Genomic DNA, 56,677 nt, shown 5'->3' with positions numbered 1-56,677 from the left:
AATGCCTTCGTCCAGATTCTTCTCGTGCTGCTCGCCCTGTCGGTCTCCACGCTCTGGAAGGCCGTCCTGATCTGCGGGATCGTGGGACTGGCCGTGCTGACCGTCGTTCCCGAGGTGCCGCTGGGAGTCCTGAGCTGGCTCCGCCACACCCTTCCGGGAAAACTGGCGGCCCTTTTCGATGCGTTCTTCCGGTGGATACAGAAACGGATCTGGTGGTTTCTCTCGACGGGAATTCTCCTGACCGTCGGCGTCCTCTGCTTCCTCCTCGCCAGAGATCCGCCGTGGGGTCCCTGCAGAACCCCGGTCGAAGTCACGTTCGCCGTGTCGGACGAGACGGCTCCCGCCGTCCGGCGGGTGGCCGACGCCTTCATGCGGGACGAGGCCAACTGGTGGGGCTGCCGGGGAGTGAACGTGAACGTCGGCGCGCTGCCCGCCGACGGGATACGGAACCGGCTCCGCGACTGGACCTTCCCCGTCGAGCCGTCCGGAGGCCGGACGCCGCGGACGCCTCCCGGCGCCCGGCCCGACGGATGGCTCGCCGACCTCTCCGAGGAGGTCGGCTACGTGCGGGGACGGCGCGACCCGAAACTGACGTTCGGCGAGCCGGTGACCGTGGCCGTGTCGCCCCTGGTCATCGCCGCCCCGTCCGGTCTCGCCGACGACCTCGCCGGAGACGACCTGCGGCCGGGCGCCCACGACTGGGCCTACCTCCTGCGCCCGAGGTCGAGCACCCGCCAGGTGGTCCGCACCTACCCGCTGGCCTCCAACGTCGGGCTGGCCACCACGGCCGCCGCCGGGCCGGCGGCCGACCTGTCCGGGGAGGTACGGCCCGACGACAACGTCCACGAGGTGATGTGCCGGTATCCCGACAGCGCCGCGGCTCCTCCGGTGGTCATGACGGAGCAGCAGTTCCACGAGATCAACCTGGCCCTGTCCGGCACGGCCTCGGCGCCGCGCGCTCCGGACGGCTGCTTCACGGCGCCCGCGACCGTGCGGATGACGGCCGGCCGTACGGGGACGGCCCCCGCGTCCGCAACCGCGGACGTGCTCGCCCCGCTGACCGCCGTCTACCCGAAGGGCGGGCATGCCCTGCGCTACACCTGCGTCCCGGTCCTGTGGTCGGATCTGGACCGGCCCGGATCGGTGCGGCGGACGGTCGAGGAGTTCTGCGACGCCCTGCGGGAGGCGCTGCCCCGCTACGGCTTCCGCGACCACCGGGGCCGCCTGGACACCGGAGCGCTGCCGCCGGGAAGCGGGTGGCTGAAGAGCGAGGCGCCGGTGGCACTGGACTGGAAGGCCCCGGTGACCAGCACGATCTACCAGTCCAGGACCCGGCTCGCCGACCACGTCCTCCTCCTGGTCGACAACTCCGGGTCGATGGGGAACCGGGCCGCCGACGGCGGGACCCGGCTGACGGCGGCGGGCAGGCTCGCCCAGTTCATCGTCACCAGCAGGCGCGGCGAGCGGACCACGGGCGTGCAGACCTTCTTCCCCGAGGACGGCCGGGGCAGCGGTCCGGCGGCCGTCACCGACGGGGGCAGGTCCCTCGTCGAAAGGCTCGATGCCGTCATGGACGTCCGCCCTTCCCGCCCCGACCCCGAGATGCGCGCCCTCGTCGTCGACGCGCTCGACCGGATGGCCGCGATCGGCGGCGGCCAGGACCGCCGGGTCGTCCTCGTCCTCACCGACGGCGGCGATCCCGAGGGCCTGGCAGCGAGCGACCTGAGGGGACGCGACGGCGTCCGCCTGGTGGTGCTCTCCTTCACCGGGCGGGGCTGCGCGAAGAAGCCGCTGCCCGAGTTGCAGGAAAAGGGCCTGATGTCCTGCTACGACGCGAGCAGCGACCCCGAAAGGGCGCTGGACGAGGTGTTCGACGAGCTGAGGAGGCCCCGGTGAGACTCCCGCTCCGTGCTGCGGCCGCCGCCGCGGCGGCCGCCTGCCTCGTCCTTCCGGCGTGCAGCGCCTCCGAGCCGGCCGGCCGGCCCCAGGACGGCTGCGTGCTGCGCATCGCCAGCGGCGCCGACGTCTCGGGCGGCGTCCGCGAGCGGGTCCTCGACGCCGTCTGGAACTCCCGCGGGAACCGCCCCCGGGCGTGCTTCGTCGTGATCTCCGAGGTGGCGGACGAGCAGCGCAGCGAGATGATCTCTGCGGCCCAGGCGGAGACCGGGCACTACGACGTGTTCAACCTCGACATCCAGTCGATCCCGGAGTTCGCCGCGGGAGGCCATCTCCTGCCGGTCGACCCCGCCGCGCACAGCGTGACCAACGACTTCCTCGCGCAGGTCTGGTCCGCGGGCGCCTGGGAGCGCACGCAGTACGCCGTGCCGTTCAACACGGACGTGGGGCTGCTCTACTACCGCGACGACATCCTCCCCGGCCCTCCCGCCGGCTGGCCGGAGATGTTCGCCCTCGCGGAGAGGCACAGGTCCGCGCTCTCCTCCCCCGCCCTCCCCTTCGCCGGGCAGTTCGCCCCCTACGAGGGGTTGACGGTCAACGTCCTCGAGGCGCTCTGGGCCAACGGCGGGGACGTGGTCGACCCGGCGGGCGGAGTGGTGATCGACACCGAGCGGGGCAGGACGGCCGTCCAGCGGCTCGTCGACGCCGTGCGGGCGGGCGTGGTCTCCGGGGACGCGCGCAACGGCTTCGAGGCGCAGTCGCTGACCGCCTTCCGGGACAGGCAGGCGCTCTTCCTGCGGCACTGGCCCTCCGCCTACGAGGTGCTCTCCGGAGAGCGGCAGGAGGGCGGGGTCGGCTTCGCGGCGGCTCCGCTCCCCTGGCCGGGCGTCCTGGGCGGGCAGTACCTCGCCGTTTCCGCGGACACCGGGCGGCCGGGCGAGGCCCAGCGGCTGGTGGCGGCGCTCACCGGCCCGGAGGCGGCCGCCATGCTCTACCACTGCGGCGGTTTCGCTCCGGCGAGGGTCTCCGCGCTCTACGCGCGGGCCCGCTGCGGCGACTCCGCGCCGGCCGGGTCGGAGCCCCGCTCGCAGGTCGCACCGCCGGAGACGCTCCTGCGCGCCCTGGCCGGAGCCCGGGTCCGCCCGCCCTCGCCGTACTACAACCGGTTCAGCCAGGTCCTCCGCTCGGAGGTCCACGCGCTGCTCACCTGCTGGTCGCTCCGGCCGAGCGGCTGCGAGAGCGTCGAGGACTTCACCGCCGGCCTCGCCCCCCGCCTGGAGGAGGCCCTGGCCGGCCACTGAGCCGGGAGCCCGGCGGCCGGAAGGCACGGCGCGGTCCCGGATCGCCTCGGCCGTCCCGTCACCCTGTGCGGCCGGTTCCTTCGCCCAGGCGGGCCAGGCGGGCCACGGCCTCGTCGATGACCTCGTCGCGTTTGCAGAAGGCGAAGCGCACGAAGTGGCGGCCGCGTTCGGGGTGGGCGTAGAAGACCTGGGTGGGGATGGCGACGACGCCCGCCAGGACGGGGAGCTCGCGGGTGAGGGCGAGCCCGTCGGTGAAGCCGAGGGGGCGGATGTCGGTCTGCACGAAGTAGGTCCCGGCGGGGCGGTAGACGTCGAACCCGGCGGCGGCCAGACCCGACATGAGGCGGTCGCGCTTGGCCTCCAGCTCCGCCCGGAGTGTGGAGACCCAGCCGAGCTCGTGGCGCAGGCCGTACGCCACGGCGAGCTGCCAGGGCGCGGAGGAGGTGAAGGTGAGGAACTGCTTGACGGTCTGCACGGCGCGGACGAGCGGGGCCGGGGCGCAGATCCACCCGGTCTTCCAGCCGGTGACCGAGAAGGTCTTGCCCGCCGAGGAGATCATCACGGTGCGCTCGCGCATGCCGGGCAGGGTGGCCGGCGGGATGTGCTCCACGCCGTCGAAGGCGAGGTGCTCGTAGACCTCGTCGGTGATCGCGGTCAGGTCGTGCCCGGTGCACACGTCGGCGATCTCTTCCAGCTCCGCGCGGGTGAACACGGTCCCGGTGGGGTTGTGCGGGGAGTTGACGAGGATCGCCCGGGTGCGCGAGGTGACGGCGGCGCGGAGCTCGGCGGGGTCGAAGGTGAAGCGGCCCCCGTCGGGGCGGAGGGTGACGGGGCGGAGCACGGCCCCGGCCAGGGCGACGGAGGCGGCGTAGGAGTCGTAGTAGGGCTCGAAGGCGATCACCTCGTCACCGGGCTCGCAGAGCGCCAGGACCGAGGCGGCGATGGCCTCGGTGGCGCCGACGGTGACGAGGACCTCGCCGTCGGGGTCGTAGGCCAGGCCGTAGTGCTCCTTGCGGTGCTCGGAGACGGCCTGGCGGAGCTCGGGCACACCGGGTCCCGGCGGGTACTGGTTGGCGCCGCCGCGGACGGCCTCGATCGCCCGCTCCAGCATGGCGGGCGGGCCGTCGGTGTCGGGGAAGCCCTGGCCGAGGTTGATCGAGCCGGTCCGCAGGGCGAGCGCCGACATCTCGGCGAAGATCGTCGTGCCGAACGCGCGCATCCGCGCCACCAGAGGATCGTTCACGCGGCTCAGCGTAACCCGCCCCGGCCGGCGGGGGCCCGGCGGCGGGGACCCCGCCGGGCGGCCCGCGCCCCGGCCGCCCGGCCGACCGGGGGGTCGGCGGGGTCGGCTGGGTCCGGGTCCTCAGCTCCCGGCGGAGATGACGTCGCGGTACCAGTGGTAGCCCGCCTTGGGGGTGCGTTCCTGGGTGGCGTAGTCGACGTGCACGAGGCCGAAGCGGGCGGCGTAGCCCCTGGCCCACTCGAAGTTGTCGATCAGCGACCAGCAGAAGTAGCCGCGCACGTCCACTCCGTCGGCGACGGCGTCCGCGGTGGCGGCCAGGTGCTGCTCCAGGTAGGAGATGCGCCCGGTGTCGTCGAGCTCGTCGCCGCCGCCGTACCCGTTCTCGGTGATGAAGACCGGCGGCAGGCCCGGGTGGCGGGTGGCGAGGCCGGTGAGGGTGTCGTACAGGCCGCGCGGCTCGATGCGCCAGCCGAGCCCGCTGACCGGCGGCCCGTCCGGGGCGACGGTGCGTACGCCGATGTCGTAGGCGGTGCGCAGCGCCGGGTCGGGCTGGTCGTACGGCGCGGCGGCGGCATGGATCGGGTAGTAGTAGTTCACCCCGAGGAAGTCCAGCGGCGCCGAGATGATCTCGAGGTCTCCCGGGCGGCGGAAGGAGAAGTCGCTGATCTCGCCGTAGACCTTCGCCATGTCGCCGGGGTAGGCGGCACCGAGCAGGGGCTCGGTGAACTGCCGGTTGACCATCAGGTCCATGCGCCGGGCGGCGGCGGCGTCCTCGGCCGAGGCGCTCGCGGGCACGGCGGGCGACATGTTGAGCGTGACGCCGATCCGCTCGCCGACGCGGGCGCGCTCGCGCAGCCGGGCCGTGGCGAGGCCGTGCCCGACGAGCAGGTGGTGGGCGGCGGCCAGCGCGCCGTGCCCTTCGCGGGCCCCGGGGGCGTGCCGGCCCTCGGCGTAGCCGGTGATGGAGGAGCAGTACGGCTCGTTCAGCGTGATCCAGTACGGCACGCCGTCCAGGGCCTCGTGCACGGTGGCCGCGTAGTCGGCGAAGCGCTCGGCGGTGTCGCGGGCCCGCCAGCCGCCGCGGTCCTCCAGCGCCTGGGGCAGGTCCCAGTGGTAGAGGGTGACGAACGGCGTGATGCCGCGCTCGTGCAGCCCGTCGACCAGGCGGCGGTAGAAGTCGAGGCCGCGCCGGTTGACCCGGCCGTCGCCCTCGGGGACCACGCGCGGCCACGCCACCGAGAACCGGTAGGCGCCGGCGCCGAGGCCGGCGATGAGGTTCAGGTCCTCGGGCCAGCGGTGGTAGTGGTCGCAGGCGTGCTCGCCCGTCTCCCCCGCCGCCACCGCCCCGGGGACCCGGCAGAAGGTGTCCCAGATCGAGGGGGCGCGGCCGTCGGCGGCCGCGGCTCCCTCGATCTGGTAGGCCGAGGTGGCGACCCCCCACACGAAATCATATGGGAGCGCTCCCATAAATGCGGCACGGCCTTCGGTCGCTGTCATGTTCGATCACTCCAGATATGGTGGCCGCGCCGTCCCCCCGGCGTCCCGGCCATCGCCCGCCCGTTCGATCGCGGCCGACGCTACCGGCGCGTCGTCCGGTACGGCAACGCGGAGTCCCGCATGCCGAGACGCACGGCCCCGCGGCGGAACGGGTCGCGCGGCCCGCCGTACCGGCCCGGGGCTGCGGCGGGCCCGGGGGCGGCGCTACCGTGGATCCGTGATCGCTTTCGGGACCGGCTCCGCCGCAGAGCCGGCGCAGGCAGGGCACGGGGGCGGCCCGGTGGCGCGCAGGCCGCGGGAAGCGGGCCGATGAAACGGAGGGAGCAGGCGGGTGGCGCGCGGATCGAGGGGGGCGGGCCGGTGACGCGCCGGCTGCACGAGCTCGACGCCCTCCGCGGGTTCGCGATCTGCGGGATCATGGTCGTCAACACCTGGCAGCACACCCGCGGCCACCTGGCGGACCCGGGGTACACCGCGGTCGACTGGGCGGTGGAGAACCTGTTCCAGAGCCGGTTCTACCCGGTCTTCTCCTTCCTGTTCGGCCTGAGCTTCGTCCTGTTCCTGGAGTCCGCGGCCGTCCGGACGGACCGCCCCCGCCTCGCGCTGCTGCGCAGGCTGGCGGTGCTGGCCTGCTTCGGCGCGGTGCACTGGTACGTGAACCCCGGCGAGGTGCTCCTGCCGTACGCGCTCTTCGGCGCCCTGGTGCTGCTGCCCGCCTCGTTCCTGCCGCGCGCTGCCGTGCTGCTGCTCGGGGCCGCCGTGACGGCGTGGGCGGCCTACCTGAACGGCGGGTTCGTCGTCGACGGCGGGCCGCTCGGCGACCGGGTGTTCGTGGCCCTGCTGATCCCGGCGATGTTCCTGCTGGGGACGGCGCTGATGCGGTACCGCCCGGGCCCGCACCTGCTCCCTCCCGCCTTCCTCGCCTCCGCGGTGCTGGCCGCGGGGCTCGTCCTGCTGCAGGCCGCCTCCCGCACGGATCCGGACCTGTACCGCCCGGGCCTGTACGTCGCCGCCCCGCTGGCCTGCGCGACCGCCTACTGCACCGGGCTGCTGCTGCTGCTGCGCACCCGGCTGCGCGTCCCGCTGGAGGCCGCGCTCACCCCCCTGGGCCGGATGGCGCTGACGAACTACCTGACCAGCACCGCGGTCATCCTGCTCGCCCTGCCGCTGCTCACCGCCGACCCGACCCGGCTCGCCGTGCCGGCGCTGGCGCTGGCCACGCTGGCCGTGCAGGTGCTGTTCAGCCGGTGGTGGCTGGCCAGGTTCCGGTACGGCCCGCTGGAGTGGGCCTGGCGGTGCCTCACATGGATGGAAAGGGTCCCGAACCGCCGGATAGGGTCGCAGACGTGACCCGCATAGCCCTCTGCCAGATCCCGGTCTCCGAGGACCCCGCCGCCAACCTCCGCCGCGCCCGCGAGTCCCTCGCCCGGGCCGCGGACGACGGCGCGGAGCTCGCGATCCTCCCCGAGGCCGCGCTCACCCGGTACGGCAAGCGCATCCTGGAGCTGGCCGAGCCGCTGGACGGGCCGTTCGTCACCGGCCTGGCGGAGACCGCGCGGGACCGCGGCCTGTCCGTGATCGCCGGGGTGTTCGAGCCCGCCTCCGCCCGGGACGGCGGCGCGGCGCGGGACGACGGGCGGGTCCGTGTCCACAACACCGCGGTGGCCCTCGGCCCCGACGGCGGGATCAGGGCCGCCTACCGGAAGATCCACCTGTTCGACTCCTTCGGGGCGCGGGAGTCCGCGCTGGTCGTGCCGGGCGACGACCCGGTCGTGGTCGAGCTGGCCGGGCTCCGCGTCGGCCTGGTCACCTGCTACGACATCCGCTTCCCCGAGCTGACCCGGGCCCTGGCGGACCTCGGCGCCGACCTGTTCACGGTGATCGCCGCCTGGGGGTCGGGGCCGATGAAGGAGGAGCACTGGGCGACGCTGGTGCGGGCCAGGGCGATCGAGAACACCACCTGGGCGGCGGCCGTGGGCCAGGCGCCGAACCCGGAGGCCGCCGACGGCTTCGGGATCGGCCGGAGCATGCTGGTCGACCCGATGGGCGTGGTCCGCGCCGACCTCGGTCCCGCGCCCGCCGTGCAGACCTGCGTCGTGGACCCGCAGATCACGATTGTCACCCGCAATGCCGTACCGTGCCTCGAACACCGACGGCTCGGAGTCAACAGATCGTAAAATACGACCCGTGAGTGAACCACCTGGCCGTAGAACGCAGATGCAGAAGGTCATCCCGCCCCGGCTGCTCGTGCCCTACCTGGCCGGCCAGCGGACCGTGATCTCGGGATACGTCTACCGGGTGCAGGACTGCACCCGGCTGACCACTCCGGCGCAGCTCTTCATGGGCCTCGACCTCGGGTTCGAGGGCTCCGAGCTGACCGTCACCGTGCCCGAGCTGTACCTCCTGCGGTGGTTCGCACGCGACGTCGACACCTATGTCGTCCCGTACGGCCCCCACATGGGCGGCGACTGGAACGATTCGCCGCCGTTCGCCGGTAACGGCTTCACCACCTCCCGCGAGCACGTGGTGCCGCAGTTCCACACGATGCCGATGCCGATCCCCCCGGGAGCAGAGATCATCCACGTGACCACCGACGCGAGGGAACGCCTCTTCGGCGTCTACGACGGCCTCTCCTGGCGGCCCGCGGCATGAGCGATGAGATGGAACCGGTGGCGTCGGGGTTCGTCGCCCACTACGGCGAGCGCACCTACGCGGCCGCCCTGGGGCCGGGCCCGGCCGAGGTCGTGCTGTTCAGCGAGGAGCCCCGGGAGGGCTTCGAGCCGGCCTCCGGCTACTGGCGGGCCGTGGTCGGCCGCGCGGACCTCGACTGGCTGGTGCTCATCCGCACGGTCGGCGCGTTCGGCGGCGAGCCCTGCCTGGTCCTGGACGTCACGGAGGAGGGCGGCGAGGAGGGCCTGCACATCGCCTACACCGGGCACAGCGGGATGAAGGCCGAGGCTCTGGGCTACTGGATGGTCGACCACGGCGCCTACGAGGTGGTCGTCCCCCGCGAGGAGGTCGTCTCCCTTCGGGTCGAGCGCATCCCGGTCCCGCTCTCCCCCGCCCGCTCCGAGCCCTGACCCCGCCCCCTCCGCCGGAGCCCCCGACCCGGTCCTCCGGTTTCTCCGGCGAGTCTGTCAACCGGCGGTGTGTCCGGGTGTCTCGCTGATGTGATCGATCTTCCGACAGTGGCGCCTCCCTCGTTCGCCGAGCTGTTCGCGGCGCACCATCAGTCGATGGTGCGCCTGGCCGGACTGCTCGGCGCCGACGACCCCGAGGACATCGCCCAGAGGCGTTCGCCCGCCTCCACGCACGCCGGCCCCGGCTGCGGGACGACGGTGCGGCCGTCGCCTATGTCCGTTCCATCGTGTGCAACCTGACCCGCAACCTCCGCCTGGTACGGCTGTCAAGGCCCGGGTGTGCCCTGACCCGCAGTGTCAGCCGGGCTCGCCTTGCGCGGCTTCGGCAACAGGCACCGGCACGATGGCCGCGACTCTGCGCCCCCGGTTGGTGATGTAGGTGATGCGACCTCGGACGGCGGCATCGTTGAGGACGTCCGCGAACAACCTGCGTGCGTCAGCGACGCTCATCTCTTCCGATTCCATGCACATCAGCGTACGCGAACGCCTATTGATGTACATGCATGTACCATTGATGTATGCAGCTTCGGTACAACTTCCGCCTCTACCCGACGCCGGGTCAGCGCCAAGCGCTGGCGCGGGCGTTCGGATGCGCGCGGACGGTGTACAACGACGGACTACGTACACGACAGGAGGCACACGAGCAGGGTCTGCCGTACGTCTCGGACGCCGACCTATCCAAGCGGGTGATCACACAGGCGAAGACGACGTCGGAACGCGCGTGGCTTTCCGAAGTCTCAGCGGTCGTGCTCCAGCAGGCGCTAGCCGATCTGAACACCGCCTACCGTAACTTCTTCGCCTCGATCACGGGGAAGAGAAAGGGGCCGCAGGCCGCCCCGCCCCGGTTCCGGTCCAAGAGGGATGACCGGCAGGCCATCCGCTTCACGAAGAACGCCCGGTTCGCCGTCACGGCGGGCGGGAGACTGCGCCTGCCGAAGATCGGGGATGTGCCGGTGAAATGGTCCCGCGATCTTCCGTCCGAGCCGTCGTCGGTGACGGTCATCAAGAACGCGGCCGGGCGGTACTTCGCCTCGTTCGTCGTGGAGACGAGCGAGGAGCCGCTGCCTGAATCAGCGTCCGAGGTCGGCATCGACCTGGGGTTGACGCATTTCGCGGTGCTGTCGGACGGCCGGAAGATCGACAATCCCCGGTTCCTGCGCCGCGCCGAACGCCGGTTGAAGAAAGCCCAGCAGGCTCTGTCCCGTAAAGCGAAGGGGTCGAGCAACCGGAAGAAGGCCGCCGCCAAGTTCGCCAAGGCACACGCCAGGGTGGCCGACACGCGCCGGGACTTCGCGCACAAGCTCTCCACGCAGATCATCCGCGAGAACCAAGCGGTGTACGTGGAGGACCTGTACGTCAAGGGCCTGGCCCGCACGAAGCTGGCCAAATCCGTCCATGACGCGGGCTGGGGTCGGTTCACGGCGATGCTCGCCTACAAGGCCGCGAAGTACGGTCGGCATCTGGGGAAGATCGACCGCTGGTTCCCCTCCTCGAAGCGGTGCGCAGCCTGCGGAACGCTCGCCGGGTCCATGCCGCTCAACGTCCGGTCGTGGGCCTGCCCATGCGGCGCAGTCCACGACCGGGACGTCAACGCCGCCCGCAACATCCTCGCGGCCGGACGGGCCGAGAGGCTAAACGCCTGCGGAGGGACCGTAAGACCCGCCGTCTAGCGGAGGGCGGGACCCGGTGAAACAGGAAGCCGCAGAGGTGCCGCATGCGCGGCACGGGCTGAGTCCCCAGCCTTCAGGCCGGGGAGCGCGTCAATGGCTGGACCTGTCCGAGCGGGAGATCGCCGAGGCGATGGGCGTCTCCCCCGGTCCGTCAAGATGCACACGAGCTGGGGCCTGTCGGCCCTCGGCCGGGCCCGTAAACGACCTGGAAGAGCACCTGCGCGCCGCCCTCGACCGCCCGTGCCGCCACCTACACCGCCTCGCCCTCCGCCTGGCCGGGCGTGCGGAGCCGTACCCACGCGGGAAGGCTCCGCCGGGGCTTCGCCCTGGTCTCCGCTGCGGCCGTGGTGGCCGCGGCCGGGTCGCCGCCGTCATCCTACCGGGAGGCGGCCAGGACACGACCGCGGCGCCGCTCGGCCCAGCAGGTGACGGAGGCGGGGCGCAGCATGGGCTTCTGCTCGCCGACCGAGTCGCTGGGCCCGGAGCCAGTGACGGGCCGGTGCACCGGTCAGCGGCCGAGGGTGCGGTAGCGGGAGAGCCGGGCGGCGAGGCGGTCGGCGGGGGCCTGCCCCAGCAGCCCGGTGATCTCGTACTCCAGGGCGGCGGCGACCCGGCGGCAGAACGCCTCCGGCTCGTAGGCGGCGTCGGGGAACTCCGGGACGATCCGGTCGACGACGCCGTCCCGCTTGAGGTCGGTGGACTTCACCCCCTGGGCGGCGGCGATCTCCGGGGCGAAGTCCACGCTCCGGTAGAGGATCGCCGAGGCCCCCTCGGGCGGCAGCGGGGAGAGCCAGCCGTGCTGGGCGGCCAGCACCCGGTCGGCCGGGAGCAGCGCCAGGGCCGCGCCGCCGGCGCCCTCGCCGAGCAGCAGGCAGACGGTCGGGGCGTCGAGCATCACCAGGTCGGCCAGGCAGCGGGCGATCTCGGCGGCGAGCCCGCCCTCCTCGGCCGCCTTGGAGAGCGCGGCTCCGGCGGTGTCGATCACGGTGACCAGCGGGAGGCCGAGCTCGGAGGCCAGCCGCATGCCCCGGCGGGCCGTCCGGAGCCCGGCCGGGCCGAGCGGCGCCTCGGCCCGCTGGCGGCGGCGGTCCTGGCCGAGCACGACCGCGGGGGCCGCGCCGAAGCGGGCCAGCGCGAGCAGCAGCCCGGGGTCGTTCTCGCCCTCGCCGGTGCCGTTGAGCGGGGTGACGTCGGCGGCGCCGAGCTTGAGCAGCGCCCGCACGCCGGGCCGGTCGTCGCGGCGGGAGCGGGTGATCGCGTCCCAGGCGTCGACCCGCTGGACCTGCCCGTCCGGCTCCGGTCCGCGCCGCAGGCCCTGCCGGGGGGCGCAGAGCACGGCCAGCGCCCTGATCGCGATCGCGCGGGCGTCCTCCGCGGAGACGACGGCGTCGACCAGACCGTGCGCGAAGAGGTTCTCGGCGACCTGCACGCCCTCGGGGAAGGGGTAGCCGTGCAGCGACTCGAAGACCCGCGGCCCGAGGAACCCGATCAGCGCGCCCGGCTCGGCGGCGGTGACGTGGCCGAGCGAGCCCCAGGAGGCGAGGACCCCGCCGGTGGTGGGGTGGCGCAGGTAGACGACGTACGGCAGGCCCGCGGCGCGGTGCGCGGCGACCGCGGCGGTGATCTTCACCATCTGGGTGAAGGCCAGCGCGCCCTCCTGCATCCGGGTGCCGCCGGAGGCCGGGGCGGCCAGCAGCGGGAGTCCCTCGGCGGTGGCCCGCTCGACGGCGGCGGTGAGCCGCTCGGCGGCGGCCACCCCGATCGATCCGGCGAGGAAGGAGAACTCGCAGGCGACGACCGCCACCCTGCGCCCGCCGAGCAGGCCCTCACCGGAGATCACCGACTCGTCGTAGCCGGTCTTGGCCCGGGCGGCGGCGAGCTCCTCCGCGTAGTCGGAGCCGGGCTCGGCGGGGTCGGCGGGGGGCGTGTCCCACGACCGCCAGGTCCCGGGGTCGAGGACGGCGCCGATCAGGGTCCGCGCGTCCGGCCGGTTCACCGCGGTGCTCCGCGTTCCGGGACCGTACGGCGGGGCGGGACCGTACGACGGGCCGCGACCGGGCGGAGGGGCGGGCGGCGGACGTTCATCCCTCTCGCTCCGCGAGCCAGGCGAGCACCTCGTCGTTGTGCTGGCCGAGGGCGGGCGGGGCGGTGTGCTCGCGGGGCGGTTCGCCGTCGAAGCGGAGCGGCGGGCCGGGCAGCTCTATCGGGCCGAGCACGGGATGGTCCACCTCGACCAGCAGCCCCTGGGAGCGGGTCTGGTCCCAGGCGTAGACCTCGTCGATGGAGCGGATCGCCCCGGCGGGCACGCCGAGCCCGCCGAGCGCGGACAGCCAGTGCGCGCGGTCGTGTTTGGCGAGCGCCTGCTCCATGTCGGCGATCAGCTCATCCCGGTGGGCGAATCTTTCCCTGTTGGTCGCATATTTCGTGATATCGGGGTCGATGTCGAGAAGGGCGGCCACTTTCCTCCACTGCCCCTCGTTGGCCACCGCGATCTGGATCATGCCGTCGGCGCAGCGGAACGCCCCGTAGGGGGCGATCGAGGTGTGGTGGTTGCCGCCCGCGCCCGGCACCCGGCCGCCGACCGTCCAGGCGGTGCCGTGGTAGGAGTGCACGCCGGTCACCGCGGCCAGCAGCGAGGTCCGCACCACCTTCCCCCGGCCGGTCCGCGTCCGCTCGTAGAGCGCCGCGGCCACGCCGTACGCCCCGTGGATGCCCGCGAGCAGGTCGGCGATCGAGGCGCCCACCCGGTACGGCTCGGCGGGCGAGGGACCCGTCAGGCTCATCAGGCCCGCCTCGCCCTGGGCGATCTGGTCGTAGCCGGGCCTGCCGCCCTCCGGCCCGTCGTGGCCGAACCCGGTGATCGAGAGCACGACCAGGCGGGGGTTGAGCTCGTGCAGCCGCTCGACGGGGAAGCCGAGCCGGTCCAGGACGCCGGTCCTGAAGTTCTCGATCAGCACGTCGCTCTGCCGTACCAGGCGCTCGATCAGCGCCCTGCCCCCGGCGGACTTGAGGTCGGCGGTGACCGAGAGCTTGTTGCGGTTGGCCGCGAGGAAGTAGGTGGAGATGTCGTGGTCCGGCCCGGCGAAGGGCGGCCCCCAGCCGCGCGACTCGTCGCCGCCCGCGGGGTGCTCCACCTTGATCACCCGTGCGCCCAGGTCACCGAGCATCTGCGCGGCGTGCGGCCCGGCCAGCGCGCGGGACAGGTCGAGGACGACGATGTCGCCGAGGGCTCCCTGCAAGATCAACCTCCGGGTGAGAGTCGCCGATCCTAGCCGAAACCGGCCGGGAAGGGCACGGGGGGACGCACGGCAAGCGTGCCAGGCCTCCCTCCCGGAACGATACCCAGGGTCGGCCTGCTCCCCGCCCTGAGCGGCGGCCGTCCCGCCGCCCCGCCGTCCGCCGATCCCCTCCGGGCCCGCCGGAGACCGGATGCCATCCTGGGAGGATGGCGGTCACGATCTCCTTCCCGGACCTGGCGGCGGCGGTCCGGGCGCTGCCGCCGTCGTGCGGGCAGGTTCGGGTCGTCGCGGTGGACGGGCCCGGCGGGTCGGGGAAGACGACCTTCGCCGGCCGGCTCGGCCGGGCGCTGGAGTGCCAGGTGGTGCACAGCGATGACTTCCCGGTGCCGTGGGACGGCCCGCTGGAGGCCTGGTTCACGCAGGTGGAGGAGCAGGTGCTCGGCCCGCTGGCGGCCGGCCGGCCGGGCCGCTACCGGCGCTACGACTGGGCGCGCGGCGCGTTCGCCGGGTGGGTGGAGGTGCCGGTCGCGCCGGTTCTGCTGCTGGAGGGGGTCAGCACGGCCCGGCGCACCGCCCCGGTCGCCTACTCGGTGTGGGTGGAGGCGCCCCGGGAGCTCCGGCTGGCCCGCGCCCTGGCCAGGGACGGTGCGGCGCTCGAGCCGCAGTGGCGGAGCTGGATGCGCGCCGAGGACGAGTGGTTCGCCGCCGACGGCACCCGTTCCCGCGCCGACCTGCTGGTGGACGGCGCGGCGGTCCCGGGCGAGTTCACCGGGATCCGCCCGCCCTGACCGCACCGGCGGGCACCGTCATGGCCGAGATCGCCAGGGGCCTGCTCCTCAGCCACAAGACCGTCACGAACCACCTGACCTCCGTCTTCGCCAAGCTCCAGGTGGCCGACCGGGCCCAGGCGATGGTCCGGGTCCGCCTCACCGGGCGGGGCGGGGGCTAGCTCCGGCCCCGGTCTCCGTCGCCGGCGGCCGGCGTCATGTCCGCGGCGGCCCCGGCGTCCCAGCGCAGCAGGTCTCCCGGCTGGCACTCGAGCGCCTCGCAGAGCGCGGCGAGCGTCGCGAAGCGCACCGCCTTGGCCCGGCCGTTCTTGAGCACCGCCAGGTTGGCGGGGGTGATCCCGACGCGGTCCGCGAGCTCGCCCACGGACATCTTCCGCCTGGCCAGCATCACGTCGATGTCGACGACGATCGGCATCAGATCACCTCGTCCAGTTCGGCCTGCATCCGCGCCGCCTCGGCGTCGCGCGCGACGGCCTGGGCGAGCAGCATCCGCAGCACGAGCACGGTGAGCGCGACCCCCAGGATCGCCACGGCGGTCCCGCAGATCAACAGGACCACGCCCGGCGCGACGGGCTCGCCCGGCGCCAGGAGGACCGCGAGCGCGAACACCACGAGGGCGGCGGCCACGATCGCGCCGATCACGATGTCCACGTACCGGAAGGCCGCGTGGGAGAACACCGTTCCGCGGCGCACCATCGTCACCAGCCGCCACACGCAGACCAGGACGACCTGGGCCGTCACGACGCCCAGGAGGATGATCACGACGAGCGGGACGCGCAGGTACGCGAACTCCGTGTTGAGACCCTCCAGGTCGGCGGCCAGCAGCGGCACCATCACCGCCTGCACGAACAGCGAGCCGGCGAGCAGTCCCGCGAGCACGGCGCGCAGTGCGAGCACCGTCAGTTTTCCCATCATCTCTCCCTCGATCGATTCACGATGTAAATCTATCGATAATCGATAGGCAGAGCAAGCAGCCGGACCGGGACGCGCGGCCCGGACGAACCCCGGGACGGGTACCGGCGTCCCGGGCCGATGATCAGCGGTGGCCGTCCCGGCCGTCCGGCGGGGCGCCGCCCCGGTTCAGCAGGACGGCGCGGGCCGCCGTGAGGCGCTCCTCGTCGCCGCGGTCCGGACCGCCTCCCGAGATCTCGTCGGCCCATCCGAGCAGGCGGTCCAGATGGGGGCCGACCGGTGCCGTGACGATGCGGGGGCGGCCGGCGAGGACCTCCCCGCCGGTCCCGTCGACGGTGACGAGCGTCCCCTCCGGAATGGTGCGGCCGCCGACGCGCACGCAGCCGGCGGCGGCGTCGACGGTGAGGTCCGCGGCTCCCACGACGGCGGGTCTGCCCATCGCCCGCGCGACGACGGCGGCGTGACTGGCCGGCCCGCCGCAGGAGGTGACGATCCCCGCGGACGCGGCCAGGCCGTGCATGTCGAGCGGCGAGGTGTGCGGGCGCACGAGGATGACCGGGCCTCCGGCGGCCATCCGGACCGCTCCGTCGGCGGTGGTCGCCACCCGGCCGGTCGCGACCCCGGGGCAGGCGCCCAGCCCCCGGGCGAGGAGGTCGCGCGTGCCGGTGGTCTCCGTCCGGGGCGTGCGGGCCTGCCGGAGCTGCCGGGGGGAGACCCGGAGCAGCGCCTCGCGGCGGCCGATGAGGCCCTCGTCGGCCAGGTCGACCGCGACGCGGACGGCGGCGCGGCCGGAGAGACCGCCGGGCCGTACCTGCAGGAGCCAGAGCTCGCCCGCCTCGAAGGTGAACTCCACCTGGCAGGCGTCGCGGTAGTGCCCCTCGACCCGGTCCAGTGCCTCCACCAGGCCGGCCCACACCGCCGGCTCCCGCCCGGCCAGTTCGGCCGGCGGCCGGGTCGCCCACCTGCCGGAGACGACGTCCTCGCCCTGGCGTCCGAACAGGACGTCGCCGAACGGGACGTTCTCCCCGGTGGTGGGGTCGCGGCTGAACACGACACCGGTGCCGCTGCGCTCGTCGCGGTTGCCGAACACCATGGCCTGCACGGTGACGGCCGTGCCGAGGTCGTGCGGGATGCCGTGCAGCTCGCGGTAGGTTCTGGCGCGCGGCGTGTCCCATGACGAGAAAACGGCCCCGACGGCCAGTTCCAGCTGGCGCGTCGCGTCGCCGGGGACCGGTCCGGCGGCCCGTGCGCGGATGAGGGCCTCGACACTCCGGATCGCCCCGGCGAGGTGCCTCCGCCCGCCGCCGGGCGCGCGGCCGGCCGCCTCGCGCACGACGGCGTCCAGTTGCTCGGGGGCCACGCCGGCGACCGCGGAGGCGAAGCCGGACAACGACCGCAGGCGCGCGTCGAGCGCGAACCGCGCGTCACCCGTCTCGGCCGCGAGGCCCGCCGCGGCCTCGGCGGTCAGCCCGACGTTGAGGAGCGTGTTCATCATGCCGGGCATCGACACGCTGCCGCCCGAGCGGACGGACACCGCCAGCGGCCGCCCGGGGCCGCCGAAGCGCCGTCGTGTGGCGGCCTCCAGGTCGCGGACGGCGGCCGCCAGCTCGGCGCCGAGGCCGTCGGGAAGCCGCCCGTCGCGCAGGAAGGCGCGGCACGCCCCGGTGCCGATGACGAATCCGGGGGGCACGGGCAGCCCGAGGCGCCGCAGGACGACGAGGCCGTGCCCCTTGCCGCCGAGGACGTCGGCGCCCTCCTCCGTCTCCGCCGAGAGCGGGTGGATCCAGGTCGTCGGCACGGCGGTTCAGTGCCGCGGGATGCCGAGGGTGGCCAGCAGGTCTTCGTGGAGCTGGAACCACACGATGTGGTAGGACTCCATGTCGTCCGTCACGTACTCGCCCGCGCCGGACCCGGCCCGGGCGAGCGCGCCGGCGAGCCGGACCCGGTAGCGCCGGAACCGCAGGAGCACCGCGGACAGGTCCGCGCAGAGGACGTCGGCGCGCCGGTGGAGGTCCGTGAACCCGTCCAGGACCCGGGAGTCGTAGGCGGGGTCGGTGTGGTCGTTCGGCACGAGGACACCGCCGGCGGGCCGAAGCTGCCAGGCCGTGCACAGATCGAGCAGCTCCGGGTTGAGCACGAGGAAGTCCTCGTACGCCTCGGTCACCGCGGTCCGGGCGCCGGCGGCGTCCAGTTCCCGGGAGATCCGCTCGGCGTCCGCGGCGCGGCCGGCCTCGGTCAGCCCCCACCCGCCGAAGTCTCCGGGAGAGTACGTGGTGAGGCCGGCCACCGCGAGATCGATCAGCACGGATTCCACGTCGGGCCCGGGCAGCCCGGTCGCCTCGGACAGGCGGGCGGGACCGGCGGACCCGACGCAGCGCAGGGCGTGGAGCACCAGCAGGTCGTCGCCGGTCGGGTAGGGCGTTCTCGTCATGGGGCGTGCCTTCCGTCCGGGGGTCGCCTGTCGGTGCCGGGGGCGCGCCGGGTGGCGGGGGTCATCCGCCGGCCCCGCCGGGCCGCGGGGCGGTCGAGCCGTCGGAGACCGCCACGGCGTGGGCGGCGCCTCGCCCGTGCGCCCGGGAGCGGATCGCGCCCGACCGGACGCGCACCGCGGCCTCGGTGGCGTCTCCCGGGTCCGGGACACCGGCGGCCGACGCCACGGCGGCGTGCTCGTCGAGGACGAGGCGGAGGCCCGGCCAGGCGTCCGGGGCGAACACCCGCCGCAGGCAGCCGGCGAGGTCCCCGATCCGCAGCCGCACGAGGCGTCCGACCTCGGCCGGATCGTCCGTCACCACGGCCACGGTGACCTGGTCGCCCGGGCGGGCGGCGCGGACGGCCTCCTCGGCCGCCTCCAGCCGGCCGGCCCCGAGGACGGCGATCACTCCGTCGGCCTCGAACCGGACCGGGCGGCCGGTGATCTGGTCCGGCAGCGCCGCGGGCGGTTCCCAGACGTCCCCGGCGGGTCGCGCGGCGGCGAGGTGGGGCAGGTACGGCGGGTCCCACGCGTCGGCGAGGTCGAGGCCGGCCAGGTGCTCGCAGGCGCGCGCCACGTCGAAGGGGTCGCCGAACCCCGGCGCCGTGTCGGCCAGGTGCCCGGCCCCGTTCAGCAGCGTGAGGACCAGCTCGGCCGGCCGTACCAGCCGCGTGCGGTGCGGCGTGCACGACTCCAGCGCCAGGGCCAGCAGCACCGCCTCCAATCTGGTGACCTGCGCCAGCGCGGTACGGCCCGGCTCGTCGTCGAACAGCCCGGCCGTCGAGCGCGAGCGCAGCTTCCCGTCGGCGGGCGTGTCGCCGGTCAGCGGCAGCCGCTCCAGCCAGACGCGGGCGAACGCGCCCATCGCCCCGGCCAGGCCGGGCGGCGAGGGCGGCGGCTGGATCTCGTCCGGGCGCCCGACCGAGTCGACGAGGACCGCCAGGTAGAGCGCGCGCTTGCTCGGGAAGTTCGAGTACACCGCGCCCCGGGTCAGCTCGGCCCGTTCGGCGATCCGGTCGACCTTGGCGTCGGCGTACCCGCGCTCGGCGAACTCCTCCCTCGCCGCGGCCAGCACGGCCGCTCGGGTGCGCTCCTGCTGCTGTGCCCGGGTCAACCTGACCACCGTCATCCCTCCGGTCCGCTCCGGCCCGCGGAGTCCCACATTCGGATGTTATCAACATCCCGATGATGAGAGTACGGCGGATGGGCGCTCCGGCCGCTAGTCCACCCGGTCCGCGACGCAGGGGGCGCCCCCGCAGACGTCCACGACCACGCCGTGCCGGAGGAAGTGGGCCTTCTGCACCCGGGCGTCGGGGTCGTGGCGCGGATCCTCGTGGGAGTCCCGGCCGTACTCGGGGCCGAGCGGCGGGGTGTTGGCCGTGGGCGGCGCGGGGGTGCCGCTGTCCCAGACGACGATGGCCGACCCGGGGTACGGCCAGCGCGGCAGGGCCCGGATCCCCCAGTACGGCGCCACGTCGGGACTGCGCCCCTCCGCGACCGCGGGACGGTGGATGCGCGCGCCGATGGTGCGGGCCTCGACCTCGGCGGTCACCGTGGAGACCTGGTGGTCGCCGAAGGCGACGTGCAGAAGGACGCGGTGCCGGGGCGATCCGGGCAGCGGGTCCCCGGTCAGGTGCTGGGCGTAACCGTCCGCCTCGGCGCGGTCCCAGAGCATCTGCAGCAGCGCGAAGCAGACCTGCTGGGTCAGCTTGTCGGGATAGCTCCGGTCCAGGAGCTGCTGGAACGGCTGGAAGTCGACGCTCCGGTTGAGCAGCGTGCTGTAGTTCATGCCCGGCACGCCGAGCACGGCGTTGCGGACGTCGGGCGAGACGGCGACGAGCGCGCCGCCGGCGATGCCGCCCTGGCTGTTGCCGTCGTAGGCCAGCCCGGCCTTCCGGTCGATCAGCGACCGGCCCCTGCCGTCCTGGAAGGCCTCGTGGCTCCCCAGCCCGTCCTTGGCGATCATCGCCCGGCCGAGGAGGACGAAGTTGAGCAGGCTCTGCTGGAGCCGGTCGGTGACCGTGCCGAACCGGGAGAAGTCACTGAAGACGCCCGCGACGTGCTGCACGTCCTCGTCGGACATGCCGATCCACTTGGTGGCGCAGAAGACGAAGCCGTGCTCCCCGGCCATCGCCCGGACGTTGCCGGCCCGGACCTCGGTGGCCCTGCCGAGCAGGCCGTGGCCGTACAGGGAGGGGTGGGCGGGCCGGGTGAACGCCGAGCGCGGGATCACGCACTGGTACTGGGCCCTGAGTGTGTCGCCGAGCGGGCGGGGCAGTCCGTCGGGCCCCCGGTTGAGGTTCGAGCCGGGCGGGCCGCCGGGCTCGTCGAGGTGGTTGGGGACCTCGATCTCACCGGCGACCTCGCGGGCGACGTCCGGGTCCTGCTCGGGGGTCAGGTCGGTGACGGCGGTGACCGTGAACCCGGGCGAGCGCCCGCGCAGCTCGCGCAGCGTGCGGTCGCGCATGGCCAGCACGGGCCCGGCGATGCCCTGCTCGCTGGCGACGGTGAACTCCCAGGCCAGCTGGAGGCCGTCCGTCCCCACCCCGGCCCGGGCGAGGTCGCCCAGGGTGCGGCGGAGCGCGTTGCGGCGGGCGGCGAGCGGGTCACCGGGCGGGAGCCGGTCGCCCAGCAGCCGGGCGAAGGTCCCGGGGGGCGGGAGCTCCTCGCCCGCGGCGTTCTTCAGGTGCCGCAGGGCGACGGCGTAGCGGTGGCCCTCCCGGAAGTTCTTCGCCGGTCTGATGATCAGCGCCTGCCGGGCCGGGTCGGTGGCGTTCGCGTCGAGCTCGGCCCAGTACGGCCAGCGCTCCCCGGTCCGGGTGTCGACGATCACGATGGGGGCGTCGCGCCGCAGCGACCAGCCGATGTCGGTGACCGGCGCGGCCCCGCTCGCGGCGAGGTCGAGGCCGGGCAGGTGGGCCAGGAGCATCGAGCCCGGGGAGAAGCCGTCGGCGGCGTTCCACTGCGCCGGGTCGATCGGCCTGCCCGCCGCGTTCTCCGGCATGGCCTCGGCTGCGAGGGAGACCCGGCGTCCGGTGGGGGTGCGCGCGGCCTCGGTGAACCAGTCGTTGGGGAAGGGCAGCAGGCACTCGTCCCCGGCGATCGGGTCGCAGCCCGGCACGGCCGGAGAGGCGGGGTCCGCCGGGGAGGCCGCTGAAGGGGCCGCCGGATCGACCCGGCCGGCGGGCAGGACGGCGGAGCCGGGAGCGGGATCGGCAGGGGAGGCGGAACCGGCCCCGGCGGGCGCGGCCGCCACCGACGTCACGGCCAGCGCGAGACTCGCCACGATCATGCGCAGACGCATGCCACTCCTCCTCGGACCTCACCCCCCGACGAAGATTCCCACAGCAGATCCCAGAATCCGGTGTCACGTCAATGAACCATGCTGAAACGTGTCCTAAACCGGCGTCTCCCCCAGGTGGCTGACGTCGTTGAAGACCACCAGCTCGCCGCTGCGCCAGACGGAGACCGAGGTGTTGCCGATCGGGACGTGCTCGACCGCCTTCGCCGCCTCCGCCAGCACGTGCCGGAGCATCAGCACCACCGCGTCGTGCGCCACGACCAGCACCCGCCGCCCCGCGCACCGGGCGCGCATGTCCCGCAGCGCCTCCCCGACCCGGGCCGCGACGTCGGCGAAGCTCTCCCCCTCCGGAGGGCGGTGGTCGTACTCGCGCCGCTGGAGGACCTCGGCCTCCCGCGGGTGGAGCCTCCTGATCGCGGCCAGGTTCATCCCCGCCAGGCGGCCCATCTCCCGGTCCCTGAGCCGGCGGTCCGTGCGGACCTCCGGGGTCACCGGCAGCTCCGCCGCGATCAGCTCCCAGGTCTGCACCGCCCGCAGGTACGGCGAGCACCACACCGCCTCCGGCGGGTCGGCCCGCGCCAGCCGCCGGCCCAGCGCGCTCGCCTGGCGGCGGCCGAGCGGGCTCAGCTCCCATTCCTCGTCGGGCCGCTCCAGGACCACGGCCCTGCCCTCGGCCTCGGCGCGCGCGAACGCGACGTTGGCCTCGCTCTCGCCGTGGCGCACCGCGGTGATGGTCAGGGGCATGCCTCCAGCCAACCGCCGCGACCCCGACCGATCAAGCCCCTGGATACCGGTTCGTCACAACAGATCCACCTCCGCGTACGGCAGGCCGCCCGACAGCGACGGGAACCCCGGACCCCGGTCGAAGAACGGGCCGTCCTGCGGCAGCAGGGCGCGGAGCCCGGCGCGGCGGGTCTCGGTGGCCTCGGCGTCCACCTGCGGGTCGTCGCGGGAGCCGTGCAGGACGACCCCGTAGTCGTCGCGGGCGCCCTCCACCGAGACCTTGCCGTCGCGGACGTCGGCGGCGACCGCCTCGGCCGGCCGGTCCAGCGGGCAGCCCCAGCCGCCGCCCCCGGTGGTGCGGACCCGGACGACCTCGCCCGCGCGGACCGGCGAGTCGTCGACCAGGCCCTCCATCTCCCGGCCCTCGATCTCGACGCGGAACGGCCGCCCGGCCCGGCCGCCGTTCACGCCCCAGCACGACAGGATCGAGCGGTCGGCGATCGACATGAACGAGGCGTCGCGGAGCATCCGGATGTGCTTGTCGTAGCCCAAACCGCCCCGGTACAGGCCGGGCCCGCCGGAGTCGGCCGCCAGGCCGAGGCGTTCGACGCGCAGGGGCCAGCGGGACTCGGCGAACTCGACCGGGATGTTGCGCGAGTCGGGCACGACGTGGATCGTGTCCTCCCCGTCGGCGTACCAGCGCCCGCCCGAACCGCCGCCCAGGACCTCCCGCATCAGGTACGGCGCGCCGGAGGCGTCCTCGCCATGGACGCCGGTGTAGCGGATGGTCTCCTGGTCGGCGGGCATCCGGCCGCCGGTGGCCTTGGCCAGCACCCCGGCCAGCACGCCCAGCAGCCGCAGGATCACGAACGTGCGGGCGTTGGTGGGCGCCGGGAAGACCGGGGTGAGCAGCGTGCCCTTCTCCGGGAAGCGCATCTCGATCAGCGGGACGACGCCCTCGTTGACGTCGAGCTCGGCCATGCGCTCGGGGGTGTCGGCGAGGTTGCGCAGGATCGGGGCGAGCCACTTCTTCAGGAACACCCCGTCCGCGTAGTCGCCCGCGTGGTTGATCGGCCCCTTGGCCTGCGGTGACGTGCCGGTGAAGTCGACGACCAGCGGAACGTCCGCGCGGTGGTCGACGGTGAGGGTGATGCGCTGGGCGTGCAGGCGGGGCGCGTCCACCCCGTCGTGCTCGGCGTAGTCCTCCCACACGTGCGTTCCTTCGGGGATCTTGGCCAGCAGCTCCCGGCGGAACGTCCCGGTGGTCTTGGAGATGATCGCGTCGAAGCACGCCTCCACGGCCTCGCGCCCGTAGCGGCCGAACAGCTCGCCCAGCCGCCGCGCCCCCATCAGGCAGGCCGAGCACTCGGCGTCCAGGTCCCCGGCGAGCGAGTCGGGCATCCGGGAGTTCCGCGTCATGATCGTCAGCGCGGCGCGGTTGGGCACGCCCCGGTCCCAGAGCTTGATCGGCGGGACCATCAGCCCCTCCTCGAACACGCTGCGCGCGTGCGAGGGCATCGATCCCGGGACCGCCCCGCCGATGTCGTCGTGGTGCCCGAACGCCTGCACGAACGCGACCACCGCGCCGTCGTGGAAGACCGGCACGGTGACGCACAGGTCGGGCAGGTGGCCGATGCCGCCCTCGGACAGGTAGACGTCGTTGTGGAAGAACACGTCGCCGGGGTTCATCTCCCCGGCCGGGAAGTCCCGGACGATCGGCTGGACCAGCGCCGAGTAGGACCGGCCGGTCAGCTTGCGCAGCCGCACGTCGTGGATGCCCGCGCGGAAGTCGTGCGCGTCGCGGATCATCGGCGAGCGGGCGGTGCGCGCGATCGCGGTCTCGACCTCCTTCTCCACCGAGGCGAGCGTGCCCTCGACGATCTCCACCAGCACCGGGTCGGCCGCGCCCGCCGCCTGCCCGCCTTCCCGGCCCGCCGTGACGGGTCCGCCCGTGTCCGTCTCATCCCGCACGGCGAACCTCCAGATTGCCGAACTCGTCCGTCGTCGCCGTGAAGCCGGGGTGCACCGGGAGCGTGGAGCCGTACTCCTCGATGACCGCGGGCCCGGCGACCACCGCTCCCGCGCCCAGCTCGGCGCGGCGGTAGAGGGGGACCGGGCCCCACTCGTCGTAGCAGACCCGGCGGGTCCCCGCCGGCCGCGGGTCCGCGGTGCCGGACGGCCTGCGCCCGACGACCGGCCGGGTGATCGGGCCGATGCCGGAGACGCGGAGGTTGACCCACTCGACGCCGTGCCGGGGGTCGTCGCGGTAGCCGTACCCGTAGAGCTTGGCGTGCTCGCGGTGGAAGCGGTCCAGCACCTCGGCGCGCCACGCCCCGTCCAGCGGCCCGGCCGGAGCGGGCACCCGCACCTCGTACGCCTGGCCGTAGTACCGCAGGTCCGCGCTGCGCGCGAAGACGTGGTCGGTGAAGCCCTCCCGGTCGAGAGCCTCGGCCGCCTGGCCCTCCAGCTCCCCGAAGATCTCCGCGGCGGCGTCGAGGGAGAGCTCGCGGGTGACGAAGGTCCGCACGTAGTCGTTCTTGACGTCCACGGTGAGCAGGCCGAACGCCGAGACGTTCCCGGGGTCGGGCGGGACCAGCACCGAGGGCAGGCCGAGGATGTCGATCAGGCGGCAGACCAGCAGCGGGCCGGAGCCGCCGAAGGCGACCATCGGGAAGTCCCGCACGTCCAGGCCGCGTTTCACGGTGATCTGCCGGATGGCGTTGGACTGGTTGAACGAGCTGATCTCCAGGATGCCGGCGGCGGTCCGCTCGGGGCTCAGCCCGAGCTCGGCGGCCAGCGCCTCGACGCCCTGCCGGGCGGCCCCGGCGTCGAGCGGGATCTCCCCGCCCAGCAGGTGCGGGGGGACCCGGCCGAGGAAGACGTGCGCGTCGGTGACGGTGACCTCGGTGCCGCCCCGGCCGTAGCAGATCGGGCCGGGGTCGGCTCCGGCGGACCGCGGACCGACCTTGAGCGTGCCCTCCGGCGAGATCCACGCGACGGACCCGCCGCCCGCTCCGACGGTCACGATGTCGATCATCGGGATCTTGCACGGGTAGCGGCCGACGCCGCCCTCGGTGGTGAGCGAGGGCTCCCCGCCGACCACGACCGCGACGTCGGTGGAGGTGCCGCCGCCGTCCAGCGTGATCACCGAGGGGTGCCCGGCGGTGGAGGCGATCAGTGCCGCGCCGAGCGCGCCCGCGGCCGGTCCGGAGAGCACGGTGGTGATCGGCTGGTGCACGACCTCGGCCGCCGAGAGCACGCCGCCGTTGCTCTTCATCACCGAGAACGGCCGGCCCAGCCGCTCGGAGAGGTTGGCGATGTAGCGGCGCATGGTCGGCTTGACCGCGGCGTCGACGAGGGTGGTGACCGACCGCTCGTACTCGCGGTACTCGCGCAGCACGTCGCTGGAGATCGAGACGACCGCCTCGGGGTGCTCGCGGGCCAGGACCTCGCGCATGCGCAGCTCGTGCCCGGGGTTGGCGTAGGAGTGCAGGAAGCACACGCCGATCGCGGTGATCCCCCGCTCCCGGAACCACCGGGCGGCCGCCGCGGCCTGCGCCTCGTCGAACGGCCGGACCTCGGCGCCGGTGTGGTCCAGCCGGCCGCCGACGGTCCTGACCCGGTGCACCGGGACGATGCGGGGCGGCTTGACCCAGAAGTAGGAGTTGCCGTAGCCGTCCGGCACGCTCTGCCGGGCGATCTCCAGGACGGACTCGAAGCCCTCGGTGGTGACGAAGCCGAGGTCGGCGATGCGGTCCTCGAGGAGCTGGTTCGTGGCGACCGTGGTGCCGTGCACCACCGCCGACACCGCGGCGTCGGGCGCCGGTTCCGCCGCGGTCCCCCGGCCGTGCTCGCCGAGGACCTTCCGCACGCCCGTCATGAACCCGTCGGCGGGGTTGGCGGGGGTCGACGGGGTCTTGGTGGTGGTGATCTCACCGGTCTGCTCGTCCACCGCGACCACGTCGGTGAACGTGCCCCCGGTGTCGACTCCGATACGGACGCTGCGCATGCCCCCGTGTCTACCCAGTCGCACCGGGCCCGCAAATCGGCGGACCCTGCCGAAACCAGCACGAATCCTTGGCAACCCCGTCAGCCTGCCGGGGGCGCGTCCCGGCCCGGCGGGAACTTCCGGCCCGCCGCGCTCGTCGTTCCCGGTACGACTCCTCAACCGACATCGAGAGGCGACATCTCCGTGCGTAGCGCGTTCTTCGGCAACCTGGACCAGGGCCAGGCCCCCGGGCACTTCGTCCTGCAGAACAACAAGATGCTGCGGGTCCAGCTCAACGGCGAGGTGCTGGCGCGCCAGGGCTCGATGGTCGCCTTCCAGGGGCGGATGGACTTCGACTACGAGGGCTCCGGCGGGGTCGGCAAGTTCCTGAAGAAGATGATGACCGGGGAGGGCGCGCCGCTGATGCGGGTGCGCGGGCAGGGCGCGCTCTTCCTCGCCGACAAGGCCCAGGACGTGCACCTGTTCTATCTGGAGAACGAGGCGCTCACCGTCAACGGCAGCAACCTGCTGGCCTTCGACCCCCAGCTCACCTGGGACATCCAGCGGGTGCAGGGCGCCGGGATCGCCGCCGGAGGGCTGTTCAACACCACGCTGACGGGCAGCGGCTGGGTGGCGGTCACCGCGCACGGCACGCCGGTGCTGCTCGACGCCTCCCAGGCGCCGACCTTCGCCGACGGCCAGTCCGCGGTGTGCTGGAGCGCGGGACTGCACGTGGGCGTCAACCGCACGTTCAAGGCCGGCGCGATGATCGGGCGCGGGAGCGGCGAGGCCATGCAGCTCGCCTTCCAGGGGCAGGGCTTCGTCCTGGTCCAGGCCAGCGAGGGCCCGATCGTCCCGCAGGCCTCCGGCTGACCGCCGCGCGCGCCGCCGCCCGCCTCCGCCGGGCCCTTCCGGGCGCCGGTGCGGCGGGACGCGCGGCGCCCGCGGGCTCCGGGGGACCCGTCCCTATCGGCGGCGGGTTCCCATGGTGGAGTTGATGACGGCGTCGGCGTCGTGCGCGTGCACCTTGGCGGCGAGCCGGATCGCCATCTCGTTGGCCCGGCGCAGCTCCGCCTCGACCCTGGCCTTGCCGGACTGGCCGACCTGGATCCCGAAGTAGGCGCCGATGATCGCTCCCGAGACGCCGACCAGACCGGCGAACGTGGAGTCGTCGCCGTCGCCGGTCAGCGCGATCACCACGAACCCGGCCAGGATGACGACCAGGCCGGTGAGGACGACGAAGAACCCGTACCGCCAGCGGGCCGCCTCCGACTCGGCCGCGACCCGCTCGTCCTCGGTCATCATCGCGGCGAGGGCGGGGGGCAGCTCCGCGGTCTCCGCCGCCGGCGGAACGGCCGCGACGGCGGGCCTGGCAGCGGGCTCGGAAGCGGGCAGGGCGGGGGTTTTGGCTGTCGTCACCGGTTCTCCCATATCTCGGTCGGCCAAAAAGAATCTCCCACGCTTTACCGAAACAGACCAAGTCAGATCTTGACCGGCGCGGGACCTGACATTCCTACCAAGGCCGGGCCCGCCCAAACACACCCGGTGAACCCACTAAGCTGGCCCCCCGTGACCGAATTGTCTGCCCTCTCCGCCGTCCCCGCCGGAACCCGCGACGGGGTGCTGCGTTTCTATTTCGGCCCGATGGACTGCGGAAAGTCCACCCTGGCCCTGCAACTGAACTACAACCACGGCCGCCAGGGCAGGCGCGGTCTGGTGCTGACCAAGCACGACCGCTCGGGCGGGCCCCGGATCACCAGCCGGATCGGCCTGGGCAGCGAGGCCGTCGAGGTCGAGGACGACCTCGACCTGGTGGCGCTGGTCCTGGCGCACAAGCCCGTCGACTACGTGATCTGCGACGAGGCCTGCTTCTACACGGTCCCCCAGATCGAGCAGCTCGCCGACCTGGCCGACGACCACGGCGTCGACGTCTACGCCTTCGGCCTGGCCTCCGACTTCCGCTCCCGGATGTTCCCCGCCACGCAGCGCCTGTTCGAACTGGCCGACGAGATCAGCCGCCTGCAGGTCGAGGTGCTGTGCTGGTGCGGGCGGCCCGGCCGGCTGAACGCCCGCGTGGTCGGCGGCGAGCTGGTCCGCACCGGCGAGCAGGTCGTCATCGGCGACACCGGCGCCGACCCGATCCGCTACCAGGTCCTCTGCCGCCGCCACTACCGCTCCGGCGACCTCGGCGACGCCTGACCCGGTCCGGCGCGGCCCCGGTCCGGCGTCAGTCCGGTACGGCCTCCCGGCCGGACAGCGCCCGCGGGAGCCGTACGCCCTCGCGGCGGGCCGCCCAGAATCCCAGCGCGACCAGCGCCGCGACCTCGGTCACGGCCATCCCCCGCTCGACCAGGCCGAGCGGCATCACCCGCCACCAGGGCAGGCCGCTGCGCTCGGCGACCACCACGGCCCCGGCGATGCCCAGCACCCACAGCAGCGAGCCCAGCCCGAGCACGGTCACCGCCAGGGCGGATCCGCGCCACTCGGGGTGGCGCCGCCACGGCCTGGAGATGAGCAGGGCCGCCAGCGGCAGGCTGAGGAAGGCGACGATGCCGCCCACCCGGTGGATGCTCCCGCTGAGGCTCGGCCCGACCGACCAGTCGTGCTTGGGGAACCAGGCCGTCACCAGCAGTCCGGCGCTCCACGCGAGCAGCCCCAGCGCTCCCGCCGACCGGATCGCGGTCAGCCTCCGGCCGACGAGCGAGGCTCCGATCGCCAGCGAGCCCACGGCCAGCAGGGCGACGCCGAGGGAGAAGAGCCACCCGTGCTCGCCGATCCCGTGCTCGCTGATCGTCCGCCGTAGCGGGTCGACCTCGGCCAGGTAGGCCAGGTCCAGTCCGAGCACGATCGCCGCCCCGGCCCCCACCGCTCCCAGTCCTGCACGTGCGGCTCGCTGCACGGTCGTCCTTCCGCCGGTCCCTTTCCCCATCCCAACGGCGGACCGCCCTCCCGGGATTCCGCAGGGCCGTACGGCGGGCCCCCGCCCCGCCTCGGGCCCGGCCGCTCCGCGCCGCCGTACCCCGCCGGGATCAGCCCTTCAGCCTCCGGAAGGTGCGGGCCGAGAGCGGGAGGAAGACCGCGACGAGCAGCACCGGCCATCCGGCCGCCATGAGCATCGCGTGCTGCTCGATCCAGGAGCCTCCCCCGTGCCCGGGGTTGCCGAAGAGCTCGCGGGCGGCCGCGGCCGTCGCCGAGAGCGGGTTCCACGCGGCGATCGCGCCCAGCCAGGCGGGCATGGTGGCCGGGTCGACGAAGACGCCGGACAGGAACCCGACGGGCCAGACGAGGATCTGGACCGAGGTCACCGCCTCCGGCCCGCCCGCGGCGAGACCGATGAAGATGCCCACCCAGAGCAGGGCGAAGCGCAGCAGGAGCAGCAGCCCGACGGCGGCCAGGGCGGCGCCCGGACCGCCGTGCCAGCTCCAGCCCAGCAGCAGCCCTGCGCCGATCATGACGGCCAGGCCGCCGACCGAGTTGAGCATGTCGGCGGCGCACCGGCCCAGCACGACGGCCGAGGAGCTCATCGGCAGCGAGCGGAACCGGTCGGTCACCCCCCTGGCGGCGTCCGTCGTCACCGCCGTCATGGTGGTCTCCAGGCCGAAGAGCATGGTCAGCGTGAACATGCCGGGCATGAGGAACTCGAAGTAGCCGCCCCCGCCGGGCACGCTGATCGCGCCGCCGAACAGGCCGCCGAACATCAGCACGGTCATGACGGGGAAGAGCCAGCCGACGATGACCGTGCCGGGCCGCAGCGCCCAGTGGTTCAGGTCGCGCAGCGTGATCGTCCAGGCGTCCGCCAGTGCCCGGCCGAGCCGGGGCAGCGGCGCGCCGGAGGGGAGGCGGCGGGTGGTGGCGTTCATACGGTCTCCTCTGCCGGGTCCTCGGGTCCGGTGGCCGCGTTCACGCGCGCCGCCGGTCTCTCCGCCTCGGTGCCCGCGGCCCCTCCGGTCAGGTGGAGGAAGACCTCGTCGAGCGTCGGGCGGCGGAGCGTGATGTCCTCCGGCTCGATCCCCGCCTCGTTCAGCGCGGTCGCGACCCGGACGAGCGCCCTGGTGCGCTCGGCGACGGGGACGCCGATCCGGTGGGCGGGGCCGTCGAGGCGCAGCTCCCCGGAGGCGACCCGGGCGGCGATGGGCCTGGCCGCCTCGGCGTCCGCCGGGCCGGCGAACACGATCTCGATCCAGTCGCCGCCGAGGGCGGACTTGAGCCCGTCGGGGGTGCCCTCCGCGACGACCCGGCCCTCCTTCAGCATGGAGACGCGGTCGGCCAGCCGGTCGGCCTCCTCCAGGTACTGCGTGGTCAGCAGGACCGTGGTGCCCTCGTCCACCAGCTCGCGCACGGCCGTCCACACCTCCCGGCGGGCGGCGGGGTCGAGGCCGGTGGTCGGCTCGTCGACGAACAGCACCGGCGGCGAGACGACGAGGCTCGCCGCGAGGTCGAGCCTGCGGCGCATGCCGCCCGAGTAGCCGCCCACCGGTCTGCCCGCGGCCCCGGCCAGCGAGAACCGCTCCAGGAGCTCGTCCGCCCGCCGCCTGGCCGCCGCGACGGGCAGGCGGTTCAGCCGGCCGAACATCACCAGGTTCTGCCGGCCGGTCAGGATCTCGTCGACCGCGGCGTACTGGCCCACCAGCCCGATGCGCTCGCGGACCCGGCGTCCCTGCGTCCGCACGTCGAACCCGGCGACGCTCGCCCGGCCCGCGTCCATCTCCAGCAGCGTGGACAGGATCCGGACCGCCGTGGTCTTCCCCGCTCCGTTCGGGCCCAGCAGCCCGCAGACGGATCCTGCGGCGACCCGCAGGTCGAACCCGTTCAGCCCGGTGCCGTCGGGGGCTCCCGGGTAACGCTTCCGCACGCCTTCCGCGGTGATCGTGCTCTCCGCCTCTTGCATCGTCGTCCTCCTCCCGCGCGCCGGATCCGGCCGTCTCCGCCGTCCCGGTCGCGCTGCGGCGCGGACTCTACCGTACATTGTACCGTACATCGTACGGAAGGCGGTACGATGAGGCCGACGACGAGGGTGGGAGTGTGTTCCGGTGGACGGGAAGAAGAGTTCCGGCGGCGACCCGGCCCGGAGCCTGGCGCTGCTGTGGGGGTCGCACACCAGGGCGGGGCGGTCCGGACTGACGGTGCGGGCGATCATCGAGGCCGCCGTCGGGATCGCCGACGCCGAGGGGCTCGACGCGCTGTCCATGCGCCGGGTCGCCGAGCGGCTGGGCGTGGGCACCATGTCCCTCTACACGCACGTTCCGGGCAAGGCCGAGCTGGCCGACCTGATGACGGACACCGTCTACGGGGAGCTCTACGGCGCCGTGGACGAGCCCTCGTCGCAGCCCGGCGGGTGGCGGGAGGCCATGGAGTTCGTCGCCGCGCGCAACTGGGAGCTCTACCGGCGGCACCCCTGGATGCTGCAGACCGTCACCGCCCGGCCGGTGGTCGGCCCGAACGCCTCGCTCAAGTACGAGGCCGAGCTCCGCCCGCTGGACGGCATCGGCCTGTCCGACGTCGAGATGGACTCCGTCCTCGCCCTGGTCCTGACCCACGTCGAGGGCGCCGCCCGGGTCCGGGCGAGCCTGGCGCAGGTGCAGCGGGACACGGGGATGAGCGAGACCGAGTGGTGGCTGGCGAGCGCGCCCGTCCTCGACAAGGTCATGGACCCCTCCCGCTTCCCGGTGGCCTCCCGGGTCGGCACGGCGGCGGGCGAGTCGCACCAGGGGGCCGCCGACCCCGACCACGCCCTCACCTTCGGGCTGGCGCGGATCCTCGACGGGGTCGAGGCACTGATGGCGGGGAGGTAGCCGGCCCCCGAGGACCGGGGCGGAAGGCTCAGGGGGCGGCGGCGATCTCCTCCAGGCGGGCGGCGAGCTGGGCGGGGTCGCCGTCGACCAGCGCGGAGACCCCGCGCCACCAGGCGAACCACTCGCCGCTGCGCCACATCCAGTCGACCCGCTCGATCGCGGCGACGACGTCGCCCTTGACCTGCCACTCAGGACCCGCCTGCTCGGCCGTGGCGCCGTGGCGCAGCGTCCAGGCGCGCAGGGTCCGCGCGGCCGCGGCGTCCACCGGGGCGCCGTACGGATCCGGGTCCTCGCCGTCGAGGCGGTGCGGGCCCAGGCCCGCCGCCACGCCCCAGCTCCACTGGGCCTCCGCAGGACGGGAGTAGCGGAGCGAGTTGAAGTCCAGGTTCGAGCCGAGGTCGTCGTCGGGGCGGCGGATCACCACGGCGTCGAGCCGCCCGCCGGCGTCGAAGGAGACCACGATCCGCCGGCCCGGCACGGCGTCGCGCGGGAGCTCGACCCGGTCCTCGGCCTGCCAGGAGTTCAGGTCGGTGACCGCGGCGGGCGGACCCCAGGCCCGGTCCGCGGCGTCGTCGGCGATCCAGGCGGCCAGCATCTCCAGCACGGTCAGGTCGGTCCACGGGTCGACGGCGGTCGCGGTGCGGAGCACCTCGTCGGGGGCGGGCCGCTTGCCGCCCCCGCTCCGCTCCCACCACTCCGCTCCCAGCTCGCGGGTGCCCACCAGCAGCCCGGCCAGTGAGGCGAGCTCGGCGGACCGGCGGGTCAGCGGGGCACCGCGGGCGAGCTCGGCGCAGCGCGCGACCCGGTCGCCGCCCAGCACCGCCGCCGCCTCCCGCAGCAGGGCGCCGGCGGACGGCCGCTCCTCACCGAGGAGGTCGCGGATCAGTCGTCTGGCCTCGGTCCGGGCATCCTCCGCACGTGCCTCGCGCATACCGTCACGTTACGCCGGAAGATCTCCAATCGCGAGGGTTTGTGAAGGATCGCCCCTTCCAAGGGGTACGGCCCGGCGGAACCGGTTCCCGGCCGCACCCCGCCGGACCTGCTCCGGAGGTCAGCCCTTCCGGCCGGCGCGGCCGAGCAGCCAGCCGATCACGGCGCTGCCGAGCGCGACCCCCGCGCCCATGCCGAACGCGGTGACCACCGTCCACGCGGGCACGCCCTGGCGCGGCGCCGGCGCGGGCCGCTCGAAGACCTGGGCCTCTCCGGAACGGGCGGGCACGGGAGCCGCGGCGTCCCCGGCCCCCGGCGTCCCCGGCGCGGCAAGCCCGTCGGGGACGAGGCCGGGTCCTCCGGAGACCAGGTGACTCTCGACCGCGGAGAAGAACTCCCCCGCGGTCCGCTTCGCCACCGTGCCGAGCATGCGCTGGCCCACACCGCCGATCATGCCGCCGACCACGGCCTCGGCGTCGTAGTCGACCCGGGTGCCGCCGTCGACCTCGCTGAGCCGTACCTCCACGGTGGCGTCCACGGTGCCGGGCGCGCCCTGACCGCGGGCCCGCAGCACGAAGCGGTGCGGGGCCTCGGGCTCGGACAGGGCGACCTCGCCCTGGTAGAGGCCCTTGATCGAGGCCACCCCCGCGGTGACGGTCATCCGGTAGGTGTCGGGCCCCGTCTCCTCCAGGCGCTCGCACCCCGGGATCGTGCGCACCAGCACGGCCGGATCCTGCAGCGCGGACCACACCCGGTCCCTGTCGGCGCCGAGCACGGCGCTGCCTACGACTTTCACACCCAGCACCCTAGGCAATCGCCGGCCGCGGGGTTAAGAGCAACATCTGCCCTCCGGCGCCGCCGGCGGTTGTCATCCCTCGGAGCACCGGGACCCGGCGCGCCCGTCCGGCACCGGCCCCCCGCCCTCCGCCCGCGCGGACCGCGAGCGCTCCGCGATGATCTGGGCGTACACCGAGAGAGCGACCTCGCCGGGCGTGCGGGAGCCGAGGTCGAGCCCGGCCGGGGCGTGCACCCGCTCGCCGCCCTCCACCTCGGCGAGCACGGCCGCGGCACGGCGGCGGCTGGCGATCAGCCCGACGTACGGCACGCCCGCACGCAGCGCCGCCGCGAGCGCCGGGACCTCGCCGACGCCGTGCGAGGCCACCACCGCGGCCGCGGTGTCCGGCGGCGGCGGGCCGGCGGCCCGTTCGACCTGGTACCCCAGGGCGGCGCCGACCCGCTCCAGCGCCATCGCGATCGGACTCTCGCCGCACACCTGGACGAGCACGGGCGGCAGCACCGCCTCCAGGAAGATCTCCAGCGTCCCGCCGGACAGGCAGGGCTGCCCGACCGCGACCAGGCCCTCCTCCTCGTACGGCTCCATCACCGCCGGGGTGATGCGCAGCAGCGTCGAGTTCCCGCTGCGCAGCAGCCGCAGGCTCTGGGCGCGCACGGTCGAGGTGGCGCACTGCCCGCCGACGAAGCCCTCGATGGTCCCGTCGGCACGCACCAGCGCCCGGTCGCCCGGCTTGGCGCTGGTGGGCCGCTCGGCCCGGACGACCGTCGCCATGACGTACGGCTCCCGCCCGGCGCGCGGCGGGTCCGCCGGGCGGCCCGGCGCCTCGGTGGTGCGGGCGCGGGGCTCCGGCATGCCCAGGAATTCGCTCACGGATCCTCCTCCGTCGGTCGCGCCCGCCGTGTCCCCGGACCGCTCAGGTGATCGCCAGGTCCGTCCGGAGCGGCTCGCCCTGCAGGGTGCTCCACACGTTGGCGGGGGTGAGCGGCATGTCGGCGTGGCGGACGCCGTACGGCCGCAGCGCGTCGAGCACCGCGTTGACCACCGCGACGGGCGAGCCGACCGTGGCCGACTCCCCCACGCCCTTGGCGCCGATCGGGTGGTGCGGCGAGGGGGTGACGGTCTCGCCGAGCTCCCAGGACGGGCACTCCATCGAGGTCGGCAGCAGGTAGTCCATGAAGGAGGCGCCCAGGTGGTTGCCGTCCTCGTCGAAGGCCATCAGCTGCATCAGCGCCATCCCGACCCCGTCGGCCAGGCCGCCGTGGATCTGGCCCTCGACGATCATCGGGTTGATCCGCACCCCGCAGTCGTCGACGGCCGTGAACCGGCGGACCTTCACCTGGCCGGTGCCGGGGTCCACCTCCACGACGCAGACGTACGCGCCGAAGGGATAGGTGAGGTTGGGCGGGTTGTAGACGGTCACGGCGTCCAGGTGGCCCTCGACGCCCTCGGGCAGCTCCAGGTTCGAGTGGGCCGCCATCGCGATCTCCTGGATGCTCCGGCCGTGCTCCGCCGAGCCCTGGACCGACCAGCGTCCCCCGGTCTCGGAGACCGACCACTCCAGGTCGTCCGGGGAGGCCTCCAGCATCGCCGCGGCGACCAGCCGGGCCCGCTCCCTGACCTTCCTGGCCACGATCGCGGTCGCCGCGCCGGAGACCGGGGTGGAGCGGGAGCCGTACGTCCCCAGCCCGAAGGGGGTCTGGTCGGTGTCGCCGTGGACCACCTCGACGTCGTCCGGGGAGACGCCCAGTTCGTGCGCGACGATCTGCGCGAACGTGGTTTCGTGGCCCTGGCCCTGCGACTGGCAGGAGACCCGGAGCACGGCCTTGCCGGTCGGGTGCACGCGCAGCTCGGCTCCGTCGGCCATGCCGAGGCCGAGGATGTCCATGTGCTTGCGCGGGCCCGCGCCGACGGCCTCGGTGAAGAAGCTGATCCCGACGCCGAGCAGCGGGCCGCCGCCGCGCCGCCGCTCGGCCTGCTCGGCGCGGAGCTTGTCGTACTCGGCCATGTCCAGGGCCAGGCGCAGCGCCCTGGGGTAGTCGCCGGAGTCGTACTCCCAGCCGGTGGGCGAGGTGTAGGGGAAGCGCTCGGGCCGGATGAGATTCTTCATCCGCAGTTCGGCCGGGTCGGCGTCCAGCTCGCAGGCGAGCACGTCGATCATGCGCTCGACCAGGTAGACCGCCTCGGTGATGCGGAAGGAGCAGGCGTAGGCGACGCCGCCGGGGGCCTTGTTGGTGTAGACGCCGGTGACCTCGCAGTGCGCGGCCTCGATGTCGTAGGAGCCGGTGAAGACGCCGAAGAACCCGGCGGGGAACTTCGTCGGCTGGGCGGTGCCGTTGAACGCGCCGTGGTCGGCGAGGACCTTGACGCGGATGGCCAGGATCCTCCCGTCGCGGGTCGCCGCGACCTCGCCGCGCATGTGGTAGTCGCGAGCGAAGGCGGTGCTCATCAGGTTCTCGGAGCGGTCCTCCATCCACTTGACCGGGCGGCCCGTGGCGATGGAGCCGACGATCGCGCATACATATCCCGGATATATCCCGACTTTGCCGCCGAAGCCGCCGCCGATGTCCGGGGAGATCACCCGGATCTTGTGCTCGGGCAGCCCGGCCACCAGCGCGTAGAGCGTGCGGTGCGCGTGCGGGGCCTGCGTCGGGCACCAGACGGTGAGCTTGCCGGTGACCCTGTCGAAGTCGGCGACCGCCCCGCAGGTCTCCAGCGGCGCGGGGTGCACGCGCGGGTAGAGCATGTCCTGCGCGACCGTCACCTCGGCCCGCTCGAAGACCGCGTCGGTCTGCTCGCGATCACCCGCCTCCCAGTCGAAGATGTGGTTGCCCGTCCGGCCCTCGACGTCGTCGCGGATCACCGGGGCACCCTCGTCCAGCGCGCGGCGCGCGTCGATCACCGGCTCCAGCGGCTCGTACTCGACCTCGATGAGCTCCAGCGCGTCCCGCGCCGTGTAGGCGTCCTCGGCGACGACGAACGCCACCTCCTGCCCCTGGTAGCGGACCTTGTCGGTGGCCAGTACGGCCTGCACGTCGGCGGAGAGGGTCGGCATCCAGGCCAGCCCCATCCCGGCCAGGGTCTCGCCGGTGATCACCGCCTTGACCCCGGGGTGCGCCTCGGCGGCCGAGGCGTCGACCGAGACGATCCGGGCGTGCGCGTACGGGCTGCGCAGGATCGCGCCGTGCAGCATGCCGGGCAGCCGGACGTCGTCGACGTAGGTACCGCGGCCCCGGACGAAACGCGCGTCCTCCTTGCGGTGCATCCGGCCGAAGCCCATGGGGGCCGCCGTCGTGCCCTCGGTCATGCCCTCGTCCCTTCGTGCGTCCCCTCACCCGTCGCGCGGCCGGCTCCCCCGTGGTCCGCCCCGCCCCGATCCGCCCCGCCCCGATCCGCCCTGCCCTGGTCCGCCCCGCGCCGGCCCGCTTCCTGCCGGGCCGCCCAGCGGACGGAGCGGACGATGTTCTCGTAGCCGGTGCACCGGCAGAGCTGGCCGGAGATCGCCTCGCGGATCCGGCCCTCGTCCGGGTCGGGGTCGCGGTCGAGCAGCCAGCGGGCGGTCAGCATCATGCCGGGCGTGCAGAAGCCGCACTGCAGGCCGTGGCACTCGGCGAAGCCCTTCTGCACGGCGTCGAGCTCGCCGCCGCGCTCCAGGCCCTCGACCGTGGTGACCTGCTGCCCGTCGCACATCACGGCGAGCACGGTGCACGACTTGACCGGCGTGCCGTCCAGGTGGACCACGCACGCGCCGCAGTTGGAGGTGTCGCAGCCCCAGTGGGTGCCGGTCAGCGCCAGCTCGTCCCGGACGAAGTGCACCAGCAGCAGCCGCGGCTCGACGTCCCTGGTGTACGGCTGCCCGTTCACGGTCACGGTGATCTGCACGGTCACTCTTCTCCCTCCGGACTCCCCGCCCGGGCGGCGGCCCTGGTCAGCACGCGGCGGACGAGCTCTCCGGCCAGGTGGCGCTTGTAGGCCGCCGGGCCACGCTGGTCCGCCCTGGGGTTGCAGTGCGCGGCGGCGATCCGCCCGGCCTCCGCGAAGGCCGCCGCACCCGGGGCCCTTCCCACCAGGTACGCCTCGGCCTCCGGGGCGGCGAAGTGCTCGGCGCCGACGGCGGTCAGCCCGATCCCGGCCTCGGCGATCACCCCGTCGCCGAGGCGGAGCAGCGACCCGGCCGCGGCGACCGGCCAGTCGCCCGCCCGGCGCTCGACCTTCTCGTAGGCGCTGCCGGCGCCGGGCCGGATCGGCACCCGGAGCCCGGTGAGCAGTTCGCCGGGCTCCACGGCCGTCTCGTACGGCCCGCGGTGGAAGTCCCTGATCGGCACCTCGCGGACGCCGCCCGGTCCCTGGACCAGCGCCGTGGCCCGGACCGCGGCGAAGGCGGCCGAGAGGTCCTCCGACGGGTCGGCCTGGCAGAGTGAGCCGCCGACCGTGCCCCGGTTGCGGACCACAGGGTCGGCGATCACCCGCTCTGCATCATGAAAAATCGGGAAATATCGCCCGACTTCAGGGTCGGCGAGAAGCTCCGCATGCCGTACCAGCGCCCCGACGAGCAGCGCGTCCCCCTCCACTCCGAGGGCGGAGAGCTCGGCCAGGCCGTTGATGTCGATCAGCACCTCGGGCCGGGCCAGCCGCAGTTTCATCATCGGGATGAGGCTGTGCCCTCCGGCGATCACCCGGGACTCCGGGCCGTGCCGTTCCAGAAGGGCGAGCGCGTGCGGCACGCTGTTCGCCCTCTCGTACTCGAACCGTGCGGGAACCTGCATCGAGTGCCTCCCGGGGACGCGTTGCGCCCATCCTCGTCCGCCGGAGGCGATCGGACAATCCGCAATCAAGCATTTGCTCGATCGGGCCTCCCCGGACGGCGCGCGTCCCGGTTCCGCGACCGGCGGGGCGGCGTGTGGATGTCGAAGTGGATGCTCTCCTGCGCCAGGATCGAGTGCGGCTCGGACTCCGGCGCGGTCAGGCCGAGATCCTCGAAGACCCGGAACCGGGCGGCTGAGGCGGCCAGGTGGCGGGGGCGCATCGGCGGGTGCCAGATGCTGTAGGTGCCGACCCGGCCGCCCCGGCGGCGGTACCAGCCGAGGGTGGGATGGGTGAGCATCTCCATCCAGTGGCTCTCCCCGGTGAACCCGTCCAGGCTCCCGGGCGGCGCGGGGAGCTCCGCGGCCTCGCAGCGCACGCCGTCGCCGTCCAGCCGCCAGCGCGCCGGGGCGGCGCGCCAGTCGGCGGTGATCGCGATGCGGGCCCGGCTCCACGGCATGCCCCACAGCAGCCGGGGCACCGCGACCACCGGATGGTCCAGGGCGGTGCCGAAGAACCAGACGCCGGGCTCGCCGCCCGCCGTGACGTAGGCGCGGTAGTTGATCTGGCCGCAGCTGATCGCCGCCGGCGGGCAGAAGCGGAAGTGGAAGTCCCGGTCGCGGAAGGCGACCGCGGAGACCATGGCCGCGGACTCCCCGTCGGCGAAGGCGAACTCCATCGGGGCGAACCCGGCGGGCAGCAGTGCGGCGAGGGCGCCGGCGGGCACCCGGTAGCTGATGATCGCGAAGTCGTCGAGCTCGGTCTCGGCGTGGTGCCAGCGCAGGCGCGGCCGGGGAGTCCCGCTGAAGGTCATGGCGGAGAGGATAGGCGCACCGTCACTCCTCCTCGTCCTGGTCCCGGTGGTGGTCGAGGTTGGCGGTGCCGCGCTTCCAGTAGCCGTCGACGTCCGTCCACTCCCTGGGGTGGCCGATCGCGCGCAGGTGGCGGCGGATGGGCTTGAGGACCCCGGCCTCCCCCGCGATCCAGGCGAACCCGTCCCCCGGCGGGAGCTCCAGCCCCGCCACGGCCCGCTCCAGCACGTCGGAGGAGCCGGGGGCGGCGCCGTCGCGGTGCAGCCAGGTCAGTGTGACGTCGGCGGCGGTCTCCAGGTGCTGCTCCTCGCGGGCGTCGGCGACCTCGGCGAAGGCGATGGCCCGCGCGCCCGCGGGCAGCGCCTCCAGCCAGCGGGCCAGGGCGGGCAGGCCGGTCTCGTCGGCGGCCAGGAGGTACCAGTCGAAGTCGAAGGGGACCACGACGGAGCCCCGCGGCCCGAGCACGCCGATCCGCTGCCCCGGCGCGGCCTGGGCCGCCCAGGTGGAGGCGGGGCCGTGGCCGTGGACCACCATGTCGATGTCGAGCTCGCCCGCCTCCGGGCGGTGCTGCCGGACGGTGTAGTCGCGGAAGACCGGGCGGGGGGCGCCGGGCGGCAGTTCCCAGCCGCCGGGGCCGATGGCCGGCATGACCGGCAGCTCGGCCCCGTCCACCGGGAAGAACAACTTGACGTGGTCCTGGGGCGCCCGCTCCTGGAAGCCCGCCAGCCCGTCACCGGTGAGGGTCACCCGCACGGTCGTGGGAGTGATCCATTCGGCGCGCCCCACCTCCAGCAGGCGGGGCGTGAGGTCGTACCGGACGATCCGGGTCTCATGCATGATCAGATTTCGCCGCTTTCGATGTAAATTAGGTAAGGCTTAGCTAAGATGCATCCGCCCCGGCCTGATGTCAACCAGAGAGCCGTCTCTGGCGGCACCTACACCCTGGCCCTGAGGCAGAGCCGCACCATGGCTCTCAACCGGTTCGCCGGCTCGCTCTCGCAGGCTCTGGGATACCGGATCGGCCGTTTCGACGACTGGGTCCAGGCTCTCGACACCGCTGTGGACCCGCTGTCGCGATCGGGGACCGCCACCCCTCCGCTCCTGGTCCTCGACGAGCTTCCCTACCTGAGCGCACACTCGCCCGAACCGCCCTCGGCCATCCAGGCCCTCTACGACCAGCGGGGGCCTTCCACGGGACATTCGCCTTTCAAGCTGATCCTGTGCGGATCCGCCCTCTCGGTGATGTCCACACTGCTCTCCGGCGATCAGGCGCTGCGAGGCCGCGCGGTGCTGGACATGAGGATCGGCCCGTTCCGCCACCGCGACGCCGCGGCCTTCTGGGAGTCCGGCCCCGAGACCGCGTTTCTCGTCGATGCGGCCATCGGGGGCGCACCCGGATACCGCGATGTCATCGGCTCCCCTCCGCTGCCGGGCGGCTTCGGCGACTGGCTGGAGGCAAGTCTCCTCGACCCCTCGCACATTTTGTCTCGCACGGCTGGGATGCCCATGACGCGGCGTTCATCGTGTTCTCGCGCTCCGGCTTCACCGGCGACCTGGAGGATGCGGCCGCCTCCGGGCGGGTCGGCCTCATCGACCTGGCGAAGCTGTACGGAGCGCCCTCCTGAGCGGGCTCCCGGTAGGCAAGCCCGGTCCCGCCGACCTCCGCGAGGAGACCTTCCTCGAGAGGTGACCCCCGCGACCGGATTCCGGCCGGCATCCCACCCCTGGCAGGATGGTCACCCATGGCGGGGGATAAATCACGAAAAATCGGGTTGGCAGCCATGCTGGCGGTCCTGGCCGCGGCCGGGTGCGGAACCGCCGGGGAGCAGGGTCCCGCCGCCGGAGCGTCCCCGCAGGCAGCCGGTACGGCCTCCGCCCGCCCGACCGCCTCGCCCGCTCCCGCCGGCCCGCCGGGCGCGCTGCCGGAGCCGGGCGAGGTGGACCGCGTCCCCCGGCCCGCCGACGGGCTGCCACCGGTGATCAGTTCCATCCCGACCAGGCGGAAGGTCGTCTTCCTCACCATCGACGACGGCTGGGAGCAGGATCCGGGCTTCGTCAGGCAGGTCCGCGAGGAGCGCATCCCCATCGCCGCCTTCGTCACCCGCGACGCCGTCGAGGCGCGGGGCGCGGCCGATCCGACCGCCCAGGGCGGGAAGTACCTGGGCGCCGGCGGGTGGGACTACGTCCGGAGCCTGCGCGAGGCGGGCGCGACGGTCGAGAACCACACCCTGACCCATCCCAGCCTGCCCGCGCTCGGCTACGAGGGGCAGCGCGCCGAGATCTGCGGCGCCGCCAAGCTGATCCGCAGGCGGACCGGGACCGCGCCGGCGCTGCTGCGCCCGCCGTTCGGCAACCACAACACGCTGACCCGGCGGGCGGCCAAGGCCTGCGGGGCCAGGGCCCTGCTGCTCTGGACCGCGACGGTCCAGCCGGGCGGGAAGATCGCCTACCAGGTCCCGGACAAGAAGCTCCGCCCCGGCGACGTGCTGCTGCTGCACTTCCGCCCCGGCCTGTCGCGGGACTTCCGCATCCTCCTCGACAAGATCAGGCGCCGCGGCTTCGAGCTCGGCAACCTCGACGCCTACCTCAGGGCCGCCGGAGTCACCGGTCCGCCCGCACCTTGAGACGCGGACCCGAGACGCCCCGAGACGCGGACGGCCCGCCCCCTCAGAGGGGCGGGCCGTCCCGGGATATATGCGGTCACTCGCTCTCGGCGGTGTAGAGGTAGTCCCAGTCGCCGCAGCGGGTCGGGTAGGAGCTGTGCAGGCCGATCTGGCAGACCTTCACCCGGACGGCGTCGGTGTCGTGGCTGGAGAAGTGGAACTTCTTGTAGCCGCCGGCGCCGCAGTACTTGTAGTACTTGCTGTCGGCCCAGTAGTTGTGGTGGTCGCCGAACCCGTGGGCCTGGATCTTCAGGTAGGCGCACTTGCCGCCCTGCTTGTAGGTGCGGTGGTCGAGGTCGTAGAGCTTGCCGCTGACGTGCACCTCGTTGGACTTCTGGTGGTGGTCCCACTCGACGCCGATCCAGCCCTTGGCCTTGGCCTTGTGGTTGGCCGAGTAGACCGAGCCCCAGTAGTCCTCGTAGTCGTAGCCGGACGAGGCGGTCGCGGCGGACGCCGTCGCGGGGGTGGCGGCCTGCGCGGTGGCCGGGACCGCGAGCGCGAACGCGGCGGCGGTGGCGGCGGTGGCCAGCAGGCCGGTGGTCAGTCGCTTCATGATGGTCTCTCCCTCAGCCCCTCGGACCGGCCCCTTGCCGGTTCCCCCCCGGGCTTGTGAGTCATTGATAGCGAGGCCCGCTTTCATTCCTCCTTATCCGCGCTTTATCTGCGCTTGCACGCCTCCGTAGCGGCGCTTGCACGCGGGCCGATCACGTCCGCCGCCCGGCGTACCCCGGAATCACCCGAGCGGCGGACGCGCGGCCTCCTCCCTCCGGTGCACGATTGGGCCATGCGCTTCCGGGGGCCTGGCGGACCCGGAAGCGCACCGGTGGACAGGGCCGCCAGCCCACCACACCGGGACGCCGGGGAGAGCATCCCCGGCGATGCCGGGGAAGGACCGGTGCCGCGAGCCAGAGGGGACGATCTGGCCCGTAAGAGAAGTGCGGTCTCGAACCGGGCCGTGTGACGAAGATCGCAGCAGCTCGCGGCGCCGCTCCCTCCCATTGCTCTACAAGCCGTAGTACTACTAGAAGTAGCACTACGGCTTGTAGAGCTTCAGTCGTTGGGGGAAGCATGGAAGCGCTGGACCTGGCACGGTGGCAGTTCGGGGTCACCACCGTGTACCACTTTCTTTTCGTACCCCTGACGATCGGGCTCGGCGTCTTCGTGGCCGGCCTGCAGACCGCCTGGCACCGTACGGGCAAGGAGCAGTACCTGCGGCTGACGAAGTTCTTCGGGAAGCTCTTCCTGATCAACTTCGCGATGGGCGTGGTCACCGGCATCGTGCAGGAGTTCCAGTTCGGGATGAACTGGAGCGAGTACTCGGTCTTCGTCGGCGACGTCTTCGGCGCTCCGCTGGCGCTGGAGGCACTGCTCGCGTTCTTCCTGGAGTCGACCTTCCTCGGCCTGTGGATCTTCGGCTGGGACAGGCTGCCCAAGCGCGTGCACCTGGCCACGATCTGGGCCGCGGTCATCGGTTCCAACCTGTCGGCCTACTTCATCCTCGCCGCCAACGCCTGGATGAAGCACCCGGTCGGCTACGAGGTGGTCGACGGCAAGGCCCGGATGACGGACCTGTGGGCCGTGCTCACCAACTCCACCGCGCTCGCCCAGGTCCCGCACGTGGTGGCGGGGGCCTTCATCGTCGCGGGCGGATTCGTGCTCGCGGTCTGCGGCTACAACATCCTGAAGGAGCGCAGGAGCGACCCCGACCGGACCGTCCCGCTGCGCCGGGGCGCGGTGAGCATGTGGCGCACCCCGATGCGGGCCGCCCTGGTCATGACGGCGATCGCGGGGGCGGTCTCCGCGGGCACCGGAGACCTGTCCGGCAAGCTCCTGTACGAGCAGCAGCCCATGAAGCTGGCCGCCGCCGAAGGGCTCGAGCGCGACACCGCGGGCGCGGCCTTCTCCCCGGTTCCGGGGATCGAGGTGCCGATGCTGCTCAGCTTCCTGGCCACCAACGACCCGGACGCGGTCGTCCGGGGCACCGAGGACCTGCAGGCCGAGTTCGCCGCGAAGTTCGGCCCCGGGGACTACCGGCCCAACGTGCCGGTGGTCTACGCGTCCTTCCGCGTGATGATCACCTTCGGGCTGAGCACGGTGGCGCTGTCGGTCCTCGGCCTCTGGCTGACCCGGCGCCGCCGCCCGGTCCCCGGCTGGTTCGCCCGCGCCTGCCTGCTGGCGCTCCCGCTGCCGGCCGCCGCGATGATCGCGGGCTGGCTGCTCAGCGAGATCGGCCGCCAGCCCTGGACCGTCCAGGGCGAGCTGCTCACCGCGGCGAGCGTCTCCCCCGGCGTCAGCCTGACCGAGGTGGCGGTCTCCCTGGCGGTCTTCACCCTCCTGTACGGCCTGCTCGCCGTGGCCGAGGCCGTACTGCTCGTCCGCCACGTCAAGGCGGGACCTGAGCCGGTCCCCCCCGCCCCGCCCGCCTCGCCGCCGGGCCAGGACGAGACCACGGCCGTCATGCTCCAGCCGACCCTGATGTACTGAGGGAGCACCGATGGAACTCACCACTCTCTGGTTCGCGGTCATCGCGTTCCTCTGGACGGGCTTCTTCGTCCTGGAGGGCTTCGACTTCGGCGTCGGCATGCTGGCCCCGGTCCTGTCCCGGAGCGAGGCCGAGCGCAAGCAGGTCCTCGGCACGATCGGCCCGGTCTGGGACGGCAACGAGGTCTGGCTGATCACCGCGGTGGGCGCCATGTTCGCCGCCTTCCCCGCCTGGTACGCCGGCCTGCTCAGCGAGTTCTACCTGCCGATCGTGCTCGTCCTGGCCGGGCTGATCGTGCGCGGCGTCGGGCTGGAGTGGCGGGGCAAGGTCCACCACGCCGCCGACCGCACCTGGTGCGATCTGGGGATCGCGGGCGGCAGCGCGCTGCCGGCCTTCCTGTGGGGCGCGGTCTTCGCCGACCTGCTGCACGACAGCGCGCTCGCCGCGCTGACCGGCGGAGCCTTCTCCCTCCTGCTCTGCCTGCTGCACGGCGCGGTCTTCGTCGCGCTCAAGACCTCCGGCCCGGTCCGCGCCCGCGCCCGCCGCAGCGCGATGATCGTCTCTGCGGCGGCGCTGCCCGCCGGGGTGGTGGCGCTGTCCGGCATCCCCTCGACCGGGACGGCCGTCGCGGAGTGGGGCGACTCGCCCTGGCTCTGGGGGTTCGCGCTGACCGCGATGGCCGCCCTGGCCGCCGGAGCGGCCCTGACCTGGCGCGGCCGGGACGGCTGGGCCTTCACCGCCACCGCCTCGTCGATCGCCCTGACCGGCGCCGCCCTGTTCAGCGCCCTGTGGCCCGCCCCGCTCCCCGGCCTGACCGTCGCCGAGGCCGCCTCCGGCCCGTACACGCTGACCGTGCTCACCTGGATCGGCCTGATCGCCCTGCCCTTCGTGGTGGGCTACCAGACCTGGTCCTACTGGGTCTTCCGCAGGCGCCTCACCGCCGCGCCGTCCTGACCTCGGAGCGGACCGGGGCGAAAGGAGTTGCAGGGGAACGCGGTCTTCGTCACGATGCCCCGATGACCCCTCCCAGCCTGTTCCGGCACCGGAACTTCATGCTCCTGTTCGGGGCCGACACGATCAGCCAGGCCGGCACCCAGATCAGCCTGATCGCCCTGCCGTTCGTGGCGCTGACCGCGCTGAAGGCGAGCGAGCTCCAGATGGGGCTGCTGGTGGCGGCCGAGACCGCGGCGTTCCTGCTGATCGGGCTGCCCGCCGGGGTGTGGGTGGACCGGATGGCGCGGCGCCGCATCCTGGTCGCCGCCGACCTGGTCCGCGGGGTGCTGCTGGCCTCGATCCCGGTCGCGTGGTGGCTGGACGCGCTGACCATGCTCCAGCTGTACGGCGTGGCGCTCGGCACCGGCCTGGCCACGGTCTTCTTCGACATCGCCTACCAGAGCTACCTGCCGAGCCTGATCAGCCGCGACCGGCTGGTGGACGGCAACGCCACGCTGGAGGTCGTGCGCTCGACGGCCGGCGTGGCCGGGCCCGGTCTGGGCGGCGGACTGGTCCAGCTGCTGACCGCGCCGGTCGCGGTGCTCGCCGACGCGGTCAGCTTCCTCGGCTCGGCTCTCTTCCTGTGGCGGATCGACGCCGCCGAGCAGGTGCCCGGCCGGGCGGAGCGCCGGGGGCTGCTGAAGGAGATCGGCGAGGGCCTGCGCTACGTGGCCACGCACCGGATCCTGCGGATGATCGCCGCCTGCACCGCCACCGCGAACTTCGCGAACGGCATCTTCGCCGCCGTCGAGATGATCTTCCTGTCCCGGGTGCTCGGCCTCGCCCCCGGCCTGGTCGGCCTGATGTTCTCCGCGGCCGCCGTGGGCGGCCTGACCGGCGCGGTGGTCGTGGGGCGGGTGAGCCGCCGGGTCGGCTCGGCCCGGCTCATCTGGCTCTCCATGCTGGTCACGTCCCCGTTCATGGTCCTGGTGCCGCTCACCGAACCCGGCTGGGGGCTCTCGCTGTTCGTGATCGGGACGTTCGTGAACTCGGTCGGCGTGGTGCTCTACAACGTCGGCCAGGTCAGCTTCCGCCAGAGCGTCACGCCCGAGCACATGCTGGGCCGGATGAACGCCACCATGCGCTTCGTGGTGTGGGGCACCCTCCCGCTCGGCGGCCTCGCCGGAGGCGTCCTGGGCGAGGTCCTCCAAGCCCGTGCCGCACTCTGGGTCAGCGCGGGCCTCACGATGCTGGCCGTCGTGCCGCTGCTGCTCTCCCCGCTGCGCGGGATGCGCGACCTGCCCGCCCCGGACGAGGCCGCCTCCTGACCCTCCGGCGGGGCGCCCGCCGATCACCGAGTGTCGCTCCCGCGTCGCCGATGGTTATCGTGGAGGGTTGGGGAAGCTCGCACCGGGGGGTCGTGATGTCGGAGCAGAGATCCGTGCTGGGAGAGAACCCGGGGCACGCCGCGCGCCAGATGGCGCTGGTCTTCGCCCTGGGCACGGTCCTGGCGGCGGTGGGACTGCTGACGGCACCGGACGACCAGCACGTCCCCCTCATCGCGGTCACCGTACTCGCCGCGGGCGTGGCCGCGGCGGCGTGGTGGACCCCCTGGTCCCGGCTCGACCCGCAGGCTCCGCTCGTCCTGTGCGTGCCCGTGCTGGTGCTGCTCTCCTACTGCACCTGGGCGCTCACGGGCGGCTCGATCGGCACCGCGCCGTTCCTGACGATGTTGTTCGTCTGGGTGGGCATGCACTTCTCGATCGCGGCCGTGCTGGCGCTGGGCCCGGTCGCGGCGCTGGCCTACGTCACCCCCCTGGTCATCGATGAGCGCGGCCCGGTGGTGATCGGCGGCGCGGCGCTGCTCATCCCGGCGGTGATGGGCGTGGGCGCCCTGATCGCGCAGCAGGTCGGCTACCAGCGCAGGGACCGCGACACGATCCGGCGGATGGAGCGGTGGCGGGCCGCGCTGACCGCCACGCTCGCCCATGACGTGCGCTCCCCGCTGACCTCGGTGCAGTTCGCGCTGGAGACGCTGGACGACGGGGACCTTCCGCCGGAGCAGCGGCACGAGATCATCTCCATGGCGCTGCGGCAGAGCAGCCGGATCCGGCGGCTGGCCGCCAACCTGCTGGACGCCGAGCGCGTCGACAGCCAGGGACTCCAGCTCGACCTGCGGCAGGTCCGGCTGAGCACCGCCGTCGACGAGGCCGTCGGCTACCTGACCGCTCCGGTGAGCGTGGCGGTGGATCCCGGCCTGACCGTGCTGGCCGACCCGCAGCGGCTGGAGCAGATCCTGGTCAACCTCGCCGCCAACGCCGTCCGCCACGGCTCCCCGCCGATCGTCATCAGCGCCGGGCGGGAGGAGTCCGGCATGGTCGCCGTGCACATCCGCGACCACGGCCCGGGGGTTCCCGAGGAGAAGCGGGACCAGTTGTTCTCCCGGTTCAGCAACGCCGACACCAACCCCGATTCGGTCGGTCTGGGGTTGTGGATCACCCGGGAGCTGGCCCGCGCGCACGGCGGGGACACCCGCTACACCCCGGCCGATCCCGGCGCCTGCTTCACCGTCGTCCTGCCGGACGGCGGCCCGGTGCCGGAGTAGGGGCCGGGCCACCGCCGGGCCACCGCCGCGGGGCGCCGCCGGGCCACCGCCGCGGCGGCCGTCAGGAGGCCCCGCGCAGGCCGAACAGGTCGGACGGGGAGATGGGCATGCGGTCGATCGGGATGCCCTCGGCGTCCTCGACCGCTGCCGCGATCACCGCCGAGACCGGGATGACCCCGGCCTCGCCCGCGCCCTTGATGCCGAGCGGGTTGAGCGGGGACGGAGTCTGCAGGTGCGCGGTCTCCACGTGCGGGACCTCCGTGGCGTACGGCATCAGGAAGTCCATGAAGGACGCGTTGAGCAGTTGCCCGTGCCCGTCGTAGACCATGCGCTCGTACAGCGCGCCGCCGACGCCCTGCGCGACGCCGCCGTGGATCTGCCCCTCGACGATCATCGGGTTGATGAGGTTTCCGCAGTCGTGCACGACGGCGTAGCGCAGGATCCGGATCTCGGCGGTGAGCGGGTCGGTCTCCACGATCGCCGCGTGCATGCCGGAGGCGAAGGTCGAGCGGATCGGCGAGTAGTAGTCGCGCCCCTCCAGACCCGGCTCCTGGCCCTCCTGCACCGGCGGCCGGTCGAAGGAGGAGGCCCCGGCGAACTGCGTGGCCCGGGCCGCCTCCGCGTCGAAGGCGTAGCGCAGCGGGTTGGCGAGCACCGCCACGGTGGCCAGCGGGACGGCGGCGGCCGGGGTGCCGGTCACGTGCACCACACCGTCGGTGATCTCCAGGTCGCGGGGGTCGGCCTCCAGCGCGTCGGCGGCGATCCGCAGCGCCTTCTCGCGGACCTTCCGGCAGGCCAGGGCGATCGCGTTGCCGCTCATCACCGCGGCGCGCGAGGCGAAGGTGCCGACCGCGTAGCCGAACCTGCGGGTGTCCCCGGTGACGACCGAGACCCGGTCCAGGGGCACGCCCAGCTCGGTCGCGGCGATCTGCGCGAACGCGGTCTCGTGCCCCTGGCCCTGCGAGGTGAGCCCGGTGGAGACGTGCACCCGGCCGTCGGAGGTGACCTGCACGTGGCCGCCCTCGTACGGCCCGACGCCGGTGCCCTCGACGTAGCAGCCGATCCCGATGCCGAGCCGGCGGCCCTCCCGCGCCGCCTCCGCCTTGAGGCCGGGGAAGGAGTCCCAGCCGATCAGCTCCTTGAGCATGCGCAGCGACTCGGGGTAGTCCCCGCTGTCGTAGATCAGCGGCCGGCCGTCCTGGAAGATCAGGCCCTGGTCGTAGGGGAACTCGCCGGGCTGGATGAAGTTGGCCGCGCGCACCGCCGTACGGTCCAGCCCGAGGTGGGCCGCGATGCGGTCCATGGTGCGCTCCATGCAGAACACCGCCTGCGGGCGGCCCGCCCCCCGGTACGGCGTGACCTGCACGGTGTTGGTGTAGATCGAGGAGAACTCCACCCGGTAGGACCCGAGCCGGTACGGCCCCGGCAGCTGGGTGGAGGTGATGATCGGCACGATGATCCCGTACGGCGTGTAGGCGCCGTGGTCGTGCAGGATGTTCACCTCCAGGCCGAGCACCCGGCCCTCGTCGTCGAAGCCGACCCGGACGAACTGCACCTGGGCCCGCTCGTGCGCCGAGGAGACGAAGTGCTCGCGCCGGTCCTCGGCCCATTTGACCTCCCGGCCCAGCAGCATCGCCGCCCAGGGCACCAGGACCTCCTCGGGCCACGGGTGCACGATCTTCACCCCGAACCCGCCGCCCACGTCGGGCGCGATCACCTCGACCTTGGGCAGCGGCAGGCCCAGCTTGGCGGCGACGGCCATGCGGACGCTGGTGGACGTCTGGGTGCTGGAGTAGACCCGCAGGGAGGCGTCGTCGGCGTCCCACCGGGCGTAGACGCCGCGCCCCTCCAGCGGCATGGACGCGCTGCGCTCGACGTCCAGCCGGAAGGCCAGCGTGTGCGGGGCGCCCTCGATGACCTCGCGGGCGCCCCGCCCGTCCGCCGAGGGCACCTCCTGGACCAGGTGCGCGCCGACGTTGCCCGGCACGTCGTCGTGGACGGGCTGCGCCGACTGCGCCGCCTCCTCCACCCCGACCACCGGCTTGAGGAGCTCGTAGTCCACCCGGATCAGCGCGCAGGCGTCCTCGGCGAGGTAGCGGTCGCGGGCGACGACCATGACGACCGGTTCCCCGACGTGCCGGACGCGCTCGCGGGCCAGCGGGTGGGCGGTGCGGCCGTGCGTCAGCGCCGGGTGCGGGATGAGCAGCGGGAGCGGCTCGGCGAGCCGGTCCGGCAGGTCCTCCCAGGTGTAGATCGCCACCAGCCCGTCCACGTCGAGCGCGGCCGAGACGTCGATGTCGCGGATCAGGGCGTGCGCGTGCGGGGAGCGCACGAACGCCGCCGCCAGCGCGTCCGGCCCGAGGTCGTCCAGGTAGCGGCCCCGCCCGGTGAGCAGCCGCGGGTCCTCCCGCCGCTGGACCGGCTCGCCGAAGAGTCTGGTGGTCACCGCCCGCCCTCCCGCTCCAGCGGCCGGCTGGTTCCCGCGTCCGGCGCCTCTCCGCCCGCCATGGGGCATCGGCCTGTACGGCGGTCGCCCGAGCCGGTCACGATTCCTCCGCCATGATCTCGGCCGCGCGGTGCACGGCCTTGAGGATGTTCTGGTAGCCCGTGCACCGGCACAGGTTGCCGGAGACGCCCTCCAGCACCTCCTCCTCGGTCGGCGCCGGGTTCTCCCGCAGCAGCGCGGTGACCGTGCACAGGAAGCCCGGGGTGCAGAACCCGCACTGCAGGCCGTGGCACTCTGCGAAGGCCCGCTGCACCGGCGACATCCGGTCGCCGTCGGCGAGTCCCTCCACGGTGGTGATCTCGCGGCCGTCCACGGTGACGGCGAACGTCAGGCACGAGCGGACCGGCTCGCCGTCCAGCAGCACCGTGCAGCACCCGCACACGCCGTGCTCGCACCCGACGTGCGTGCCGGTCAGTCCCAGGTCGTGCCGGAGGCAGTCCGACAGCAGCCGCCGTCCCGGCACCTCGGCCCGCCGTACCGTGCCGTTGACGACCAGAGTGATCTCGTGGGCCTGCTCAGGCATTCAGGGCCTCCCGGGCCGCGTCGCGGAGCGCCCGCTCGGCGAGGACCCCGATCAGGTGCCGCCGGTAGGCGGCGGTGGCGTGGATGTCGTCCTCCGGCTCCGCCCGGGCGCGTACGGCCTCCGCCGCCCCGGCCCAGTCGGCGGAGGCGGGCGGCCGGTGCCCGCACGCCCCGGCGACGTCGGCGACCGCCGGGACGGGGCCCGCGCTCACGCACGCCACCCGGGCGGTCGTGACCCGCAGGTCCTCGTCCAGGCCGACCAGGGCCGCGACCCCGGCCAGGGCGTAGTCGCCGTGCCTGCGGGCCACCTCGCGGAAGGCGGTGCCCGAGCGCGGGGGCAGCGCCGGGAAGAGGGCGGAGACGGCCAGCTCGCCGGGGGCGGCCGCCGACTCCAGCGGGCCGGTGAAGAACTCCCCGGCCGGGACGTCCCGGGTGCCGCCGCGGCGCGCCAGCCGTACCGAGCCTCCGAGCAGGGCCAGCACGGCGGGCAGTTCGGCGGCCGGGTCGGCGTGGACCAGGCTGCCGACGACGGTGCCGCGGTTGCGGATGACCGGGTGGGCGACCAGCCGGAGCGCCTGGCGGAGCAGCGGCTGGGCCACCGCCGCCGGCTCGGAGCGCTCCACCTGGGCGTGCCGGGCCAGCGCCCCGATCCGGACCCCGTCCGGCGCCGCCTCGACGGCGGCCAGACCGGGCAGCCGGTTGATGTCGACCAGGTGCGCGGGGGCGGCCAGCCGCATGTTCAGCAGCGGGATCAGGCTCTGCCCGCCTGCGAGCACCTTGCCCTCCTCCCCGGCCTCGGCGAGGACGTCGAGGGCCTCGCCGAGGGAACGGGGAGCGTGGTAGTCGAAGGGGGGCGGCTTCAACCGGCTGCCTCTCCCTTCAGCCCGGGCGACCGGGGAACCGGCGTCTCGGAGCCGGGCGGGTTGGGACCGGCCCCGCCGCGTCCGGAGATCGCCCGGAGCAGGTGGTAGCCCGCGAGCACCACGATGGTGCCCAGGGCGATGCCCTCCAGGGTGAAGTCCGAACTGATCACCTGCTTGACCGGCCCGATGGCCAGGATGATCCCGGCCCCGACGGGGACCATGTTGACCGGGTCGGAGAAGTCCACCCGGTTCTCGATCCAGATCTTCGCGCCGAGCAGGCCGATCATGCCGTAGAGGATGACCGTGATGCCGCCCAGCACACCGCCCGGGGTCGCCGCGACCAGCGCGCCGAACTTCGGGCAGAGGCCGAACAGGATCGCGATGACGGCCGCGATGTAGTAGGCGGCCGTGGAGTAGACCCTGGTCGCCGCCATGACGCCGATGTTCTCGGCGTAGGTGGTGGTCGGCGAGCCGCCGAAGGTGCTGGTGACCACGGTGGCCGCGCCGTCGCCGATGATCGCCCGTCCCATGTAGGGGTTGACGTCGGTCCCGGTCATCTCACCGACCGCCTTGACGTGGCCGACGTTCTCGGCGACCAGGGCGACGACCGCGGGGAGCACCAGGAGGACGGCGGAGATCTTGAAGTCCGGCCAGTGCATGCCGGGCAGGCCGATCCAGTCGGCTTTCGCGACCGCGTCGAAGCTCACCCTCGCGTGCGTGTCGATCTGCCCGGTGCCCGCGTTGAAGGCGGTGATGTCGCCGAAGACCCGGTCGGCGGCCCAGGAGAGCAGGTAGCCGATGACCAGCCCGAGGAGGATGCCGATCCGGCCGACGAACCCCCTGAAGAGCACGATGATCAGGAAGGTCACCGTCATCGTGATGAGCGCGATCCACTGGTCCTGCGGCCAGTAGATGTCCGCGACCACGTAGGCCAGGCCGAACCCGATGAGCATGACCACCGCGCCGGTGACCACGGGCGGGAAGATCCTGTTGATGATCTGCACGCCGAGGATGTGCATCGCCACGCCGATCAGGGCGAGCACCAGGCCCGCGACGAGGATCGCACCCGTGACGATCGCGTCGACGCCCGGGTTGTCGCCCCCGAAGGCCGCCCGGATGGCCAGCACCCCGCCGACGAACGAGGCGCTGGTGCCGAGGTAGCTGGGCACCTTCCCGTCGACGATCAGCAGGAACAGGATCGTCGCGACACCGGAGAACATGATCGCGACATTCGGGTCCAGCCCCATGACCAGCGGGAACACGAACGTCGCACCGAACATCGCGATGACGTGCTGCGCCCCGAACCCGACCATGCGGGGCCAGGACAACCGCTCGTGCGGCCTGACGACCTCTCCCGGCGCCAGAGTCTTGCCGTCTCCGTGTTTCGTCCAACCTGCAACCATCAAGCCCACCTCTCCCGGGCCGTCGGTCGGTGGCCGCCCCGCAGGCTCCCTCCGGCGGATCGCTTACTGCCGTTGCGGGCACATTAGGACCGCGAACCCCGGCTCACACCGTCATGATCTGCCAAATCTAACCCGTCGGCCAGAGAAGCCCTTGCACACCGCCGGTAACCGCGCCCGGCGGGGGGCGGGGGCACCCCTGCCGCCCGGCCGCGGCGCTCCTCCGGGTCCGGGTGGCAGGGGTCAGTTCCAGTAGGACGGCCGGTGGTAGGAGGCCCCGTTCCGGTCCTGGACGACGTCGGGCAGCTGGGAACCGCGGATGACCGCCTCACCGAGGGGGAACCAGGCGTCGGCGACCCGGCGCAGCTGGTCCGAGCCCTTGCCCGGCGGGAACACCGCGACGACCCTCGTCTTCGTCCCGCGGTGCGCATCGATCTCCCGGAGGGTGCGGACGGCCGCGCACAGATCCGAGTCGGCCGAGATCAGCAGGACGACGTCGACGCGGCCGAGGGCGACGTCGGCGACCATGGCCGTGGCGATCGCGACGTCGGTCTGCTTCTCCTCGTAGGTCCGCCATCCGGCTCCGCAGTCGCGGCACTGCATCCTCAGCTCCAGGAACCTGCCGAGCACTATCCTCAGCACGCCGCCGCACCGCAGCGCCGCGAGGTACCTCCGCTGGCGCGCCACCGAGGCGGGGTCGCGCCGGACCGGCGCGGTGAAGTAGTACACCGCTTCGAGAACCTGGTCCCCGTGGAGGAGGCGGGCGGCCAGGCCGGCGAGATCGAGCCAGAGGTAGCGGCGCCCGCCCAGCTTCCGCAGCGCGTAGTAGAGGTTGTATCCGTCGATGTAGACGCCCACACGCGCCGCTCCGCCGTTCGACTTGTCACGCACGGACGACCTCCCCTAACATGGAGTCATATAACGCCAGGGGCTACTCCCCCTGGCTCTACGGCCTCCCTTGGGAGGCCGTTTCTTTTTCGCCCACCAGTTCGATCCCAGGGCGGCAGGCAGCGGGTCATGACTCCGTCGCCATGCGTGGACGCCGGCGGATCGACGGGCTCCGCGGGCACCGAACAGTCGGGGCGGCTCCTTTTGTCGCCTACCAGTTCGAATAAGAATAGCGAACAATGAGCGATCGATCCACTACCCATCGTGACCGGCGTGCGGCGCGACCGGCCGGGACCGCTTCCGGTGCGGCGGGCCGGCCCGGGGACACGGCACCGGCCGGGGACACGGCACCGGCCGGGCGGCGGGACGCGAGGCTCCGGCGAGGGCCCCCTAGGCTCCCGGGGCGACGACGTGGATCTCGAAGCCGTCGCCGGTGACGACCTGGCCGGCCCGGATCTTGCAGGTCTTGCGGAGCTCGACCTCACCGTCGACCATGACGTTCCCGTCGGCGATGAAGTGCTTGGCCTGGCCGCCGGTGTCGGTGACGGCGCAGTACTTCAGCAGGTCGCACAGGGGGATGTAGTCGGTTTCCAGCTCAAAGGTCTCGTTCACGCCCCACAGCTTAGGTCCCGGCCGGGCGGCTCTCCCCGGTGTGCGCGCCCGGATCGCCCCGGGCCGTCCCGGGCCCGCGCCGCCGGGGTTCAGATGCCGCGCATGCGCAGGACGTGCAGGGCCAGGGTCAGGTTGAGCCGCAGGTGGGCGTCCTCGGTGAAGTTGCCGAGCATGCGTTCCAGCTTGCCGATGCGGTAGCGCAGGGTGTTGTAGTGGAAGTGCAGCCGCCGGGCCGTCTCGGCGACGTTGAGGTTGGTCTCCAGCAGCACCTGGAGGGTCCGGCGCAGGTCGGCGTTGTCGGCGTCGTCGTCGGAGGCGAGCCGGCCGAGGGTCTCGTGGACGAAGGCGTGCAGCTCGCCGGTGTCGCCCACCAGGGAGAGCAGGCGGTAGACGCCGAGCTGGTCGAAGTGGGCGACCGCGCCGGGGCCGTGCAGCTGGCGGCCGACCCTGGCGGCCTTCAGCGCCTGGCCGTACGCCTCAGGGAGCGCCTCGGCCCCGGTGGCCGTACGGCTGGCGCCGGTGGAGAAGGTCGCGGGCAGGCACTCGGCGAAGGCCGCGGCGGCGTCCCTGGCCAGGCGGGCGGTGTCGGCGGCGGCGTCCACGACGGCGACGACCTCGTGCGAGAAGCCGGCCACCGCGCCGCGCGGGTCGTGGCGGCGCAGTGCCGCGCTCCAGCAGGCCACCAGGCGGTCCTGGGCGGTCCGCTCGTCGCCGTCCGGGTCGAGCTCGGCGACCAGGACGGTGACCGGGCGCTCCAGGTTCCAGCCGAAGGCCCTGGCCCGGGAGGCGACCCGCCCGGAGTCGCCCGCCCGGCCGGTGAGCACGTCGCGCAGGAAGTCGGCCCGGTACTTGCTCTCGACCGCGTTGACCGCCTCCTGCCGGGTGACCACGAGCGCCGCGACCGTGGCGGCGCGCTCCAGGATGCCGACGTCGCGCTCGTCGAGCGCACCGGCGGGGCCGTAGGCGGCGATCCGGCCGTGGTGGTGGCCGCCCGCGACGACGGGGACGACGGTGCGCCGGTCGTCGGGGGCGCCGCCCAGCGCGGCCACGTACTCGGCGGGCCCGGCCGAGGCCAGCGTCTGGCCGGTGTCGTCGACAACCGCCACGGCCACGTCGAGCAGCCCGGCCACCTCGGCGGTCACCTCGTGCAGCCCGCCCCCGGCCAGCACGATCGCCACCAGCGCCCGGTGCGCCTCCTCGGCCCTGGCCAGCACGGCGGCCTGCCGGTTGAGGATGTCGGTCAGGACCTGGTTGAGGATGTCGTCGAATCCGACGTCGTCGGGGAGCTGGATCAGCGGGAAGCCGAGCCTGTCGGCCTGCTCCACCATCTCGTCGGGCAGCTCGTCCAGGTAGCGGCCGAGCTTGATGGCGAGCGCGGCCAGGCCCCGCTCGTCGAGGTCGCTCACCAGCCGGTCGAGTGACTGGGGGGTGTTGCGCAGCGGGTAGCCGGTGGTGAGCAGCAGCTCGTGCGGCTTGACCCAGGCGAGGATGTCGGGGACCTCCATCACGTTGAGCCGCTGCACGATGCGGTCCAGGCCCCGCTCCCCCGCGATCAGCCGGGCTCCGGCCAGCGTCGAGGCGCCGAGGACCTCGCCGACGGAGACGCCATGAGTGATCGTTCCGGTGCTGGCCAGTCGGACGGGGGGTTCCATGAGCCGATTGTGTCTGATGTACACGTCTGTCAGGAAGAGCCAACCTTTGGGCGGACTGTTGGCAGCTTTCTCCGTACGGCGGTGATCGAGCGCCGTTCTACCGTCGGGCCATGGACGGTGAGGTCAGGTGACGGTCGGCACGCGCCCGAGAACGCAGCGGGCGCATCCGCGAACACAGGCGACCGGCGCGGCCAGCGCGGCGCTGCGCCCGGTGCTCGAGTCGCCCCGCCGTCCCGCGCGGGTGCTGGCGGCC

At 73.6% G+C, this 56,677-nt stretch carries 53 protein-coding genes (1 of these 53 cut by a window edge); 19 read left to right on the top strand and 34 right to left on the bottom strand.

Annotation, left to right across the window (positions count from 1 at the left end; genetic code table 11):
* The first annotated feature begins 24 nt into the window (after window positions 1–24).
* Window positions 25–1,896 carry a substrate-binding domain-containing protein gene (locus tag FHS22_RS18320; RefSeq protein ID WP_184943214.1) on the top strand — a complete coding sequence of 624 codons (1,872 nt, stop codon included), beginning with the start codon at window positions 25–27 and terminating at the stop codon, window positions 1,894–1,896.
* Complete coding sequence (locus FHS22_RS18315) at window positions 1,893–3,197, top strand: extracellular solute-binding protein (RefSeq protein WP_184943212.1); 1,305 nt, start codon at window positions 1,893–1,895, stop codon at window positions 3,195–3,197. The genes FHS22_RS18320 and FHS22_RS18315 overlap by 4 nt, the downstream gene beginning before the upstream one ends.
* 58 nt (window positions 3,198–3,255) lie before the next feature.
* On the opposite strand, the gene FHS22_RS18310 is transcribed toward FHS22_RS18315, so the two are convergent.
* Together FHS22_RS18310 and FHS22_RS18305 are read right to left on the bottom strand one after the other, a co-directional pair.
* Complete coding sequence (locus FHS22_RS18310; protein ID WP_184943211.1) at window positions 3,256–4,440, bottom strand: pyridoxal phosphate-dependent aminotransferase; 1,185 nt, start codon at window positions 4,438–4,440, stop codon at window positions 3,256–3,258.
* 120 nt (window positions 4,441–4,560) lie between these two features.
* Window positions 4,561–5,937, bottom strand: coding sequence for a GH1 family beta-glucosidase (locus FHS22_RS18305; protein WP_184943209.1), 1,377 nt, complete (start codon window positions 5,935–5,937; stop codon window positions 4,561–4,563).
* 309 nt (window positions 5,938–6,246) lie between these two features.
* Between FHS22_RS18305 and FHS22_RS18300 the strand changes: the two genes are divergently transcribed.
* From FHS22_RS18300 to FHS22_RS18280, 5 genes are all read left to right on the top strand, one after another.
* Entirely contained in the window at window positions 6,247–7,287 is a 1,041-nt protein-coding gene (locus FHS22_RS18300) for a DUF418 domain-containing protein (protein ID WP_184943207.1), read from the top strand.
* A complete protein-coding gene (locus tag FHS22_RS18295) occupies window positions 7,284–8,114 on the top strand; it encodes a carbon-nitrogen hydrolase family protein (RefSeq protein ID WP_184943205.1) in 831 nt (276 codons plus the stop codon). The genes FHS22_RS18300 and FHS22_RS18295 overlap by 4 nt, the downstream gene beginning before the upstream one ends.
* 10 nt (window positions 8,115–8,124) lie before the next feature.
* Window positions 8,125–8,589 carry a hypothetical protein gene (locus FHS22_RS18290; RefSeq protein ID WP_338047805.1) on the top strand — a complete coding sequence of 155 codons (465 nt, stop codon included), beginning with the start codon at window positions 8,125–8,127 and terminating at the stop codon, window positions 8,587–8,589.
* Entirely contained in the window at window positions 8,586–9,017 is a 432-nt protein-coding gene (locus FHS22_RS18285) for a hypothetical protein (protein WP_184943203.1), read from the top strand. The genes FHS22_RS18290 and FHS22_RS18285 overlap by 4 nt, the downstream gene beginning before the upstream one ends.
* A 108-nt stretch (window positions 9,018–9,125) precedes the next feature.
* A complete protein-coding gene (locus FHS22_RS18280; protein WP_184943201.1) occupies window positions 9,126–9,317 on the top strand; it encodes a hypothetical protein in 192 nt (63 codons plus the stop codon).
* A gap of 57 nt (window positions 9,318–9,374) precedes the next feature.
* Here FHS22_RS18280 and FHS22_RS18275 read toward each other — a convergent pair whose 3' ends face one another.
* Window positions 9,375–9,542 carry a type II toxin-antitoxin system prevent-host-death family antitoxin gene (locus tag FHS22_RS18275; protein WP_184943199.1) on the bottom strand — a complete coding sequence of 56 codons (168 nt, stop codon included), beginning with the start codon at window positions 9,540–9,542 and terminating at the stop codon, window positions 9,375–9,377.
* 53 nt (window positions 9,543–9,595) lie between these two features.
* On the opposite strand from FHS22_RS18275, the gene FHS22_RS18270 reads away from it, so the two are divergent.
* Entirely contained in the window at window positions 9,596–10,747 is a 1,152-nt protein-coding gene (locus FHS22_RS18270) for an RNA-guided endonuclease InsQ/TnpB family protein (protein ID WP_184943197.1), read from the top strand.
* Window positions 10,748–11,255: 508 nt separating this feature from the next.
* Here FHS22_RS18270 and FHS22_RS18265 read toward each other — a convergent pair.
* Both FHS22_RS18265 and FHS22_RS18260 read right to left on the bottom strand, forming a co-directional pair.
* On the bottom strand, window positions 11,256–12,743 hold the full coding sequence (locus FHS22_RS18265; protein WP_184943195.1) for a carboxyl transferase domain-containing protein: 1,488 nt from the start codon (window positions 12,741–12,743) through the stop codon (window positions 11,256–11,258).
* 85 nt (window positions 12,744–12,828) lie between these two features.
* Window positions 12,829–13,986 (bottom strand): CaiB/BaiF CoA transferase family protein, encoded by a 1,158-nt coding sequence (locus tag FHS22_RS18260; protein WP_184943193.1) that lies wholly within the window; start codon window positions 13,984–13,986, stop codon window positions 12,829–12,831.
* 206 nt (window positions 13,987–14,192) lie between these two features.
* Here FHS22_RS18260 and FHS22_RS18255 point away from each other — a divergent pair, with 206 nt between their 5' ends.
* The gene (locus FHS22_RS18255) at window positions 14,193–14,774 is read left to right on the top strand and encodes a uridine kinase family protein (protein ID WP_184943191.1); all 582 of its coding nucleotides are present in this window, start codon (window positions 14,193–14,195) and stop codon (window positions 14,772–14,774) included.
* 20 nt (window positions 14,775–14,794) lie between these two features.
* Window positions 14,795–14,935 carry a LuxR C-terminal-related transcriptional regulator gene (locus FHS22_RS18250; protein WP_184943189.1) on the top strand — a complete coding sequence of 47 codons (141 nt, stop codon included), beginning with the start codon at window positions 14,795–14,797 and terminating at the stop codon, window positions 14,933–14,935.
* On the opposite strand, the gene FHS22_RS18245 is transcribed toward FHS22_RS18250, so the two are convergent.
* The 9 genes from FHS22_RS18245 to FHS22_RS18205 form a co-directional block, all read right to left on the bottom strand.
* On the bottom strand, window positions 14,932–15,189 hold the full coding sequence (locus tag FHS22_RS18245; protein WP_184943187.1) for a helix-turn-helix domain-containing protein: 258 nt from the start codon (window positions 15,187–15,189) through the stop codon (window positions 14,932–14,934). The two genes, FHS22_RS18250 and FHS22_RS18245, sit on opposite strands and share 4 nt — an antisense overlap.
* Window positions 15,189–15,686, bottom strand: a complete 498-nt coding sequence (locus FHS22_RS18240; RefSeq protein ID WP_184943185.1) for a DUF2975 domain-containing protein — start codon at window positions 15,684–15,686, stop codon at window positions 15,189–15,191. Before FHS22_RS18240 ends, FHS22_RS18245 begins: the two co-directional genes overlap by 1 nt.
* 124 nt (window positions 15,687–15,810) lie before the next feature.
* Entirely contained in the window at window positions 15,811–17,484 is a 1,674-nt protein-coding gene (locus tag FHS22_RS18235) for a pyruvate, phosphate dikinase (protein ID WP_184943184.1), read from the bottom strand.
* Between the two features lie 6 nt (window positions 17,485–17,490).
* Window positions 17,491–18,117 (bottom strand): transcriptional regulator, encoded by a 627-nt coding sequence (locus FHS22_RS18230; protein ID WP_184943182.1) that lies wholly within the window; start codon window positions 18,115–18,117, stop codon window positions 17,491–17,493.
* 61 nt (window positions 18,118–18,178) lie between these two features.
* Complete coding sequence (locus FHS22_RS18225; protein ID WP_338047804.1) at window positions 18,179–19,318, bottom strand: TetR/AcrR family transcriptional regulator; 1,140 nt, start codon at window positions 19,316–19,318, stop codon at window positions 18,179–18,181.
* Window positions 19,319–19,375: 57 nt separating this feature from the next.
* Entirely contained in the window at window positions 19,376–21,460 is a 2,085-nt protein-coding gene (locus tag FHS22_RS18220) for a hypothetical protein (RefSeq protein ID WP_221473768.1), read from the bottom strand.
* Between the two features lie 93 nt (window positions 21,461–21,553).
* Window positions 21,554–22,201 (bottom strand): histidine phosphatase family protein, encoded by a 648-nt coding sequence (locus FHS22_RS18215; protein WP_184943180.1) that lies wholly within the window; start codon window positions 22,199–22,201, stop codon window positions 21,554–21,556.
* Between the two features lie 54 nt (window positions 22,202–22,255).
* Window positions 22,256–24,151, bottom strand: coding sequence for a hydantoinase B/oxoprolinase family protein (locus FHS22_RS18210; protein ID WP_338047803.1), 1,896 nt, complete (start codon window positions 24,149–24,151; stop codon window positions 22,256–22,258).
* Window positions 24,141–26,189 carry a hydantoinase/oxoprolinase family protein gene (locus tag FHS22_RS18205; RefSeq protein ID WP_184943178.1) on the bottom strand — a complete coding sequence of 683 codons (2,049 nt, stop codon included), beginning with the start codon at window positions 26,187–26,189 and terminating at the stop codon, window positions 24,141–24,143. Before FHS22_RS18205 ends, FHS22_RS18210 begins: the two co-directional genes overlap by 11 nt.
* A 183-nt stretch (window positions 26,190–26,372) precedes the next feature.
* Here FHS22_RS18205 and FHS22_RS18200 point away from each other — a divergent pair, with 183 nt between their 5' ends.
* Window positions 26,373–27,041, top strand: a complete 669-nt coding sequence (locus FHS22_RS18200) for an AIM24 family protein (protein ID WP_184943177.1) — start codon at window positions 26,373–26,375, stop codon at window positions 27,039–27,041.
* 93 nt (window positions 27,042–27,134) lie between these two features.
* On the opposite strand, the gene FHS22_RS18195 is transcribed toward FHS22_RS18200, so the two are convergent.
* Entirely contained in the window at window positions 27,135–27,587 is a 453-nt protein-coding gene (locus FHS22_RS18195; protein WP_184943175.1) for a hypothetical protein, read from the bottom strand.
* Window positions 27,588–27,737: 150 nt separating this feature from the next.
* Here FHS22_RS18195 and FHS22_RS18190 point away from each other — a divergent pair, with 150 nt between their 5' ends.
* Window positions 27,738–28,367, top strand: a complete 630-nt coding sequence (locus tag FHS22_RS18190; RefSeq protein WP_338047802.1) for a thymidine kinase — start codon at window positions 27,738–27,740, stop codon at window positions 28,365–28,367.
* A gap of 28 nt (window positions 28,368–28,395) precedes the next feature.
* On the opposite strand, the gene FHS22_RS18185 is transcribed toward FHS22_RS18190, so the two are convergent.
* The 3 genes from FHS22_RS18185 to FHS22_RS18175 all read right to left on the bottom strand — a co-directional run bounded on the left by FHS22_RS18185 (window position 28,396) and on the right by FHS22_RS18175 (window position 31,056).
* The gene (locus FHS22_RS18185; RefSeq protein ID WP_184943174.1) at window positions 28,396–29,067 is read right to left on the bottom strand and encodes a DUF998 domain-containing protein; all 672 of its coding nucleotides are present in this window, start codon (window positions 29,065–29,067) and stop codon (window positions 28,396–28,398) included.
* A gap of 130 nt (window positions 29,068–29,197) precedes the next feature.
* On the bottom strand, window positions 29,198–30,028 hold the full coding sequence (locus FHS22_RS18180; RefSeq protein ID WP_184943172.1) for an ABC transporter permease: 831 nt from the start codon (window positions 30,026–30,028) through the stop codon (window positions 29,198–29,200).
* Window positions 30,025–31,056 (bottom strand): ATP-binding cassette domain-containing protein, encoded by a 1,032-nt coding sequence (locus FHS22_RS18175; RefSeq protein WP_184943169.1) that lies wholly within the window; start codon window positions 31,054–31,056, stop codon window positions 30,025–30,027. Before FHS22_RS18175 ends, FHS22_RS18180 begins: the two co-directional genes overlap by 4 nt.
* A gap of 142 nt (window positions 31,057–31,198) precedes the next feature.
* On the opposite strand from FHS22_RS18175, the gene FHS22_RS18170 reads away from it, so the two are divergent.
* Window positions 31,199–31,960 carry a TetR/AcrR family transcriptional regulator gene (locus FHS22_RS18170; RefSeq protein WP_184943167.1) on the top strand — a complete coding sequence of 254 codons (762 nt, stop codon included), beginning with the start codon at window positions 31,199–31,201 and terminating at the stop codon, window positions 31,958–31,960.
* A gap of 28 nt (window positions 31,961–31,988) precedes the next feature.
* On the opposite strand, the gene FHS22_RS18165 is transcribed toward FHS22_RS18170, so the two are convergent.
* The 8 genes from FHS22_RS18165 to FHS22_RS18130 form a co-directional block, all read right to left on the bottom strand.
* A complete protein-coding gene (locus FHS22_RS18165) occupies window positions 31,989–32,891 on the bottom strand; it encodes a hypothetical protein (RefSeq protein WP_184943165.1) in 903 nt (300 codons plus the stop codon).
* Window positions 32,892–33,011: 120 nt separating this feature from the next.
* On the bottom strand, window positions 33,012–33,686 hold the full coding sequence (locus FHS22_RS18160; protein ID WP_184943164.1) for an SRPBCC domain-containing protein: 675 nt from the start codon (window positions 33,684–33,686) through the stop codon (window positions 33,012–33,014).
* Window positions 33,687–33,758: 72 nt separating this feature from the next.
* Entirely contained in the window at window positions 33,759–34,556 is a 798-nt protein-coding gene (locus tag FHS22_RS18155; protein ID WP_221473767.1) for an XdhC family protein, read from the bottom strand.
* Between the two features lie 43 nt (window positions 34,557–34,599).
* Window positions 34,600–36,990 (bottom strand): aerobic carbon-monoxide dehydrogenase large subunit, encoded by a 2,391-nt coding sequence (locus FHS22_RS18150; RefSeq protein WP_260408032.1) that lies wholly within the window; start codon window positions 36,988–36,990, stop codon window positions 34,600–34,602.
* A complete protein-coding gene (locus FHS22_RS18145) occupies window positions 36,987–37,571 on the bottom strand; it encodes a (2Fe-2S)-binding protein (RefSeq protein ID WP_221473766.1) in 585 nt (194 codons plus the stop codon). The genes FHS22_RS18150 and FHS22_RS18145 overlap by 4 nt, the downstream gene beginning before the upstream one ends.
* Window positions 37,568–38,449, bottom strand: coding sequence for an FAD binding domain-containing protein (locus FHS22_RS18140; RefSeq protein WP_184943162.1), 882 nt, complete (start codon window positions 38,447–38,449; stop codon window positions 37,568–37,570). Before FHS22_RS18140 ends, FHS22_RS18145 begins: the two co-directional genes overlap by 4 nt.
* A gap of 65 nt (window positions 38,450–38,514) precedes the next feature.
* Window positions 38,515–39,300 carry a DUF2071 domain-containing protein gene (locus tag FHS22_RS18135; RefSeq protein WP_184943160.1) on the bottom strand — a complete coding sequence of 262 codons (786 nt, stop codon included), beginning with the start codon at window positions 39,298–39,300 and terminating at the stop codon, window positions 38,515–38,517.
* A 22-nt stretch (window positions 39,301–39,322) separates the two neighbouring features.
* The gene (locus tag FHS22_RS18130) at window positions 39,323–40,135 is read right to left on the bottom strand and encodes a siderophore-interacting protein (RefSeq protein WP_184943159.1); all 813 of its coding nucleotides are present in this window, start codon (window positions 40,133–40,135) and stop codon (window positions 39,323–39,325) included.
* A gap of 944 nt (window positions 40,136–41,079) precedes the next feature.
* On the opposite strand from FHS22_RS18130, the gene FHS22_RS18125 reads away from it, so the two are divergent.
* Entirely contained in the window at window positions 41,080–41,922 is an 843-nt protein-coding gene (locus FHS22_RS18125; RefSeq protein WP_260408061.1) for a polysaccharide deacetylase family protein, read from the top strand.
* A 76-nt stretch (window positions 41,923–41,998) separates the two neighbouring features.
* On the opposite strand, the gene FHS22_RS18120 is transcribed toward FHS22_RS18125, so the two are convergent.
* A complete protein-coding gene (locus FHS22_RS18120) occupies window positions 41,999–42,514 on the bottom strand; it encodes a hypothetical protein (RefSeq protein ID WP_184943155.1) in 516 nt (171 codons plus the stop codon).
* A gap of 515 nt (window positions 42,515–43,029) precedes the next feature.
* On the opposite strand from FHS22_RS18120, the gene FHS22_RS18115 reads away from it, so the two are divergent.
* The 4 genes from FHS22_RS18115 (at window position 43,030) to FHS22_RS18100 (ending at window position 47,981) form a co-directional block, all read left to right on the top strand.
* Window positions 43,030–44,445 carry a cytochrome ubiquinol oxidase subunit I gene (locus tag FHS22_RS18115; RefSeq protein WP_184943153.1) on the top strand — a complete coding sequence of 472 codons (1,416 nt, stop codon included), beginning with the start codon at window positions 43,030–43,032 and terminating at the stop codon, window positions 44,443–44,445.
* 10 nt (window positions 44,446–44,455) lie between these two features.
* The gene (gene cydB, locus FHS22_RS18110) at window positions 44,456–45,397 is read left to right on the top strand and encodes a cytochrome d ubiquinol oxidase subunit II (protein ID WP_184943152.1); all 942 of its coding nucleotides are present in this window, start codon (window positions 44,456–44,458) and stop codon (window positions 45,395–45,397) included.
* Window positions 45,398–45,459: 62 nt separating this feature from the next.
* Complete coding sequence (locus FHS22_RS18105) at window positions 45,460–46,704, top strand: MFS transporter (protein ID WP_184943151.1); 1,245 nt, start codon at window positions 45,460–45,462, stop codon at window positions 46,702–46,704.
* 95 nt (window positions 46,705–46,799) lie between these two features.
* Complete coding sequence (locus tag FHS22_RS18100) at window positions 46,800–47,981, top strand: sensor histidine kinase (protein ID WP_184943150.1); 1,182 nt, start codon at window positions 46,800–46,802, stop codon at window positions 47,979–47,981.
* A 61-nt stretch (window positions 47,982–48,042) separates the two neighbouring features.
* Here FHS22_RS18100 and cutA read toward each other — a convergent pair whose 3' ends face one another.
* The 7 genes from cutA to FHS22_RS18065 all read right to left on the bottom strand — a co-directional run bounded on the left by cutA (window position 48,043) and on the right by FHS22_RS18065 (window position 56,424).
* The gene (gene cutA, locus FHS22_RS18095; RefSeq protein ID WP_184943149.1) at window positions 48,043–50,427 is read right to left on the bottom strand and encodes an aerobic carbon-monoxide dehydrogenase large subunit; all 2,385 of its coding nucleotides are present in this window, start codon (window positions 50,425–50,427) and stop codon (window positions 48,043–48,045) included.
* 97 nt (window positions 50,428–50,524) lie between these two features.
* Window positions 50,525–51,010: a (2Fe-2S)-binding protein gene (locus tag FHS22_RS18090; protein ID WP_184943148.1), complete on the bottom strand. Its 486-nt coding sequence runs from the start codon at window positions 51,008–51,010 to the stop codon at window positions 50,525–50,527.
* On the bottom strand, window positions 51,003–51,872 hold the full coding sequence (locus FHS22_RS18085) for an FAD binding domain-containing protein (protein WP_184943147.1): 870 nt from the start codon (window positions 51,870–51,872) through the stop codon (window positions 51,003–51,005). Before FHS22_RS18085 ends, FHS22_RS18090 begins: the two co-directional genes overlap by 8 nt.
* Complete coding sequence (locus tag FHS22_RS18080) at window positions 51,869–53,275, bottom strand: uracil-xanthine permease family protein (RefSeq protein ID WP_184943265.1); 1,407 nt, start codon at window positions 53,273–53,275, stop codon at window positions 51,869–51,871. The genes FHS22_RS18085 and FHS22_RS18080 overlap by 4 nt, the downstream gene beginning before the upstream one ends.
* Before the next feature lie 240 nt (window positions 53,276–53,515).
* Complete coding sequence (locus tag FHS22_RS18075) at window positions 53,516–54,163, bottom strand: NYN domain-containing protein (protein ID WP_184943146.1); 648 nt, start codon at window positions 54,161–54,163, stop codon at window positions 53,516–53,518.
* A 387-nt stretch (window positions 54,164–54,550) separates the two neighbouring features.
* A complete protein-coding gene (locus FHS22_RS18070) occupies window positions 54,551–54,772 on the bottom strand; it encodes an RNA-binding S4 domain-containing protein (protein WP_184943144.1) in 222 nt (73 codons plus the stop codon).
* A gap of 89 nt (window positions 54,773–54,861) precedes the next feature.
* Complete coding sequence (locus FHS22_RS18065; RefSeq protein WP_184943142.1) at window positions 54,862–56,424, bottom strand: PucR family transcriptional regulator; 1,563 nt, start codon at window positions 56,422–56,424, stop codon at window positions 54,862–54,864.
* Window positions 56,425–56,551: 127 nt separating this feature from the next.
* On the opposite strand from FHS22_RS18065, the gene FHS22_RS18060 reads away from it, so the two are divergent.
* A protein-coding gene (locus tag FHS22_RS18060; RefSeq protein WP_184943141.1) for an oxamate carbamoyltransferase subunit AllH family protein crosses the window boundary here: on the top strand, window positions 56,552–56,677 show its 5' end (the start). It continues 774 nt past the right edge of the window; 126 of the gene's 900 nt are visible here — the first part of the coding sequence; its start codon is at window positions 56,552–56,554; its stop codon lies off the right edge, out of view.

The organism is Thiemannella venezuelensis (genome assembly GCF_014203605.1).
GTDB classification, from domain to species: domain Bacteria; phylum Actinomycetota; class Actinomycetes; order Streptosporangiales; family Streptosporangiaceae; genus Planomonospora_A; species Planomonospora_A venezuelensis.
This window is presented reverse-complemented; position numbering and strand designations above follow the sequence as displayed.

Coding starts and splice junctions, on each gene's coding strand:
- FHS22_RS18305 (WP_184943209.1), bottom strand. CDS start 5,937: ATGACAGCGACCGAAGGCCGTGCCGCATTTATGGGAGCGCTCCCATAT.
- FHS22_RS18300 (WP_184943207.1), top strand. CDS start 6,247: ATGAAACGGAGGGAGCAGGCGGGTGGCGCGCGGATCGAGGGGGGCGGG.
- FHS22_RS18285 (WP_184943203.1), top strand. CDS start 8,586: ATGAGCGATGAGATGGAACCGGTGGCGTCGGGGTTCGTCGCCCACTAC.
- FHS22_RS18275 (WP_184943199.1), bottom strand. CDS start 9,542: ATGGAATCGGAAGAGATGAGCGTCGCTGACGCACGCAGGTTGTTCGCG.
- FHS22_RS18270 (WP_184943197.1), top strand. CDS start 9,596: ATGCAGCTTCGGTACAACTTCCGCCTCTACCCGACGCCGGGTCAGCGC.
- FHS22_RS18255 (WP_184943191.1), top strand. CDS start 14,193: ATGGCGGTCACGATCTCCTTCCCGGACCTGGCGGCGGCGGTCCGGGCG.
- FHS22_RS18250 (WP_184943189.1), top strand. CDS start 14,795: ATGGCCGAGATCGCCAGGGGCCTGCTCCTCAGCCACAAGACCGTCACG.
- FHS22_RS18245 (WP_184943187.1), bottom strand. CDS start 15,189: ATGCCGATCGTCGTCGACATCGACGTGATGCTGGCCAGGCGGAAGATG.
- FHS22_RS18240 (WP_184943185.1), bottom strand. CDS start 15,686: ATGGGAAAACTGACGGTGCTCGCACTGCGCGCCGTGCTCGCGGGACTG.
- FHS22_RS18230 (WP_184943182.1), bottom strand. CDS start 18,117: ATGACGAGAACGCCCTACCCGACCGGCGACGACCTGCTGGTGCTCCAC.
- FHS22_RS18220 (WP_221473768.1), bottom strand. CDS start 21,460: ATGCGTCTGCGCATGATCGTGGCGAGTCTCGCGCTGGCCGTGACGTCG.
- FHS22_RS18215 (WP_184943180.1), bottom strand. CDS start 22,201: ATGCCCCTGACCATCACCGCGGTGCGCCACGGCGAGAGCGAGGCCAAC.
- FHS22_RS18205 (WP_184943178.1), bottom strand. CDS start 26,189: ATGCGCAGCGTCCGTATCGGAGTCGACACCGGGGGCACGTTCACCGAC.
- FHS22_RS18180 (WP_184943172.1), bottom strand. CDS start 30,028: ATGAACGCCACCACCCGCCGCCTCCCCTCCGGCGCGCCGCTGCCCCGG.
- FHS22_RS18175 (WP_184943169.1), bottom strand. CDS start 31,056: ATGCAAGAGGCGGAGAGCACGATCACCGCGGAAGGCGTGCGGAAGCGT.
- FHS22_RS18165 (WP_184943165.1), bottom strand. CDS start 32,891: ATGCGCGAGGCACGTGCGGAGGATGCCCGGACCGAGGCCAGACGACTG.
- FHS22_RS18150 (WP_260408032.1), bottom strand. CDS start 36,990: ATGACCGAGGGCACGACGGCGGCCCCCATGGGCTTCGGCCGGATGCAC.
- FHS22_RS18140 (WP_184943162.1), bottom strand. CDS start 38,449: ATGCAGGTTCCCGCACGGTTCGAGTACGAGAGGGCGAACAGCGTGCCG.
- FHS22_RS18135 (WP_184943160.1), bottom strand. CDS start 39,300: ATGACCTTCAGCGGGACTCCCCGGCCGCGCCTGCGCTGGCACCACGCC.
- FHS22_RS18130 (WP_184943159.1), bottom strand. CDS start 40,135: ATGCATGAGACCCGGATCGTCCGGTACGACCTCACGCCCCGCCTGCTG.
- FHS22_RS18125 (WP_260408061.1), top strand. CDS start 41,080: ATGCTGGCGGTCCTGGCCGCGGCCGGGTGCGGAACCGCCGGGGAGCAG.
- FHS22_RS18120 (WP_184943155.1), bottom strand. CDS start 42,514: ATGAAGCGACTGACCACCGGCCTGCTGGCCACCGCCGCCACCGCCGCC.
- FHS22_RS18115 (WP_184943153.1), top strand. CDS start 43,030: ATGGAAGCGCTGGACCTGGCACGGTGGCAGTTCGGGGTCACCACCGTG.
- cydB (WP_184943152.1), top strand. CDS start 44,456: ATGGAACTCACCACTCTCTGGTTCGCGGTCATCGCGTTCCTCTGGACG.
- FHS22_RS18105 (WP_184943151.1), top strand. CDS start 45,460: ATGACCCCTCCCAGCCTGTTCCGGCACCGGAACTTCATGCTCCTGTTC.
- FHS22_RS18100 (WP_184943150.1), top strand. CDS start 46,800: ATGTCGGAGCAGAGATCCGTGCTGGGAGAGAACCCGGGGCACGCCGCG.
- FHS22_RS18090 (WP_184943148.1), bottom strand. CDS start 51,010: ATGCCTGAGCAGGCCCACGAGATCACTCTGGTCGTCAACGGCACGGTA.
- FHS22_RS18080 (WP_184943265.1), bottom strand. CDS start 53,275: ATGGTTGCAGGTTGGACGAAACACGGAGACGGCAAGACTCTGGCGCCG.
- FHS22_RS18065 (WP_184943142.1), bottom strand. CDS start 56,424: ATGGAACCCCCCGTCCGACTGGCCAGCACCGGAACGATCACTCATGGC.